Source organism: Actinomadura vinacea, from assembly GCF_039532545.1.
GTDB lineage: Bacteria > Actinomycetota > Actinomycetes > Streptosporangiales > Streptosporangiaceae > Spirillospora > Spirillospora vinacea.
In genome coordinates, this window is the sequence record NZ_BAAARW010000028.1 from 1 (window position 1) to 55,893 (window position 55,893).

The window sequence follows — 55,893 nt, forward strand, 5'->3', positions numbered from 1 at the left end:
ACGCCGCCGGACTTATATTAGGGTTTAAGGCCCCGCCAGGAAACTGGCGGGGCCTTACTCATTTGACGACAAGAACTGCACTCTCCTGGACGCGCCAATATGGGGAGTAGACCGCTGCCCCTAGAAGCCCCGGTTTCGCGGGGCGAGGTGGTTCGTGGGCCGACGCCACCTTGGGAGCGCCGTCGGTAGCCGACCTGAAAGGTCGAACCAATCTGTCGACGTCCAGAAAGCGGGCGGTTCCTCCCCGTATTGGTAAACCAATGTGGCGACTCCCACCCGGGACGTCTTCTGCCGTGTGATGGGCATGGCCGAGCAGTTGCTGTCCGGGGCGGTGGCCGGGATGGCGGAGGGGGTTGGTGCCGTTCGTCGAGCGCGCGATCGTAGTGAGCCCGCCGCTGGTCCGGCTCACGGGAGGGAACGTTCCAGGCGGAGGTTGAGGGCCAGGATCAGGGCGCACATCAGGCCGGCCGCGAGCGAGAACTCGTTCACGGCCGCGGTCATGCCCTGGTAGGTGATCAGCAGCCCGGCGCCGACGCTCGGCAGGACGAGTCCCGCGTAGGAGATGGTGTAGAAGGCGGCCAGCACCGCGCCGCGGGCGTCCGGGGCCGCCCCGGCGACGAGCGCGTTGATCTCCTGTATTCCGCCGGAGAAGGTCAGCCCGTGCCCGCAGCCCACGACGGCCGTGATGAGGAGGAGCAGGGGGATCGACTCCACCAGGGCGACCGCGGGCAGCCCGATCATGCCCGCGAGCAGGAACGCCAGCCCGGCCCGCTGGGCGGCCCGGTGCGGCGCGCCCCGGGCGAGCAGTTGCGTGGTGGTCGAGGCCAGCATGACCAGGCACGCGGCGGCCGCGCCGACGAGCAGGTTCCCGGCGCCGAGCAGGCCGGTGATCCAGGACGGGACGACGGCCTGGAACAGGCCGACGGCGCCCCAGCCCGCCGCCGTCGTGGCCACGGCCGACGCGAAGACGGCCCGCGCGGGACGGGGCACGCGCGGCGGCCGGATCCGGAGGCGGTCCCGCGCGCCCGGTTCCCGCCGGACGGGCAGCAGGGCGAGGGCGGCGCCGGCGGGCAGCAGCGCGCCCAGGTAGAGGAGGTAGGGGAGGACCAGCCCGCCGGGCCGGGACTCGGCCACGACGCCCGCGAACAGCGGGCCGAGCGCCGCTCCGCCGGCGGTCGCGGCGGAGGCGGCGATCCCCGCCCTGCGGTGGTCGCCGTGCGGCTCGTGCTCGACCAGGGCCGCCGCTCCCGCCGCCGAGCAGGCGCCGACCGACAGGCCCTGCGCGACGCGTCCGGCGAACAGCCAGGCGGTCGAGTCGGCGCAGGCCATCAGCACCGCTCCGGCGGCGCCGAAGAGCAGGGCGAGGGCGAGTACGGGACGGCGGCCGGCGGTGTCCGACAGCGGCCCGAACACCAGGAGTGCCGGGACGAGCGCCGCCGCGTACACGGCGAAGACGAGCGTCTGCACGAGCGGCGAGAAGCCGAACTCCGCGCGGTAGGTCCCGTACAGCGGGCTGGGCATGTTGGCGCCGACCAGCAAGATGATCAATACGTAGCCGATGCCGTGGAAGTGGCGGCGCTCCCACCGGCCGGTCATGCCTCCCCGTTTCCGTGCGCCGTCACTGTGTGCCCGCCGGCGGCGGCGGAGCGGAGCAGGTTCCCGGCGAGCCGGGCCAGGGCGTCCCGGCCGCCCCGGTCGAGCGGCACGCATGACATCAGGGCCAGCCGGTCGCGCCAGCTCGATCCGGCGAGCGGCACGGCGGCGGCGTGCATCCCGGGGTGCGATTCGCCGAGGCTGGTCGCGTAACCCCGGGCGCGGACGGCGTCCAGCTCGTCCAGCAGCGCGGCCCGGGAGGTGATCGTGTCGGCCGTGACGGCGGGCAGCCGCTCGTCCGGGTAGAGCGCGCGGACCTGCTCGGTGGTGAGCCGCGAGAGCAGCAGCTTGCCGCCTGAGGTGGAGTGCGCCAGATGGGTCCGGCCGACCTCGAGCATGACCCGGACCGGGTTCCAGGACTCCCGGCCGTCGGTGATGACGATCTGGTCGCCGAGCAGCGCGACGGTCTGGACGGTCTCCCCGGTCCGGCGCGCGGCGTCGTCCAGGACGGGCCGGAGCCTGGTGCGGGTCGCGGCGTCGAAGCCCGCGGGGCGGCCGATCCGGACCAGTTCGGGCCCGGCGGCGTAGCCTCGGCCCGACACGTCGCGGATGGCGAAGCCGCGCGCGACCAGTGTGCTGAGGACGCGGTGGGCGGTGGAGCGGGCGACCCGGAGCTCGTGTGCGGCGCCGGTCACGGTCAGGCGGTCGTGGGTGAGGAAGAGCCGCATGAGCCGTAGCCCGGTGTCCAATGACTCGATGGTGTAGTCCCGGTGAACGCTCACGCGACCCTCCGACGGGCGTCGAGGGAGCTTGTCCCGCAATACGGGACGAACTCGGAAATTCACTCCCAAACTACGGTCCTGCCGAGTCTGGGTGGAAACCGGCACCGCCTGTCGTTCCGCAGAGAGGGACACGCATGGCCGCGCCCTTACGCGCTCATGCCCATGTGCCCCCGTAGGCTGCGGGGGTGAGCGAAAAGGTGTGGGAGATCGAGCCGTCCGGGCCGCTGCGCGGCGACGTCACCGTCCGCGGGGCCAAGAACGCCGTGAGCAAGCACATGGTGGCCGCGATGCTCGGGGACGCGCCGAGCACCATCCGCAACGCGCCCGACGTCGGCGAGGTGGGGATCACCACGGCGATGCTGGAGCATCTGGGCATGGGCGTGGAGCGCTCGGGCGACCGGCTCACGATCACCACCGGTCCGGTGGCCGAGCCCAACGTGCCCAAGGCGTTCACCGGGCTGAACCGGATTCCGATCCTGATGCTGGGGCCGCTGCTGCACCGGGCGGGCGAGGCGTTCGTGCCGCTGGTCGGCGGCGACCCGATCGGCCGCCGACCGGTCGACTTCCACGTGGACGCACTGCGCGCGCTCGGCGCCGAGGTGGAGATCGCCGCCGACGGCATCCACGCCCGCGCCTCCCGGCTGCGCGGCACCCGGATCGAGCTGCCCTATCCCAGCGTCGGCGCCACCGAGACGGTGCTGCTCGCCGCGGTGCTGGCCGAGGGCAAGACGGTGATCCGGAACGCGGCGACCGAGCCGGAGATCGTGGAGCTGGCGCTGTTCCTGCAGCGGATGGGCGCCGGGATCTCCTTCAGCCCGGAGCGCCGGATCGTGGTCGAGGGCGTCGACCGGCTGCACGGCGCCGAGACCACCCTGGCCGGCGACCGGATCGAGGCGTTCTCCTACCTGGTGGCCGGGCTGGTCACCCGGGGCGAGGTGCGCGTCCACGGCTGCCCGCAGGACCGGCTGGTCACCGCGATCACCACGCTGGCCCGGATGGGCGCCCGGTTCGAGATCACCGACGACTGGATCATGGCGTCGGCGCCGCGGGGGCTGCGGCCCGCCGCCGTGCAGACCGACACCCACCCCGGGTTCGCCACCGACTGGCAGACCCCGCTGATGGTGCTGTTCACGCAGGCCGACGGCATGTCGGTGCTGCACGAGACCGTCTATGAGAACCGGCTGGCCTACGTTCCGGCGCTCAAGAGCATGGGCGCGGAGATCGAGGTCTATGACACCTGCCTGGGCGGCCCGGCCTGCCGCTACCACGACACCAGCGCCCTGCACTCGGCCGTGGTGCGCGGTGTGTCCAAGCTGCGCGGCGGCGATGTGACCATGCCCGACATCCGGGCCGGGTTCTCGGCGGTTCTGGCCGCCGCGGTGGCCGAGGGGCCGTCCACGCTGCGCGGCGTCCACCACATCGAGCGCGGCTACCACCGCCCGGTCGAGCAGTTCCAGAACCTGGGCCTGACCCTGACCGCCCGCTGATCAGGCCGCCCGCCACCCGTCCCCGGACGGGCCCTGCGGGAGCGGCGCGAGGTCGTGGTCGTAGAGCCACGCGGTCGACCGCTCGTAGAAGACCCGGAGGGCCAGCGGCATGACGACGCTCTGGACGCGGCGGCCCACCGGCCCGGCGGTCTTGGCGTCGCGGTTCGTCCTGGCCATCTTGACGAGTTTGGCGGTCCTGGCGCACCGGTCGCGCTCGTAGCGCGCGAGCGCGGCCTCCACCGCCGGCTCGGCGGCGACGGCGTGCGCCAGGACGACGGCGTCCTCGATCGCCATCGACGCGCCCTGCCCGGCGCCGACCGGGTGGACGGCGTCGCCGACCAGCACGGTGCGGTCGTCCCGCCACACCCGTACCGCCTCCAGGACGTGGTGCGGTGTGGGCCGGTGCGTCTCGGTCGCGGCGCGCAGGACGGCCGACGGGTGCTCCTCGTGCCGGTAGAGGTCGGCGAGGGCGTCCAGGGTGATCGAGCCGGGGGCGGGCCGTTCCGGCGCGGTCACCTGCGCGGTCCACCACACGGTTCCGTCCGGGGCGGGGATCGAGACGAACGCGCCGGCGCGTGCGAAGACCATATTGAACGTCCCGGGGGCGACCGTTCCCGGGACGAGGCCCGCGCCCGAGGCCACGCCAGAGATGCTGAAGTAGCCGCCGTAGGCGGGCTCGGGTGCCGCCGGGTCGAGGATCCGGCGGGACGCCGACCAGATCCCGTCGGCTCCGACCAGAAGGTCGGCCTCGGCGGTGTGCCCGCTTTCGAACGCCGCCCGCACGCCGCCGGGCACGGTCTCCGCCCCGGCCAGGCGCTCGCCTGTGACGAGGCGCGTGCCGAGCCGTACGGCCTCCTCGCGCAGTTCTCCGACCAGCCGGCCGCGCCACAGGGTGACGCTGTGCATGGGGTCGTCCGACAGCCGGCCGCGCGGCAGGTCGCCCAGCAGTTTGCCCGATCCGGCCCACAGGCGCTGGCGCGGCACTTCGAAGCCGGCGTCGCGCACCCGGTCGAGGCAGTCCAGCGCCGCCAGCCCGCGCAGCCCGTTGGCCGCGAGGCTGACGAACGAGCCGACCGGTCCGGCCGGGTCGGCGTGGGCCTCGTACACCGTCACCTCGGCGCCGATCCGCCGGAACGCGATGGCGCTCGCCGCCCCGGCCACGCCGCCGCCCGCCACGATCACCCGCATGGCATCCTCCCTGAATTTCGATTCACCGAATCTATATTCGGCGAATTGGGGTTCAGTATGATGTGGCGGCGAACGAGCGTCAAGCGAGGGCGGAGGACGGGTGGCCCAACGGAAGGCGAGCGCCCCGAAGGCGGGGATCCGCAAGGCGCGGGCGGCCGAGACGCGGGAGGCGCTGAAGGCGGCGGCGCGGCGGCTGTTCATGGAGCGCGGCTACCTCAACACCAAGATCACCGACATCACGGCCGAGGCCGGCCGCGCCACCGGCTCGTTCTACGACCACTTCGCCGGCAAGGAGGAGCTCCTTCATGCGCTGATGGCCGACATGGGCGCCCAGGCCGACGAGGAGATCGGGGCCCACGACCGTGCGGACGAGCGGCGCACCGGCCACCCCCGCGAGCACGACCTCACCGACCGCGACCAGCTCCGCGACCACCTCGCGGTGGCCTGGAACGTCCACCGCGACCATCTCCCGGTGGTGGTCGCGCGGATGCAGTCGGTCATGGCCGACGATCCCGGTTCCGGGCGGACCTGGCAGGCCCTGGTCCAGGAGACCGCCGACATCCGCGACCACCTGGAGTACTCCCGCGAGCGCGGCCACCCGCTGCCCGGCGATCCGGCCCTGGTCGCCGCCGCGATGGGCGCGATGATCTCGATGTTCGGGTACGCCGTCCTCACCGCGGGCGAGCACGGGCCGGGCGTGGCCGACGAGGAGATCGTCGAGATGCTCACCCGCCTCCTGCTGCACGGCCTGGCCGGACCGCCGTCCGGCTGAGCGTCCGTCACGCGTTGTGAACGGCGGTCTCGGGGGAAGGTCTGAGAGCGCGCGCCCCGCTACCGCCTGAGGGCACTGGAGGTCACCGTGGACATCGGCCCGGCGTACACGCCGCTGAGTCCCCTGTCGTTCCTGGAACGGTCGGCGGAGGTGTTCCCCGGCAAGACCGCCGTCGCCTACGGCGAGCGGCGCGCCACCTACGCCGAGTTCGCCGCGCACGCCACCCGTCTCGCGCACGCCCTGCGCTCCCTCGGCGTCGGCCCCGGCGACCGGGTGGCCTACCTGGCGCCGAACGTCCCCGAGTCGCTGGTCGCGCAGTTCGCCGTGCCGCTGGCCGGCGCGGTGCTGGTCGCGATCAACACCCGGCTCGTCCCCGAGGAGGTCCGCTACATCTGCGACCACTCGGGGGCGAAGGTCCTGGTCGTGGACGCGGCCCTGCATCCCGCCGTCGCGCCGTCCGCCGGCGGGGGACCGGCGACGGCCGGCCACATCGTCACCGTCACCGACCCGGAGTCCGGCGCCGCGCCCGACCCCTCGGTCGGCGGCATCTCCTACGAGGACCTGCTGGAACGCGGCGCCGACGACCCGCTTCCCTGGACCGTCGCCGACGAGAACGCGCCGATCTCGATCAACTACACCTCCGGGACCACCGGCCGTCCCAAGGGCGTCGTCTACACCCACCGCGGCGCGTACCTCAACGCGCTCGGCGAGCTCGTGCACTCCCGGCACACGCCCGACAGCGTCTACCTGTGGACGCTGCCGATGTTCCACTGCAACGGCTGGTGCACCGGATGGGCGCTGGCGGCGATCGGCGGCACCCAGGTGTGCCTGCGCGCGGTCGAGCCGGACCGGATCTGGCGGCTGATCGACCAGGAGGGCGTCACCCACCTCAACGGCGCGCCGACCGTCCTGCGGATGATCGCCGACTCGCCGGCGGCGCATCCGCCGCCCCGGCCGCTGGTCGTCACGACCGCCGCGGCGCCGCCCAGCCCCACGGTCATCGGGCGGATGGAGGAACTGGGGGCGCGGCTGGTGCACGTGTACGGGCTGACCGAGACCTACGGGCCGTATTCGGTGTGCGAACCGCAGCCCGGCTGGCCCGGCCTGGACGCGGCGGAGCGGGCGCGGCTGCTGGCCCGGCAGGGCGTGGGCATGCTCCAGACCGACGGGCTGCGGGTGGTCGACGAGACGATGGCCGACGTGCCCGCCGACGGCGAGACGCTCGGCGAGATCGTGATGCGCGGCAACAACGTCATGGCCGGGTACCACGACGACGCCGCGGCCACCGCGGACGCCTTCCGCGGCGGCTGGTTCCACTCCGGCGACCTGGGCGTCCGGCATCCCGACGGGTACGTGGAACTGCGCGACCGAGCCAAGGACATCATCATCTCCGGCGGCGAGAACATCTCCACTGTCGAGGTGGAGAGCGCGCTGGACTCCCACCCGGCCGTGCAGGAGGTGGCCGTCGTCGCCGTGCCGGACGAGCGCTGGGGCGAGCGGCCCAAGGCGTTCGTGGTGCTGCGCGAAGGCGCCGCGGTGGAGATGGAGGAGCTGGCCGGCCACGTCCGCGCCCGGCTGGCGCGGTTCAAGGTCCCCGACGTGATCGAGTTCGTGCCGGAACTGCCGAAGACCTCCACCGGCAAGATCCAGAAGTTCCAGCTGCGTGCGAAGGAGTGGCCCGCGGGGCAGCGCGGCGTCCAGGGCTGACCCCCGGCGGAAGGTGCGAAACGCGGCGTGGTGGGAAGGGTCCCGACCATGGCCGTCAAGAGCGAGAGCGACATGGCGCCCGCCGACGTGCTCGTCGTCGGCGCGGGCCCCACTGGACTGCTGCTCGCCGGGGACCTCGCGGCCTCCGGCGTCCCCTGCACGGTGCTGGAGCGCCGTACCGCCGAGCTGAACCTGACCCGCGCGTTCGCGGTGCACGCCCGCACGCTGGAACAATTCGACGCGCGCGGGGTGGCGGGCGAGCTGGTCCGCACCGGCGAGCGGATCGCCACGCTGCAGTTCCTCGGCGGTGCCCGGCTCCGCTTGGACCGGCTGCCCGGCCGCTTCCCGTTCGCGCTGATCACCCCCCAGTACGAGACCGAACGGGTGCTGGAGGAACGGGCCCTGGACGCGGGGGCGCGGATCGCCTGGGGCATCGAGCTGGCCGGGCTGCGGCAGGACGCCGGCGGCGTCGAGGCCCGGGTCAGGCGCGCCGACGGCACCGAGCACACCCTGACCGCGCGCTACCTCGTCGGCGCCGACGGGGCGCGCAGCACCGTCCGGCGCGAGCTGGGGCTGCCGTTCCCGGGCCGCTCGGTGGTGCGTTCGCTGATGCTGGCCGACGTGCGGCTGACCGAGGCGCCCACCGAGGTGCTGACCGCGAACGCGTCCGGCGACGCGTTCGCGTTCGTGGTGCCGTTCGGCGACGGCTGGTACCGGGTGATCGCCTGGAACCGGCGGCACCAGCTCCCCGACTCCGAGCCGGCCAGCATGGAGGAGATCCGAGAGGTCACCCGGCGCGCCCTCGGCACCGACTTCGGGATGCACGACCCGCGCTGGACGTCCCGGTTCCACAGCGACGAGCGGCAGGTCCCGCGCTACCGGGTGGGACGGGTCTTCCTGGCGGGCGACGCGGCCCACATCCACTCCCCGGCGGGCGGGCTGGGCATGAACACCGGCTTGCAGGACGCCGCCAACCTGAGCTGGAAGCTGGTCGCCGAGCTGCACGGATGGGCGCCGCGCGGGCTGCTGGACAGCTACCAGGAGGAGCGCCACCCGGTCGGCCAGGCGGTGCTGCGCGAGAGCGGCGCCATCCTGCGCGGCGTGCTGGTGGAATCGCGCGTGCTGCGCGCCGCCCGGTACCTGATCGCGTGGACCGCGACCCGGATCGGGCCATTCGAACGGCGGGTGACCGGGGCGATCTCGGGCATCGACGTCTCCTATCCGGCGCCGCCGGGCGCGCACCGGCTCACCGGCAGACGCGCCCCCGACGTGCGGCTGGCCGGCACCCGCAGGCGGCTGTACGAGGCGCTGCGGGACGGCCGGTTCGTGCTGGTCGTGGCGGCCAACGACCCGGCCGTGACCTACCTGGCGACCAAGCGGTGGGCCGACCGGGTGCATTGCGCGCTGGCGGGCGGCGCGACCCGCACCACCGTCCTGGTCCGGCCGGACGGCTACATCGCCTGGGCCACGGACGAGACCGCGCCCGACCGGCGGGCCGCCGCCATCCGGGAGGCGCTGACCCGCTGGTGCGGGGCGCCCACCGAGTTCCCGCAGCACGAACGGAGGGCGTGACACCGGCCGCGCCCCTGGCCCGGGACCGGGCGGCGCCGCGGCGCCGCCCCGCCCGGGCCGCCGGGCCGCGCGTTCAGAAGCGGCGCTGCTCGCGGCCGTAACCGAGCTCCTCGGCCACGTCGGCGAGGTTCTCGTACGGCCGGTCCGGCAGGCTCTCCAGCGCCGAGATCGCCGTCTCCGGCGCGTCGCTCACTGAGGCGTGCTCGACCAGCCGGCCGGGCCGGGCCGGATACCGCACGCCGGTGAGGGACCGGGCCAGGGCGCTGCGCTCCTCGACGTCCCGCGGGCTCATGCCCGGGGGCGAGCCCTGCCGGCGGACGCCAGCTGGGGCGCCCTCCTCGTCGCTCCTGTCCTGCTGCATGTTCATTCCCCCTTTCCCGCTGGGTCGTTCCCGGGCGGCGCGGGATAAACGAGGTCGTGACCAGGAGAGCGCGGCGTCCACCGCACGTCGCGCAGCCGATCGGGGACGTTCGGCGGGAAGCCGCCGGGCCGCCATGTGCGGCCGTCAGCGTGGGGCGGTCATCGAAGATCTTGTGAAGGGATCGACATGTCCCCCCTTGCCGATCGGCTCGGCCTGCCCCGCCGGCTGCCCCATCTGCTCATCGCCCTGGCGGTCCTGGTGACCGGCATGATCGCCGCCCCCGCGGCCTTCGCCGGAGACGCCAAGGTGCGCGTGATGTCCTACAACGTCCGGTTGAACGCCGACGCGCCGCCCAAGGACTGGCCGTCCCGGTTGCCGCTCATGAAGAACGTGCTGCGCAAGCACCAGCCCGACCTGCTGGGCGTCCAGGAGGCCCTGTGGCAGCAGATGCGCGACCTGGACGGCGCGCTGCCCGAGCACGACTGGATCGGCATGGGCCGCCAGGGCGGCACCCGCGACGAGTTCTCCGCGATCTTCTACCGCAAGGACCGTTTCGAGGTGCTGGACTTCGACCACTTCTGGCTGTCCGACACCCCGAACGTCATCGGCTCCAAGACCTGGGGCAACAACATCACCCGGATGGTCACCTGGGCGAAGTTCCGCGACCGCCGCACCGGCACGGCCTTCTACCACGTCAACACCCACTTCGATCACCAGTCGGAGAACGCGCGGGTGAAGAGCGCCGAACTGATCCTGCAGCGGGTGCGCGGCTTCGAGGCCGGGACCCCGGTGGTGATGACCGGCGACTTCAACGCCGCCGCCGAGAAGACGCAGCCGTACAGCGTGCTGACCGGCCAGGACGCCTTCGTCGACACGTGGAAGACGGCCGACAAGCGCGGTCCGGCGTACAACACCTTCGGCGGCTGGAAGCCCCCGGTCCCCGGCGGCGACCGCATCGACTGGATCCTGACGCGGGGCGACGTGCGGACCGGCTGGACCGAGATCGACCCGTACCAGAAGGACGGCCTCTACCCGTCCGACCACTACCCTGTGGTCGCGCACGTCACGATCGGGAAGAACGCGTGAGCGCGTAACGCGGTCCGGCCGGAGGTTCCGGCCGGACGTTTCGGCCAGACCTTCGAGTAAGACAGGGAGCGGGATGGTCCCGGAGCCGGACTGGTGGCGGGAGGACCCCGAGCGCCGTGTGCTGCTCGCCTACGACGGCGGCACCGACGAGGAGGGCCTGCCTTACGACACGGCCGCGTCCGACCGGCGCGCCGTCCTGGAGGCACTGCTGTGCGAGGACGGCCCGCCGGCCCGGCACGATCCGGGCCTCCCGCTCTACCTGCTGGAGCAGGAGACGCTCTGGCATCGGCATGCCTGGGGGTTCGGCCACAGCATGGGCATGGCGGCGCTGCTGGTGGCCGAGCATCGCCGCGCCGAGCACGTGTGGCCGCTCTGGGAGGCCAAGACCACCAGCTTCGACACGATGCTCGGCCTGCCGCGCGAGCTGCTGTTCTCGGCGGGCGCGCGGGAGACCGTCGCGTTCGCCGAGGCGGCCCGGAATCCGATGCGCGACCACTTCCTGGAGTTCGTCGAGGAGTACGGGCTGCCCGAGGACGAGGACGTCACCCGGACGCTGGCCGGGCTCCGCCGGTACCACACCAGCGGCTGAACACCCCCTAGCCCCTGCGGAACCGGCTCAGCCCCTGCGGAACGCGCGCAGCACGCGCTGCACGAGCGACAGTTCCGCGGCGGGCCGTCCCGGACCCTGCTCGGGCCCGTCCGCTCCTCCGACCTGCTCGGGCGGCGGGCCGACCGGCCGCCGCGCGCCGTCGTCGGGGGCCATCTCGTAGAACACCGGCAGCGACCGCAGCGACCGCGACAGCGGCGAGGCCTGCCAGCCCAGCTCTTCCGGCGCAGCCGCCAGCCGCAGCCCGGAGAACCGCTTGAACAGCCGGTCGACCGCGATGGTGACGACGGTGCCGGCCAGCTCCCGGCCCAGGCACGCGTGCGCGCCCGCGCCCCAGGCCAGATGCGCCCGGGAGCTGTAGATCGCGTCCGGATCGACGCCGCCGGCGAACGCCGGGTCGGTGTGCGCGGCGGCCGGGGACAGCATCACCGGATCGCCCGCCGCGATCAGGAACCGGCCCATCCGCACGTCGGTCCTCGGCCAGCGGAGGGTGGTGCCGGCCATCGGCGGGCCCGCGATCGCCGCCCGGTTGACCACCTCGGTGAGCATCCCGGCCGACAGGCTCTCCCGCATCCGGTCGTGCCCGCCGATCACCTCGACGGCGGTGGTGCCGATCAGGGTGGCGGTATGGTCGCCGAGCAGCGCGATCACCATCGTCAGCTCGCGGGCCAGCTCCTCCACGGTCAGATCGGGCACCGCCGCCAGCATGTGCGAGGGCAGGTCGTCGGCGGGCGCCGCCATCCTGGCCGCGCAGACCTCGGCCACCGCGCCCGTGACCCGCGCCAAGGCCGCCGCCGCGTCCGGACCCGAGTCCAGCACCTGCCACATGTCCCGGATCAGCTCGTCGCCCTGCGCGGTGTCGAACCCCAGCAGCCGGTTGACGATCACCAGTGGCAGCGGCCGGGCGTACTGCACCGACAGATCGGCCCGCCCGGTGGGGCCGCCCTCCCCGATCAGCGTGATCAGGTCGTCGGCGTACCGGGCGACGGCTCGTTCCAGCTCCTTGGCCTGCGGCCGGGTGCGATCCTGGAACGGCCGCAGGCCCATGCTCCACGCGCTGCGCAACCGGTTCAGCTCGGCGCCGTCGCGCAGCACCGAGTTGTCCGAGGTGTAGATCGGCAGCATCGGCCAGTCGGCCGGGACGCGCCCCTCGCCGTAGGCGCGCCAGGAACTGAGCCGCTTGCTCCAGATCCCGCGCGGGTCGCGCATGACCTCCAGCACCTGCGGATAGCCGATGACCAGCCAGACGGGCAGGCCGTACACCTCGACGGGGGCGACCGGGCCGTACTGGGACCGCAGGCGCTCGTAGAGCGCCGCCGGCCGCTTCTCATAGTCGGTCGTGAGCAGGGGCTCGGCGGCGATCGACTCCAGGGGCGGGTGTGATTCGTCCGGCTTTGAGGCGTTCATCGACCAGCACTGTAGAAGAGCGGGACCGGGCGTGATCGCACAATGGTGCAATCTCACAAGAGATCGTGCCCGGGGTGCGCCCGGCGCGCGTCCGCATCCCCGGCTCGGGCGTGCGAGTCTAGGAGTGTCCCAAGGAGAGCGGAGGCCAGCATGACCGACTCGGCCGGAGAACGTGACGGCGCCGGCGGGCAAGAGGGCGCCGAGGACGAGGTGAAGCGCAGATTCCGGGAGGCCCTGGAACGCAAGCGCGGCGCGTCCAAGGACAAGGGCGCCGGCGGCGCCGGCAAATCCTCCAAGGTGCGGGGGACGCACGACCGCGCCGGCCAGCAGCGCCAGTTCCGCCGCAAGAGCGGCTGAGCACAACACCCGCCGGTACAGGCGAACGACCCCCGCGACCTGTGCGCGGGGGTCGTTCGCGTCTTCGCGCGGACGGGGACGGGCCGCGGGGCGTGACCTGCGGGCGCTGCAGGACGGCCGAAACGCGCGCCTTCCTTTGGTCAACAATTCCGTCTTGCCGCCGGGAATCCCGCCGATCATCCTCGTTCCAAACTTCCCGAGATCGGCATTCAGCTCCCCGCGCTCCCCGCCGCCGAACGGAGAAACATGAAGCTCCCCCTCCCCGCCGCCCTCGCCGCCACCGTTGCCGCATCGCCCCTGGTGGCCGTGCTTCCGGCGGCACCGGCCGCCGCCGCCCCCGCGTTCCAGCTGCCGTTTCCCTGCAAGCAGGTCTGGTCCGGGCAGACCCGTACCGGGCACAGCCCCGCCAACGCGGTCGACTTCAACCGCTCCGGCGACGACGGGGACGCGGTGACCGCGTCGGCCGCGGGCACCGTGGCGCTGGTGGAGAACCGCGGCAGCACCAGCTACGGCCTCTGGATCGAGATCGACCACGGCGGCGGGTGGCGGACCCGGTACGCGCACCTGTCCGGAGAGTTCGTCACGGTCGGCCAGAAGGTGTCGGCCGGGCGGCAAATCGGCACGCTCGGCACCACCGGCGGCTCGACCGGCCCGCACCTGCATTTCGAGCAGCGCTCCAACGGCGCCGCCGTCCGGATCAAGTTCAACGGCACCGAGATCCGCTACTGGGGGACGGCCGACTACACCAGCCGCAACACCTGCTCCGGCAAGGCCGCCACGGTCAACACGGCCGGGGCCGCGCTGACCGTGCGGTCCGGGCCGAATTCCACCGCCTCCGGGCTCGGGTCGGTGCCCGACAACGGCACCGTGTTCCTCACCTGCCACGTGCGCGGCAGCAGGGTGACCGGCACGTACGGGACGAGCGACCTCTGGAACAGGACCGGCTCCGGTTACCTGGCCGACGTCTACCTCTACACCGGCTCCGACGAGCCGATCGTCCCCGCCTGCTGACGGGACGGGTCAGCCCGTGTAGAGCCTTGCGGCGTACTGGGCGCCGTAGTAGCTCTCCAACTCTTCCACGGTCTCCTCGACCCGCTGGACGTCCTTGACGATCCGGGCCAGCGACGGCAGCGCGTCCGGCTCCCAGCTCTCCGGCTTCCAGAGCGCCGAGCGCAGGAACGCCTTGGCGCAGTGGAAGAAGATCTGCTCGATCTCCACGACCAGGGCCAGTCGCGGGCGGTGCCCCTTGACGACCATCCGGTCGAAGAAGGGCGCCTCCCGGACGAGCCGCGCCCGCCCGTTGACGCGCAGCGTCTCGCCGCGCCCGGGGACCAGGTAGATCAGCCCGACGCGCGGGTTGGACAGGATGTTGCGGAACCCGTCGGCGCGCCGGTTCCCGGGACGCTCGGGGAGCGCGATCGTGGTGTCGTCCAGCACCAGCGTGAACCCGGGCGGGTCGCCTTTGGGGGAGACGTCGCAGTCGCCCTCGGCGGAGCTGGTGGCGACGAGGCAGAACGGCGAGCGGGCCAGCCATTCGCGGTCCCGGTCGTGCAGGCGCCTCCGCTCCTTGGTGACGGCCCTGGGCATGGGCGTGCCGAGCAGCTCCTGCAGCTCGGTCTCCGACGTGATCTCAGTGAACTCCTGCGACACCGCGACCTCCGGCGCTCGGGAACCGCCAGATTACCGCGCCGTGCACGGCGCGGTGATCGCGTCGGCCGCCGACTCGTACCGCGGGGCGGCGGGCGCCGGTAGACGATCACGGCGATCGACAACTTTTCTCGCCACGACGCTTAATCTTTTCGGAGGAACGCGCGGCGGGCGTGAATCGTCTGAGTCCGCGTGGGAACGGCACGCACGGCGGCATTGACGGGGGAGGACGCCATGAGCGGGGTCGTGAAGCCGGTGTTCCGGTACGCCTGGAGCGACGACGGCCAGGAGCGGCACCTCGCCCTGGGCCGCGACGACGACGGCTGGTGGTTCGAGAGCCTGCCCGGCGGCCGCACCGCACTGGTCGACGGCGCCGCCCACCTGGCCGCGTTCGCGCGGTGGCTGCTGGAGCCCCGCCCCGACGGCCGCTACGAGAAGGGCTTCCCGCTGGTCCGCGGCGCGCCCGCCGGCGCCGTCACCGAGCGGGCCGGCGACGGGAGCGCCGTGCCCCGGGAGACCGCCCTCGACGTGGACGTCTACCTGTGCCGCGACGAGCCGGACGGCCCGGAGCGCCTGCTGGCGTTCCCGTCCGCGTCCATCGTCGGCACCCGCACCAGCTACCCGGCCGCGCCGGAACTGGTCGCCTCCCCGCTCGACCGCCCACGGCTCAGGTCCGCCGCCGGCGCGTTGCTGGAGGCGACGCAGGCGCCCCTCTGCGTCATCCCCGCCGCCCCGGCCGCGTCGCGGCCGGGGCGCGAGAAGAGCCCCCGGACCGGGCAGGCCGGGCCGGGGGCGTGGAACGGCTGAGCGTCAGGTGGCGGGGCGCCGGGCGGTCAGGCGCGGAACGCCGCGGCGGCGTCCATCGACTCGACCCCATAGACGACCGCGCCGCCGGATCGCCGCGCGCTAGCGGAACGTGACGGTGCCCGGGTAGTGGCCGGCGGCGCAGGTGAAGCGGAGCCGGCCCGGCCCGGGCGTGCCGAGGTCGATGCGGGTCGCGCCGGTCTCGGGCAGCATCCGCTCCAGGCGCCGGGACGGGATCGTGAAAGCGCGGGTGCAGCCGCGGTTGCCGTGCGTCCGCACGACCAGGACCGTGCGCACCCCGGACCGGGCGGTGACGAGCGCGGGCTGGTAGCCGCGATCCGCGGCGCCGATGGTGATGACCTGGGCGCCGGTCGCGTCGGTCGTGACGTTGCGGGTGGCGGCCGTGGCCGCGCCGCCCGTCTCCGGCAGCCAGCCGCCGAGCCGCAGGCCCGACATGACCGTCCACCCGGCGACCGCGACCAGGGCCGCGCCGACCAGGACGGTGAGCCGCCCGCGCAGCACGGCCATGCCGCGTCCGAGACCCATGCCGAGCAGCCCCGAGACCGGGGCCGTGCCCAGGACGAAGCCCGCCATCACCGCGGCTCCGGCGACCGCGGACCGCGAGGTGACGGCCAGCAGCTCGGCCGAGAGCGTCACCCCGCAGGGCAGCAGGACGGTCGCCGCGCCCAGCACCGCCGGACGGCGCAACCGCCGGGCTCCGGGCGCGGGCGCGCAGTGCTCGCCGTCCGCCTGCCCGAACCGCCCGAGCAGCCGCCGCGCGGGCGGGAAACCGAGCAGGTCGAGCGCGAAGACCAGCAGCACGGCCGCGGCCGCCAGCATCAGCGCGGCCCGTACCCGCGGCCCCGGCTGGACGGCCGCGCCCGCGATCCCGAGCAGCGCGCCCAGCGCGGTGTGCGCGGCCAGTTTGGCGGCGAGGAAGGCCGCCACCGGAGCGGCCGGACGCGGCGCGTCCCGGACCGCCCCGGTCAGCAGCCCCAGCTGGACCGCCGCGCACGAGCCGCCACCGGCCAGCAGCCCGGTCCCGGCGCCCGTGAGGAAGAGCACGGCGGCGTCATCCACCAGGGTCCCCGCTCTCGTCGCCCACTCCCGTGGGGGTTTCTTTCCGTTTCGGGGGTTGCTCAGACGCCATACATGTCATGCCCGCGGACCCAGTTCATGATGCGGGACCGAAATTCTTCGGATGCCGTGACGCGATGACTTCGCCCCGCCTCCACGGTCGGTACGGGCGAAGGGAGAACCTCCATGACGGCATCGGCTGAGGACATGGCGGCACTGCAGCGGTACGGTTCGCGGCTCTTACGCAGGGCGGTGGGCTTCGCGCTGGAGACCTTCGGCACGCTGCCGCCGTTCACCGTGGCGGACCTGCTGCGCCCGACTCCCTGCGAAGGCTGGGACCTGTGGATGCTGCTCGCGCACCTCGACGACTCGCTGGCGGCGCTCAACGAGGCCGTGACCACGGGGGAGATCCGGCTGGAGCCTCCTGGCGACGCCCCATCGGCGGCCCCCGGCGAGCTGATGGGGTCGCTGCGGACGCGGGCGCTGCGGCTGCGGCGAACCTGGGCCGACGCCGACCGCGATGGCCGGACCGTCATGGTCGCGGGCTGCCCGATGCGGGCCGGGGTCGTGGCCGGCACCGGAGCGGTCGAACTGGTCGTGCACGCCTGGGACGCGGGCCGCGCCGTGGGCGCCGAGGCCGCGATCCCCGCCGACCTCGCCGGGCGGCTGCTGCGGCTGGCGCCCCTGCTGGTGCCCGAACACGCCCGCGAGGGGCTGTTCGGGCCACCGGTGGAGGTGCCGGACGGGGCGCCGCCCGGCGACCGGCTGGTGGCCTTCCTCGGCCGCGCCCCCGGCCGGCCCGGTCAGGCCGGTGTGTAGTTCCGCACGCCGTCGCTTTCGTGGTCGACCAGGATCCCCTGGTCGACCAGCACGTCCAGATGGGCGCCGATCTCCAGGGTGGCCACCATACGGCTGAAGACGTCCAGGTCGTCCAGCTTGGTCTGGCGCCGGGTCCACGGCAGCGCGCGAGCCACCTCGAAGGCCGTCGAAGCCCCGGCGCGGACCTGCGCCGCGGCGGCCTCCAGCCGGGCCTCGTGGTGCTCGATCAGCTCGTCGATCCGCGTGTGCACGCTGGCGGTGACGGGGCCGTGCGCGGGCAGCAGCAGCGTGTCGGGCATGCCGCGCACCAGCCGGAGCGACTCCAGGTAGCTGCGCAGCGGCTTGGGCTCGGGCTCGGGCTCCAGCCCGATCGAGGGGGAGATGTGCGGCAGCACGTGGTCGCCGGCGAACAGCAGCCCGGCGGCGGCGTCGCGGAGCACGATGTGGCCGCGGGTGTGGCCGGGCGTGGCGAACACGTCCAGGCCCCGGCGGGTCAGCGCGATCCGCTCCCCGTCGTCCAGCCAGCCGTCGGGCGTGGTGTCGGGCAGCGTCTCGGCACGCTCGGCGCGCTTGGCGCGCTCCAGCGCCAGCACTTCGGCGGCCAGGTCGGGGGCACCGGACGCGCGCAGCAGCGCGGCCTGCCCGGTGTGGTGCTCGCCGCGGGCCGCGGCGATGGACTCGATCGAGGGACGCTCGCCGCGCCCGATGCTGACCCGGGCCCCGAACGACTCGCGCAGCGCCAGCGCCTGCGAGTAGTGGTCCCAGTGCGCGTGCGTCACGATGAACTGGGCCACGTCCTCCAGCCGGTGGCCCAGCGTGCGCAGCGCCCTGGACAGGGCCGCCCGGCTGTCGGGCATCGCCCAGCCGGAGTCGATCACGACCAGGCCGTCCGGGTCCTCGATCACGTAGACGTTGACCGAGTGCAAGGACGGGATCGGCAGCTCCAGCGGGATCCGGTGAACGCCGGGTGCCACCGGGTGGGCCCCCGGCTCGGTCCAGTCCGGCGGTTGCTCCAAGGCCGGTACCGCCACGCCTGCCCCCTCCATTTTTAGAATCAGGTTCGGGCCGAACGGTACTTGATGAATGTTTCCGCTATGTACACCGGGTCCGTGACGATCAGCCCGGCGGGGCCGTCTCGCGGGCCCTCCGATGGGCCTTCTCGGCCGCGTCCGCCGCCTTGCCGCGCCTGCGTTCGGCCTTCTCCAGACGCCGCGCCGCGGCCTCCTGGCGCGAGATCGCCCGGTCGAGCTCGCGGCGCAGCCGGCCCACGTCCGCGTCCGCCGACTCCATGTCCGCGCGCGCCTCGGCCGTCTCCGCCTCGCGGTCGGCGAGGTCGCGGTCGGTCTGCTCGGCCTTCCGCAGCGCCGCCCGGTGGGCCTTCTCCCGCTCGGCCCGCTCCCCGGCCTCTTCGGGAGCCGCCGGAACAGGTTCGGCGGGCGCGGGGCGGTCCGGCGAGAGCGGGAACCCGGCCGGGACGAACCCGGTGTGGCTGCGCGGCTGCGCGAGCCGTCCCCGGGCGACCTCCTCCGCCACCTCCGCGTCCACGGCGGCGGCCTGCAGGGTGTCCTCGACCTCCCGGACGGCTGGATCGCGCAGCGGCTGGCCGGCCTCCTCGGCGAGTGCCCGAGCCCGGCGCACCAGCCGCCCCACCAGCTCGCCGCGCCGCTGCTCCAGGCCCCCGATGCCGCCGCCCGACGACCAGGCCTCGCGCAGCCGGGCCCCGACGTCCAGCAATTGGTCCAGCTCGTCCCCGGCCGACCGGGACAGGAGGTCGACCGCCCACGCCGACAGCGTCGGACGGCGCAACGAGCCGATCCGCTTGGCCAGCGCGCCGTCACCCGCCGACCTGGCCTCCTGGACGAGGCGCTTGCGGGTCTCCATGAACTCGCCGGGGACGACCCCGTAGAGCTCGTCCGCGGCGCCGTCGAAGTCCACGCCCGATCTCTACCCGGATCCGGGCACGCGCAGCGCGTCCAGGCCCCTGCCCTGCTGCAACAGCCGTGCGGCGGCGGTTCACGAGCGACCAGTGTGACATTTCGGGTGCCGTTGGCGCTGTCGTAACCAAAGGACAAGGAGGGCCTCCGGAGATGTCCGACGGCGTGGACGGCTATCTCGTTGTAGGCAGAAACGACCGGCCGCTTTCCGACCTGTACGTCCTCAGGTCGTTCCTCCCGGCGGTCGCCGGGAACCGACCGCGGGCCGACGGCTGGCAGATCTGCGACCTGGACGCGGGCGCCGCCATCGCCGACAGCGTGACGCTGCTGGTCGACATCGCCGCCGAGACCAACGCCCCGGCGCTGCTGGGCTCGGTCCTGGACACCGGGCGGGCCGCGGTGGAGGGCTTCAGCGGCGCCGGCGGGTACTGGCGGGCGGTGCTGCCCGCCGGGCCGGGCGCCGACCAGCGGCCGGTCGAGGAGGTGGCGGCGTGCGTGGCGCGCTGGGCCTCCGCCGCGCGGCACACGGTGGCCGCCGCGCCGATAGCGGAGTTCCTGCGGGCGCCCTCACGCAGCCAGGTGGACGGCATGTTCGAGGAACTGCTGTCCCTGCTCGGCTTACCGGATACGGCGGAGGCCGCCCCGGAGGCGCTGGCGGCCGGCCCGTACCCGGTGTTCAAGGAGTAGCCCCGGAACGTCGGTGATCCGCCTTACGATCGCCGGCCATGAAGATCATCGATATCGCCGTGCCCGATCCCGGGGCCGGACCGGAGGCGTTCGAGGAGGCACTGCGGGCGGCGGACTGGTCCGCGTTCGACCCCGGACGCGACCTGGAACCGCTGCGTGCCGCGCTCGCCGGGCTGGAACGCGCCCACGGCGTCACCGCCGCGCACCGGTACGCGACCGGGCGGATCCTGGAACGCGGCGCCCTGCTGCGCCATCCCGACGTGCACCGGGTCGAGGTCACCGCGCAGGCGCTCAGCCCGTCCGGCCGCTACCTGGCGGTCGGCGACTTCGGCGGGGACGACTACGAGGCCGGCGCCACCCTGCAGATCTGGGAGGTGACCACCGGGCGATGCGTCAACGTCATCGACGGGATCGTGGGCGGGATCGGCTGGCCCGGCTACGGCGAGACGCTGGAATGGTCCGCCGACGAGACCCGGCTGGCCGTGGTCTACATGTCCAGCAACGTGGGCGTGTGGGATCCGTTCGGCGACGACGTCGAGCCGATCGCGACCGTCCGCCTCACCTACTCGGGCCGCCCGGACCCGTTCGCCCTTTCGCCCGACGGCCTGCGCGCCTACGTCGTGGACGAGGACTCCCCGACCGCCGCCTCCATCGTGTCGCTGGCCGACGGACGTGTGCAGCGGGGGGACGCGGAGCCGATCCCGGTGCAGGACGAAGAAGACGGCGGCGAGGAAGATGAGGACGAAGAGGGGAACGGGTTCGTCCTCACCCGGCCCGTCTGGTCGCGGGACGGGGCGCGGCTGTACGGGAACCTGCACGACGGGCAAGTCTGCTCGATCGACGTCGCGTCGGGCCGGGTCGCCTGGCTCGCCGAGGGCGCTTGGAATTCCAGGTGGCCGTCCGCGGAATGGAGCCGGGACGAGACCGTGGTCGCCTACCACGCGGACCGGCGACTGATCATCGCGGACGCGCTGACCGGCCGCCCGGTGGCCGAGCTGACCGGATACCGGGATGTGTCGTTCCAGTATCTCTACATGTCCTGGGGGGCGAGGCTCGCCGTCGTCGTCCCCGAGAGCGGGGACTCCGACCGTCCGCGCGTCGGGATCGTGGACCGTACCGGAGAGCATCTCTACGACCTCGACCTGGCGGTGCGGCTCCCTGCGTACGACCTGGACGTGCGGTCCTGGGCCTGGGAGCCCGACGGCGACCGCGCCGCGTGCCTCACTGCGGAGGGCCGGATCGAGATCTGGTCGCTGGGCCGCGAGCGCGGAGAAAGGCTGCGCGCCTTCGACGCGCCCGAGAAGGCGTCGGGGGTGCTCTGGGGCGCGGACGGCGTGCTCGTGGCGCTGGGCACGAAGGCGCTGCGCTTCCTGCGCGCCGACACCGGCGAAGTGATCGGCGACTTCACGCTGCTGCGGCAGGCGCGGGCGCCGCGGCCGCTGGAACTGGAGGGCGAGGACCTCGGTGAGGAGTTCGGCTACTCCATGGAGCCGGAGCCCAACCCCACCTTCGCGCTGGACGACGAGACGTGGGCGGTCGCCTTTCCGCCCGGTCTCGTGATCGCCCCCTCCGGGCGGGACGACGAGCTGGCCGCGGCGCTCGCCTGGTCGGTCGACCGGCGCTACGCCTGGCCCGTCCACTGGGGCGAACTCGAGGTCGTCCCCGACGCGTCCGCCGCCGAGCGGATGGCCGACTCGCTGCAGGACGAGTTGCTGGGGGAGTTCCTGGACCCTTTCCACGACCGTACGTTGCCGGAGCCGGGCCCTCAGGCGTGGCCGCCGCCGAACACCGCCACCGTGGACGACCTCTTCCAAGCGTTTTTGCAGGCGGTCGTCGAATACGCCAACGACCGCAATCCCTGGTCTGGCGAGGTGCTCCACGAGGCGGCCCTCATCCGGGCGCGGCGCGGCGAGCCGGAGGGAGCGAACCGGCTCATCGAGGCATGCCCGGAGCACCGCCGGGCGCGCCTGGCGGCCGAGGCCGCGCTGCTGCTCGCGGGATCGGCGGGACTGCCCGACGACGCACGCTCGCTCATCTCCCGGTACGCGGCGGACATCGGGCGCATCTGGGGTGAGCCCGCGCGGGTGGCGGCGGCGGTGGGCGGAGCGTACGCGGCGCTGGGCGATGACGAGCGAGCCGATCCGTGGTTCGAGCGGGCGCGCGCTGCCCTCCGGAAGAGCGAGTGCTCATGGGACCATCGTCTCCCGGTGGTGTGGGCGCTGCTGGAGTGCGGGCGGGAGGACGAGGCGCAGGCCCTGCTGGACGAGGGGACCGGAGACCCCGGCCACGTCGTCGGCGTTCCCTTCGTCGGCTACGCGCTGCGCAAGGGCAGGCCCGATCTCGCCGAGAGGATCCTGGGCCCTGCCCGGAACTGGTTCGGCGATTGGCGGGTCGTGGAACTGCTCAGGCGGCACGGCCAGACCCGGCTGATGCACGAGTGGGCGGAGCGCAACAACCTCGCGATTCAGGAGCCTTTGGGGCCCGGCGCCGAGGCGCTCGCCCAGGGGTACGAGAAGCTCGCCCGTACACCGCCGGCCAAGCGCAAGAGCCCCACGGTCGGCCTCATCCTGCACGCGGCGGTGTACGGCCACATCAGCGCGATCCTCGACCTGCTCCCGGGAGTGCCCATGCCGTCGCCCGGCGGCATCATGTCCAGCGACCGTCCGTACGCGGCTTTCAGCGCGCTGCGGATCGTCACGACGGGAATCGACGCCGAGACCTGGTGAGGGGAACCGGTCAGCGGGGGTCAGCGGGTGTCGAGGAAGCGGTCGAGGACGCGGGTGCCGAACCGCAGGCCCTCGACCGGGACCCGCTCGTCCACGCCGTGGAACATGCCGAAGTAGTCCAGCTCCGGGCCGAGCAGCAGCGGCGCGAAGCCGTAGCTGGTGATGCCGATCCGGTTGAAGGACTTGGCGTCGGTGCCGCCGCCCATCACGTACGGGACGGGCCGCGCCGCCGGGTCCTCGGCGCGCAGCGCGGCGGCGAGTGCGGCGAAGGTGGGCCCGGCCGGGTCGGCGGCCGGAGCCTCCTCGTAGTTGACGAACTCGCGGGTCACCTTCGGGCCGAGCAGCCGGTCGACCGTGGCCAGGAACTCCTCGCCGGTCCCCGGCAGGTAGCGGCCGTCGACCTGGGCGTACGCGGTCCCCGGTACCACGTTGATCTTGTATCCGGCGTCGAGGCGGGTCGGGTTGGCCGAGTTGCGGATCGTGGACTCGAAGAGCCGGCCCGGCGCGCCGAGCCGCCGCGCCTCCTCGTCCAGGCGGTCGTGGTCGATGGTGGTGCCCAGGGCCTCGGCGAGCCCGTCGAGCAGGGCGCGGACGCCCGGGGTGATCCGTACCGGCCACTGGTAGGAGGCGAGCCGGGAGACCGCGTGCGCGATCTCGGCGACCGCGTTGTCCGGCGCGGGCTTGGAGCCGTGCCCGGCCTTGCCGCGCGCGGTCAGCCGCATCCACATCGTGCCGCGCTCGCCGGTCGCGATCGGGTAGATCCGCGCGTCCCCGCCGGTGGCGACGCTGAACCCGCCCGACTCGCTGATCGCCTCCGTGCAGCCGGTGAACAGGTCGCGGTGCTGGCGCGCCACGTACCGGGAGCCGAACTCGCCGGTGCACTCCTCGTCGGCCAGGAACGCCAGGATCAGGTCGCCGCGGGTGCGGCGCCCCTCGCGCAGCCGCTGCCGGACGACCGCGAGGGTCATCGCGAGCGTGCCCTTCATGTCCACGGCGCCGCGGCCCCACACGCACCCGTCGTCGCGGATCTCGCCGGAGAACGGGTGGACGCTCCACTCCGCCGGGTCGGCCGGCACGACGTCCAGATGGCCGTGCACCAGGAACGCGGGGTGCGCGGGGTCGGTGCCGGGGATCCGGGCCAGCACGCTCGCCCGGCCTGGCGCCGACTCCACGATGACGGGTTCGGCGCCGGCCTCGTCCAGCAGCGCGGCGACGTGCTCGGCGGCGGGCCGCTCCGGCCGGGCGTCGCCCTCGCCGCGGTTGACCGTCTCGAACCGGATCAGGTCGGCGCACAGTGCCGCGACCTCGTCCCCGGCCGTGGCCGGCCGGCCCCGCTCCCGTGTCCTCGGCTCGGTCACGCTCCCCGTCCTCCCGGTGCCGTCTCGACGCATATTCGAAGGGTTCCTTCGTTTTTCGGCACATCCTGACCTGTTGCGATGGCCATGATCATTGCGACATGATCTCGATCCGGTGAAGAATCGCCTGTCGCCGTACCGAAAACACGCCAACGGTACAACGCTGCCTGGAACGCGCCGGGACGCCTCGCCCGGAGCGGGGGGCCTGACGACTGAGGGAGGATCATTGACCATCCTGAGGGGTGCGCGGCCGGGGGTCGCCGCGCTCGCCGCGATGGCGCTGGCGGCGTCGATCGGCGTGGCGGCGTGCGGCGGTGACGGCGGGTCCGGCGACGGGACCTTCACGGCGGGGACCAGCGAGCCCGACCACCTGGTTCCCGGCAACACCACCAGCAGCTACTCGTTCAGCGTGCTGAGCGGGCTGTTCGAGAACCTGGTGGGGCTGAGCAAGGACGGCAAGACGGTCAACCAGGCCGCCGAGTCGATCACCACCGAGGACCAGAAGGTCTGGACGATCAAGATCCGGGCGGGGCAGAAGTTCCACAACGGCGAGCCGGTCACCGCCGGCAGCTTCGCCGACGCCTGGAGCAACGCCGCCTACGGTCCCAACGCCTACGAGGCCAACGACTACTTCTCGTATTTCCAGGGGTACGACGAGCTCAATCCCGAAGACGAGAAGGCCAAGCCCAAGACCGACAAGCTGTCCGGGCTGAAGGTGGTGGACGACGCCACCCTGGAAGTCACGCTGAACGAGCCGTTCAACCAACTCCCGCAGCTGCTCACCTACCCGGCGTTCGCGCCGATGCCCAAGGCCGCCTTCAAGGACCTCAAGGCCTACGAGGACGCGCCGATCGGGAACGGGCCGTACCAGATCAGCGGCAAGTGGGAGCGCAACAAGCAGGTCAAGCTGGTGCCGTTCGCCGGCTACACGGGCTCGCGCAAGCCCAAGAACAAGGGCGTGACCTGGAAGAGCTACTCCAGCGCCGACACCATGTACACCGACCTGCGCGCGGGGCGGGTCGACGTGCAGCAGACCATCCCGGCGGCCAAGGTGCCCGAGGCCAAGCGGCTGCTGGGCGACCGGTTCCTGCCGCGCAAGACGGGCACCATCGACTACCTTGGCTTCCCGATGTTCGACAAGCGCTTCGCCAACCCCGACCTGCGCAAGGCCATCTCGATGTCGATCGACCGCAACGGCATCAACAAGGCGGTCTACAACGGCGACTACATCGTGGCCGACTCGCTGCTGCCGTCGATCATCGCCGGGTACCGCAAGGGCGCGTGCGGGCAGCTGTGCACCTACAACCCGGCCGAGGCCAAGAAGCTGTACGACAAGGCGGGCGGCTTCAAGGGCACGCTGGAGCTGTACTTCTCCAACGCGCAGCCGACCTACTACCAGTGGATGCAGATCGTCGCGAACTCCTTGAAGACGAACCTCGGCATCAAGGACGTCCAGTTCCGCCAGGTCCCGGCCTCGGACTACTTCTCGGTGCTGTCGAAGCGTGAGGAGAAGGGCCCGTACCGGCAGAACTGGGAGGCCGACTACCCCAGCGCCCAGAACTACCTGCAGAACATGTGGGGCAGTGTGGGCAACAGGATGGGCTGGGAGACCACTCCGGAGAGCAAGGAGTTCGACGGCATCATCGCCAAGGCCAACGCCGAGGCCAACGAGCAGGAAGCCCTCAAGCTCTACAACCAGGCCGAGGACCTCGCCATCCGTGAGATGCCGATGACCCCGCTGTGGACCTGGGCCGGCCAGGGCGGCCGCTCCGACAAGGTCGACAACGTGACCATCACCCCGTACGCGAACGGCCTGCTCGTCCACGAAGTGACGGTGAAGTAACCGCAGATGTGGCGCTACGTCCTCCGGCGACTCCTGCAGGCCATCCCGGTCTTCATCGGCACCACGCTGCTCATCTACGCGATGGTGTTCGCGTTGCCGGGCGACCCGATCCAGGCGCTGGCGGGGGACAAGCCCATCCCGGAGTCGGTACAGCAGGCCCTGCGGGCGCGGTACAACCTCGACGACCCGCTGCTCGTCCAGTACGGCAAGTACATGCTGGGCCTGCTGCAGGGCGACCTCGGCGAGAACTACACCGGCCAGAAGGTCTCGGAGATGCTGAGCGGGCGGTGGGGCGTGACCGTGCAGCTCGCCCTCACCGCCTGGATCTTCGAGCTGCTGGTCGGGATCGCGCTGGGCGTGTGGGCCGGGCTGCGGCGCGGCAAGCTGGCCGACACGCTGGTGCTGGGCGGCACCACGCTGATGATCGCCGTCCCGGTGTTCGTGCTCGGCTACACCGCGCAGATCCTGCTGGGCGTGCAGTGGTCGATCTTCCCGACCGCCGGGACCGACGACGGCTGGCCGCTCAGCTACCTGCTGCCGGGCATGGTGCTGGGGTCGCTGGGGCTGTCGTACGTGGCGCGGCTGACCCGCACCAGCCTGGCCGAGAACCTGCGCGCCGACTACGTCCGCACCGCCCGGGCCAAGGGCCTCACCCGCGCCCGGGTGGTGGGACGGCACACGCTGCGCAACTCGCTGATCCCCGTGGTGACCTATCTCGGCGTCGACTTCGGCACGCTGATGGGCGGCGCGATCGTCACCGAGGGGATCTTCAACCTGCCCGGCATCGGCCAGCAGGTGTTCCAGTCGATCCAGCTGAAGGAGGGCCCGGTGGTGGTCGGCGCGGTCACCGTGCTGGTGCTGATCTTCCTGGCGGTCAACCTGGTCGTGGACCTGCTCTACGGGGTGCTGGACCCCCGGATCCGGTACGAGTGACGGCCCGGGACGAATGATGGTGAAGATGAAGGACACGGACGACGGCCCCGCCGTCGCGGAGGCCGGCGGCGTGGTCGGGGGCGGCCGCCAGGCGTCGCTGTGGCACGACGCCTGGCACGACCTGCGGCGCCGCTGGGTGTTCTGGTGGGCGGCGGCGGTCCTGCTGCTGGTCGCGGTGATGGCGGCGGTGCCCGGGCTGTTCACCGACCTCGGCGAGAACGAGAACTGCGACCCCAACCGGGCCCGGCTGTCGCCCGGCGGCGACCACCCGTTCGGCACCGACCTGGCCGGCTGCGACTACTACGCGCACGTCGTGCACGGCGCCCGCCCGACGCTGCTGATCGGCGTCGCGGTGACGCTGTTCGCGCTGGCGATCGCGATGGTGTTCGGGATGCTGGCGGGCTACTACGGCGGGCTGCTGGACACCGTCGTCGCCCGGATCACCGACGTGTTCTTCGGGCTGCCGTTCGTGCTGGGCGCCACCGTCATCCTGGTCGCCTTCCCCGGCCACGGCATCGGCGCGATGACGCTGGTGCTGGTGCTGCTGGGCTGGACCACCATGATCCGGATCATGCGGGCGCAGGTGATCGCGGTGCGGGACGCCGACTACGTGCAGGCGGCCCGGCTGCTGGGCGCCTCGGACCGGCGGATCATGCTGCGGCACATCCTGCCCAACGCGCTGGCCCCGGTGATCGTGGTGGCCACCCTGAACGTGGGCAACGTGATCTCCGGCGAGGCGACGCTGGACTTCCTCGGCGTCGGCCTGCAGTACCCCCAGGTGTCCTGGGGGCTCCAGCTGAACCTGGCGCAGTCCTACTTCGTCGAGCACCCGCACCTGCTGCTCTTCCCCGCGGTGTTCCTGTCGGCGACCGTGCTGAGCTTCCTGATGCTCGGCGACGCCGTCCGCGACGCCCTCGACCCGAAACTGCGGTGACCATGGCCCCGCCGATGGCGAAAACGGAGCAAGCGGCCCCGCTGCTGGAGGTGGCCGACCTGCACGTGGAGTTCCGCGTGCGCGACCAGGACGTCCGGGCCGTCAACGGGCTCTCCTACACGCTGGCCGAGGGCGAGACGGTGGCGATCCTCGGCGAGTCGGGGTCGGGCAAGAGCGTCGCCGCGCAGGCGGTGATGGGCATCCTCGACACCCCGCCCGCCCGGATCACCAAGGGCTCGGTACGGCTGCGCGGGGAGGAGCTGCTCGGCCTGTCCGAGCGGCGCCGCCGCGAGTACCGCGGCGACCGGATCTCGATGATCTTCCAGGACGCGCTGACCGCGCTGAACCCGGTCTTCACCGTCGGCGACCAGATCTGCGAGATGTTCCAGGTGCACCGCGGGATGCGCCGCAAGGAGGCCAGGGCCAAGACGATCGAGCTGATGGAGCGGGTGCGGATCCCCTCGCCCCGGGAGCGGCTGGGCGACTACCCGCACCTGTTCTCCGGCGGCATGCGCCAGCGCATCATGATCGCGATGGCGCTGGCGCTGGAGCCCGACGTGCTGATCGCCGACGAGCCCACCACGGCGCTGGACGTGACCGTCCAGGCGCAGATCATGCGGCTGCTGGCCGACCTCCAGGACGAGTTCCGCATGGGCCTGGTGCTCATCACCCACGACCTCGGCGTGGTGGCCGGGGTCGCGGACCGGATCGTGGTCATGTACGCCGGTTCGGTGGCCGAGCAGGCCCCGGCCAAGGACCTGTACGCGCGGCCCGCGCACCCCTACACCAAGGGGCTGCTGGCGTCGGTGCCGCGCCTGGACCGCAGCGGCGAGCCGCTCGTTCCGATCAAGGGCGCGCCGCCCAACCCGGCCGCGCTGCCGTCCGGCTGCGCGTTCCGCCCGCGCTGCCCGCGCGCCGAGGCGGTCTGCGCGCAGGAGCGCCCGCCGCTGGTGGAGGTCGCGCCGGGGCACGCGGCCGCCTGCCATTTCGCTTCCGAGGTGCACGGTGCCGCGGAGGTGCACGGTGGCTGAGCCGATCCTGGAAGTGCGGAACCTGGTCAAGCACTACCCGGTCACCCAGGGCGTGGTGATCAAGCGCGAGGTGGGCCGGGTCAAGGCCGTGGACGGCGTCGACCTGGACCTGCGCCGCGGCGAGACCCTCGGCGTGGTCGGCGAGTCGGGCTGCGGCAAGTCCACGCTGGCCCGGCTGCTGCTGGCGGCCGAGCGTCCCAGCTCCGGGACGGTCCGGTTCGAGGGCCGCGACATCTTCACGCTGCCGCGCCGCGAGCTGCGCGCCCTGCGCCGCCGCATCCAGATGGTGCTCCAGGACCCCTACTCCTCGCTCAACCCCCGGATGACGGTCGGCGACATCGTCGGCGAGCCGTTCGCGATCCATCCGGAGGCCGCGCCCAAGGGGGAGCGGCGGACGCGGGTGCGGGAGCTGCTGGAGCTGGTCGGGCTCGACCCCGACCACGTCAACCGGTACCCGCACCAGTTCTCGGGCGGGCAGCGGCAGCGCGTCGGCATCGCCAGGGCGCTCGCGCTGCGTCCCGACGTGATCGTGTGCGACGAGCCGGTGTCCGCGCTGGACGTGTCCGTCCAGGCGCAGGTGATGAACCTGCTCGAGGAACTGCAGGACGAGCTGGGCCTGGCCTACGTGTTCATCGCCCACGACCTGGCCGCCGTCCGGCACATCTCGGACCGGGTCGCGGTCATGTACCTCGGAAAGGTCGTCGAGACGGGCGACGAGACCCGCATCTACGAGCACCCCACGCACCCCTACACGCAGGCCCTGCTGTCGGCGGTGCCGGTGCCCGACCCGGAGAAGGCGGGCCTGGACGGTCAGATCGTGCTGGAGGGCGAGCCGCCCTCGCCGCTGGACCCGCCGTCCGGGTGCCGCTTCCGCACCCGCTGCTGGAAGGCCGAGGACGTCTGCGCCGAGGAGGAGCCGTCCTTGACGGAACGTGCGGATTCGGCGCACCCGAGCGCCTGCCATTTCGCAGCCGAGCGGGCGCCCACCACCTGAGCGTGGCGAACAGTCTGGGTCGTAAAGTGGGGAACCATGGCACGGAAGGCAAAAGGGGCGCGGCTTCTCTCGGATCTCCACAAGATCGACGGTGGTGAGGCCGAGCTGCTGCGGGACGCCGACCGTGACGGCGGCTGGATGCTGTGCGTGGGCGGCGTCCCGCAGTCCTATGTGGACCTGACCGACCCGACCTATCTCGACTTCGAGTACATGCGGCTGATCGGCGACGTGGTCGACTGCATGGACGCCGATGTGAACGCCGACCCGAACGCCGGCCAGGGCGCCGGCCAGGGCGCCGTGCCGCGGGCGCTGGACGCCGTGCACATCGGCGGCGCGGGCTGCACGCTGCCGCGCTACATCGCGGCGACCCGTCCCGGCTCCCGCCAGGTGGTGTTCGAGCCGGACGGGGAGCTGGTCCGGCTGGTGCGCGAGCGGCTGCCGCTCCGGCGGGTCCCCGGCGTCAAGATCCGGATCACCGACGGCCGCTCCGGCACGGCCGCGCTCGCCGACCAGGTCGATGACCTGGTGGTCATGGACGCGTTCGCGGCGGCGTCCATGCCGGTCGAGCTGGCCACCCGCGAGTTCGCCCTGGAGGCCGCGCGGGTGCTGCGGCCCGGCGGGGTCTACCTGATGAACGTCGCCGACGGGTTCCGGCTGACCTTCAGCCGCCGGGTGGTCGCCACCGTCCGCTCGGTGTTCCGGCACGTGCTGCTGCTCGGCGAGCCCGGGGTGCTGCGCGGGCGGCGGTTCGGCAACCTGATCGTGGCCGCGTCCCGGCGGCCGCTGCCGACCGGCGAGCTGACCAGGCGCGCCGCCGGCGGCGCCTTCCCGGCCCGGCTGATGACGGGCGACGAGCTGGCCGGATTCTGCGCCGGCGCCGCGCCGCTGCGCGACGGCGAGCCCGTCGAGGCCCCGGTCCCGCCGCCGCAGGTCTTCGGCCGCTCATGACGGCGACGCGCGATCCCTCGGGCCCCGCCGGCGGCGGGGGGTTCGAGGAGCACCGGCCGCGGCTGCTGGGCATCGCCTACCGGATGCTCGGCGAGATGCAGGAGGCCGAGGACGCCGTCCAGGACGCCTACCTGCGCTGGGAAGCCGCCGACCGGGCCGCGATCGCGGCGCCCGCGGCCTGGCTGGCCAAGGTCGTCACCAACCTTTGCCTCAACCGGCTGACCTCGGCACGGGCGCGGCGCGAGTCCTACGTCGGGCCGTGGCTGCCCGAGCCGGTGCCGACCGGCGGCGGCGGCGCGCCGCCGCTGGGCCCGCTGGAGACCGTCCAGCAGCGCGAGTCGGTGTCGCTGGCGCTGCTCACGCTGATGGAGTCGCTCACCCCCGCCGAGCGCGCGGTGTTCGTGCTGCGCGAGGCGTTCGGGTACACCCACCGCGAGATCGGGGACGTGCTGGAGGTCAGCGAGGCGGCCAGCCGCCAGCTGCACCACCGCGCCCGGCAGCGGATCGGCGCGGCCGGAGGGCCGGCGGGGCCGCGGTACGCCCCCGACACGGGCCATTGGCGGCGGCTGGTCGAGCGGTTCCTGGACGCCGCCGCGCGCGGGGACGTGGCAGCCCTGGAGCGGCTCCTCGCCGCTGATGTGACCGCCTGGTCGGACGGTGGCGGCAAGGCCACCGCCGCGCGCCGCCCGGTCGTCGGCCGCGACCGCGTGCTGCGCTACGTGCTGAGCCTGACCCGCCGGGCGGACGGCCTGGAGATCACGATCGAGGAGTTCAACGGCGGCCCGGCGGCGGTCGTCCGGACCGGCGGGGAGATCACGGTGATCGCCGTGCTCACGATCGCGGACGACCGGGTGACCGGGCTGTTCAACGTCCTCAATCCCGACAAGCTCGCCCTCGCCCGCCGGGCGCTGTCACGTTGAGGGGAGCTGTCCGGTCCTAACCGATGACGAACGGCATCGGGAGGTCGACATGATCATTGTGACGGGAGCCAGCGGCACCTTGGGCCGGGCTGTCACGCCCCTGCTGCTGCGGGAGGGCGCCGAGGTGCACGGCCTGAGCCGCCGCGAGCGCGCCGCGGGCGAGGCGGGCCTGACCTGGCACCGGGGCGACCTGCGCACCGGAGAGGGCCTGGACGGGCTCGCCAAGGCCGCCGCGGGCGCGGACACCATCGTGCACTGCGCCACCGACCCGCGCCGCCACAGCGGCGATCTGGACGCGGCGCGCAACCTCATGGAGGCCGTACGGCGCGGCGGCGGCACGCCCCACCTCGTCTACATCTCGATCGTGGGGGCCGATCGCCATCCGCTGCGCTACTACAGCACCAAATACGCCGTGGAACGGCTCATCACCGGTTCCGGGCTGCCCTGCTCGGTGCTGCGCGCCACGCAGTTCCACGACCTGATCGCCAAGGTGCTGCGCTCCCTCTCCGCCGTGCCGGCCGTCCTGCCCGTCCCGGCGGGCATGCGCTTCCAAACGGTCGACACGGGCGAGGTCGCCGAGCGTCTGGCCGGGCTCGCCCTGCACGGCCCCGCCGGCCGGGTCGAAGTAATGGGCGGCCCGCAGATCCTCACCCTGGAGGAAATGGCCCGGGATTATCTCAGCGCGACCGGCCGCCGCCGGAGAGTGACCATTGTGCCGTTTCCCGGACGCGTCGCACGCGGTTTCCGGGACGGCCTCCACCTCGCCCCTGATCACGCCGTCGGCAAGGTGACCTGGGCCGACTTCCTGGCCGCCCGGAACGGCTGAGGCGCCGCCCGCGGGACGCCCCGGAACGCCCTGAGAGCAGCGCCTTCGGCCATCCGCCCTCGAAGACGCGCGCAATGTCCCATAATTGAGCGATGCAGTCGTCCACCCGAATTCTCATTCTTGGCATGGATGCGTCGGGCCGAATCCTCCAGTTCGATCGCAACGCCGCGGCCGTGCTGGCCGAGAATCCCGAGGACCTGCTGGGCGTTCGGCTGGGCGAGGTCATCCCGGGCGCGCAGGACCCGCTGGACGAGGCGCTGCGCTTCGAGCGGGAGCGCACCACCATGCTCACCATCGAATCCCGGCAGGGCGCCACCTACGACGCCGTGGTCACCGTCCACCCGATGAGCGGCGGCGACGCCGACATCCGCGGCGGAGCGAGGAATACCGCCCCGATCCTCGCCGGTGGGGCCGGGGGGACCGCCCTCCGGAACGACGCGGCGCCGGCCGCGCTCGCGGTCATCCGGGTCCCGGTGCCGCTGGCCGACCGGTTCCTGGACCCGGCGGTGATCCGGCGCGCCCTGCTCGAGGACTCGCTCCCGCGGCTGGGCTCCACCCTCGACCTGGAACTGCTGGCCCGCGGGCTGATGAGCGTGCTGGTCCCGAACTTCTGCAACTCCGGCGGCCTGCTGCTGATGGAGAGCCTGGTCGACGCCGACGAGGACCCGCCCCAGTCGCAGGACGGCACCTCCCCCCTGCTGCGCCGGATGGCCGTCGCCGCCGACGACGGCGACCAGGCCTGGGACGCCACCTTCCCCACCGGCGAGGTGCTCAGTTACCCCGACGGCACCCCGTACGTGCGGTGCATCGAGACCGGCGCGCCCGTGCTGGTCGGGCTGGGCGGCGAGGGCGCCGCCAGGATCGCCGACCGCTGGCGCCGCCCGCCGGTGGCCGACCTGCTCAAGGGCGCCTCCATGCTGATCCTGCCGATCTTCGCCGACGGCACGATGCTCGGCTTCTTCGTCTGCACCCGCAACGTGGCGCACCGCCCGTTCGACGCCTACGACATCGAGATCGGAATGGAGTTCGCCAGCCGCGCGGCGATCTTCATCGAGAGCGCCCGCCGCTACGGCCGGGAACGCGCCACCGCGCTCACCCTGCAGCGCAGCATGCTGCCCACCGACCTGTCCGCGCCGTCGTCGGTCGAGGTGCACCACCGCTACCTGCCCGGCAGCCGGCTCATCGAGGTCGGCGGCGACTGGTACGAGTCGATCGCGCTGCCCGGCGGCCGGGTCGCGCTCGTGGTCGGCGACGTGGCCGGGCACGGCGTGCGGGCCGCGGTCACGATGGGCCGGCTGCGCACCGCCATCCAGACCCTGGCCGCGCTCGACCTGCCGCCCGCCGAGGCGCTGGAACGGCTCGACTCGCTGATGAACACCCTGGGCGAACGCGAACCGCACTTCGCCACCTGCGCGTACGTCGTCTACGACGCGGTGAGCGGGCGCTGTGAGGTGGCCAGCGCCGGGCACCTGCCGCCGCTGCTGGCCCCGCCGAACGACGACGCCGCCTTCCTGGACGTCCCGCCCGCCCCGCCGCTGGGCATCGGCGACGGCCCGATCGTCACCCGCGAGTTCACCGTCGAGGACGGCACGCTGCTGTTCCTCTACACCGACGGGCTGGTGGAGAACCGGGCCCGCGACATCGACGACGGCCTGGCCCGGCTGCGCCGCACCTTCGCGCGCGGCGCCGCCGCCCGCCCCCTGGAGGACCTCTGCCAGGCCACCCTCGACGGCGTCTTCGACGACCAGCACCGCGACGACATCGCGATGCTGGTCGCCCGGCTGCGCCGAATCCCGGCCGACGACCACGTCTCCTGGGAACTGCCCGCCGACCCGGCCGCGGTGCGCCGCGCCCGGGGACTGGTCCGCGCCCGCCTCGGCCACTGGGGCCTGGCGGAACTGTCGCCCGCCACCGAACTGCTGGCCTCCGAACTGGTCACCAACGCCATCCGGCACGCCGGCGAGGACCGGATCACCCTGCGCCTGGTCCGCGAGGGCGGCCTGGTGTGCGAGGTCTACGACTCCTCCGACGGCCGGCCCCGCATCCGCCACCAGGACGGCGCCGACCCGGCCGAGTCGGGCCGCGGCCTGCACGTGGTCGGGCGCCTGTCACAGCGCTGGGGCGTCCGCCGCACCGCCACCGGCAAGGCCGTGTGGTGCGAACAGGAACTGCCCTGATCTTCAGCGCAGCACCGAGATGTGCACGTGGTCGTAATGGTTCTGGGTGATGCTGCCGCGGTCGCTCATCGGCCGCCAGCCGCCGCCCCGCACGTTCCAGATGTGCTGCCGCCAGATCACGTACGAGATGCCCAGGCGGCGCGCGTTGCCGACGGCGTACTGCGCCACCTGCTCCCCGTGCCGGACCGCGGTCGGACTCGGCATCCGGCCCCCGCCGCTCTCCATGAAGTCGCACGCCCGGCCGAGCCCGTGATCCTGTGCGTCGGCGCCGCTGCGAGTACAGCCGATGGTGGGGAACGGGCCGAACATCCCGTCCAACTCCATCACCACGGACCGCATCGTGGGCGTCATCAGGTTGCCGGTGATGAGCGAACGCGTCCCCTGAACGCCGTCCGGCCGGCCCGTCACCTGCGGCTGCTGCCGCCTCGGCGCCTTGTTCTTGGACGGAACCGCCGCCGAGTCCAGTCGCGCGATCCGGGTGCCGCGCGGCAGGATCCGCTGCAAGCTTTTGGCCAGCGTCCGGGTGTCGGCCTTGGGCGCGCTCACGACCAGCGCGTTGCCCTGCGGCATCCCGAGCGAACGCGCCTGCTCCCGCGACACGACCGCGTCCACGTCACCGATGCCCATGGCCGCGTACGCGGCCACCCGCACCCGCCCCGGACGGTCGCTGCGCCCCGCCTGGACGACCCCGCCCAGCGGTAGCGACCCGTCCTGGCTCATCGCGAACGACACCGCCAGCCCGCCCGTCGCGATCGTCTGCCACAACTGGTCGGACTCCGCCGACTGCGCAGGGACGAACGAACGGAACGACGACGGATCCACCCCCATCAGCCCCACCCGGCGCCCCGCGACCTGCGCGCGCGCCGCGTCCACCACCGTGACCCCCGCGACGCCCTTGAGCCGCCGCGCACGCTCCACTGCCGGCTCCGGAAGCGTCCCGTTGCCCGCGATCAGCAGATGCGGCGTGTAGCGCTTGGTCAGCGGAGCCACCGGCGGAGTCTGGTTGGCCGAACCACCGGTCACCGACACCAACCGGTCCCGCCCCGACTTCTTGTCACCGTCCAGACGCGACACCACCACGACCACATCGGCGACCAGGGTGACCACCAGCGCCGCCCCGATGACCGAGGGCAGCACCCTGCCCGCCCTCCTGCCCACCCAGCCCTCCTGTCATTGTGAGGGGGCGCCCCCCACACCCCCAGCGAGGGCTCCGCCCCCACACACCCCCTATGGGGCTTCGCCCCTTGCCCTTATGCGCGGGGAGGGGCGTTAGGGATAGGGGCTATGGGTTCATCGCCTGCGGTCCCGATGCCGCATATTAGACAGAGGGGTGTACACGGCGCCACCTAAGGCCGATCATGGCCTCTGGAGGCGTCAATCCCACCAGAAGGACCACCAGGTCTTGCCGCGGATCTCCTCGGCGTAGCCGGCCAGGGTGCCTGGGCCTTGGAAGAGGATGTCGGGGCAGAACGCCCAGTGCTCGGCCGCGACGTGGATCGCCTGGCGGGTCGTGACCGGCGGGGCGGCCACGCTGAGTTCCAGGGTGTTGAAGCCGAGCCCGATGACGCGGGCGCCGAAGCGTTCCTCCCAGCTGCGCACGACCGCCGCCAGGGGAGCGGTCCACTCGTTGTGGTTGAGCGCCCCCTGCCAGCCCAGCGCGGCCAAGGCGTCGGCGCCCCGGTCCACGGCCGCCAGTCCCAGCGACAGGCCCCGCCGTGCCAGCACGCGGGCGTGGCGGTCGGCCATCGCGTCGGGATCGTCGATGAGGTGGCCGGGCTCGGCCGGGCCGGGGCAGTGCAGCCCGAACGGGGCCAGGTCGTCGGCATCGTCCTCCGACGCCTGCTCCGACCAGTCGGTCCACACCTCGTACATGAACGCGCCGGGGGCGTAGTTGTCGATGTCGGCGACGGGCTCGGGGGCGACCTGCCCGGCCGCCCACGGCTGGTCGGTCTCGTCCAGCAGCAGCGGCCACAGCCCCGACCCGGGATGCTCGGCCCGCATCCGCGACCACAGCTCGCCGCCCACCGGCTCGTCGCTCAGCCAGAACGCGGGGCGCAGTACCAACTGGTGCTGCGGGTAGCCGGGGTCCGGCCAGACCACGTCCCCCTCGGGCAGCCCGGCCGACAGCGTCCGCTCGACGGTCGCGTCGGCGAACAGCTGGGGCAGGTTGCCCGGTAGGGCCGGCCGGAGCTCTACGTCGTCCATCTCTCGCCGTTCGGGTGCTCGTCGTGCCAACGGGGATCTTGGCACTCCGGAGATGTTAACGGCGTCGGCCCCGCCGGGGGGACCGGCCGCCAGGTTCGGTCGCCCCGGCCCGCGCCGGAGCGGCCGAACCCGGCCCGGGCTCACTCCTTGCGGCGGCCCCGCACCAGGTAGTCCACGGCCAGGGCGAGCATCCCTGCGCCGGTCAGCGCGCCGATCACGATCTGGTACCAGGTGCCGTCGGCCACTACCGAGGCCGAGACGTTGACCACCAGCAGGACGAGGAACAGCGTTCCGCGCTTTGCGTTGTCCATGGTTTCTTTCCTTCCTCGGGTTTCTACGGGGTTCCAGGGGAGCTCCGGCGCATCAGCGCGCGGGCGGGCAGGAGCATCGCAGCCGTGCCGGAGCCGGCCACCAGGACCAGCACCAGCACCGCGGGGACGGGCCGCACGGACGGCACCGGCAGGCCGACGGCCATCGCGAACGACAGCAGCGTCACCGCGGCGACCAGCGATCCGGCCACCAGCCCGGTGCCCAGCACGATCGCGGCCTCCAGCCGCAGCGACCGCAGCACCTGCCGCCGGGTCGCGCCCGTCAGCCGCAGCAGCGCGAACTCGCGGCGCCGCGCGCCCGTCGCCAGTGCGAGGGTGGTGACCAGGCCGATGACGACGAATCCGGCGATCGACGCGACCACCACGTAGCTCATGAAGCCCTCGACCCGCAGCTGCCGGGACACCTGCGCCCCGAACTCCCGGGCCGACACGACCCGGGCACCGGCGTAGCGGGCGGCGACCGGGCGCAGGTCGGCGCGGCCGCTCACCAGGACGTGGTCGTCCAGCGGGGACGTGGAGTGCGCGGCGACCAGGTCGCGGGGGAGCAGCACCTCGCCCAGGCCCAGCCCGCGCTCGTAGACCGCCACCACCCGCGGCCTGATCCGGGTGCCGTCGCCGAGCCACAGCGGCTTGATCGCACCCACCCGGGTCCCGCCCGCGACGTCCCGGCTGAGCGCCACGGTCTCGCCGCGCAGATCGCCGAGCCGGCCCGAGACGATCCCCGGGTCGGTGGTGCGGACGAGCCCTTCGGGCGCCACGCCGCGCGCGGGCAGCGACCGCAGCTGCTTCTCGCCCAGCTCGTTCACCGGCATGACCACCGTCGTCCGCTTCACGGCCGTCGCCGCGGTCACACCGGGGGTCCGCCGCACGGCCTGCGTCGCCTCGGCGGGCAGGCCGGGGCCCGCCGACACCAGCACCTGGTCGGCACGGGTGGCCTCACGGGATTGCACCTCCGTCGCGCGCACCATCGTCGACTGGACGAACAGCTGCGTGCCCGCGAACGCCACCGCCAGCGCCACCGGCGTCAGCACCGCCCCCGCGCGCAGCGCCGCCGCCCCCGCCGCGTGCGCGGCCAGGTCGCCGGCCAGCGGGTCCAGGCGGCGCGCCGGGCCGCCGAGCACCCGGACGCCCGTCCGGGCGATCAGCGGCCCCAGGAACGCGGTCGCCGTGATGAGTGAGATCACCAGCCCGCCCACCGACAGCGCGGCGGCCGAGCCGGAGGTCGCCGCGGACAGGCCCAGCGCGTTCAGCCCGAGCACGAAGAACAGCACGCCCGTGACCAGCCGCCACCTGGGCAGCCCGGGACGTTCGACCGCCGCCTCGCCCAGCGCCTGCACGGGCCGGATCCGCGTCGCCCGCAGCGACGCCAGGAGCGCGGACACGGCGGCGATGAGCAGCACGATCAGCAGCGCCGCCAGCGCCGGCGCGGGGCTCAGGGACAGGCCCAGCGCGTCCGGCAGCACGCCCTTGCGCGTCATCGCCGCGTGCATGGCGGCGCCGAGGGGCAGCGAGAGCGTCCCGCCGACCAGGCCCGCGGCGACCGCGGTCCGCGCGTTCTCCCGGACGATCCCGGCCCGCACCTGGCCCGGCGTCGCGCCGACCGCCCGCAGCAGCGCGAACTCGCGGGCGCGCTCGCGGATCGACAGCGCGATGAGCCCGCCCGCCACCAGCAGCGCCGTCATGATCGCCACGGCGCCGAGCGAGCTCGCCATCTCGATGACGTCGGGCCGTGCGGCGGCCGCGCTCGGGTCTTCGGCGTCCCCGCGGGCCGCGCCCGTGGACACCTTGAGGCCGGGGGCGGCCTTGCGGAGGCCGGCGGCGTCCACGTTTCCGTCCGCGATGACGAGGAGCGCGTCGGCGTGCGCCGGATGCCCGCTGAGCGCGGCGGCCGTCGGCGGGGCGAAGTACGCGCCCTCGGTGGCGACACCCGTCACGGTGTAGGGGCGCGGGCTGCCGTTGACCTGCAGCATCACCCGTTGCCCGAGCGGCGCGCCGGCCTCCAGGGCGACCTCATCGGCCGTCTGGGGAGGGCGTCCGGTGCGGACCTCGGAGAGGCGGGTCCAGGTGCGGCCGGTGAGCGCCCTGCCGTCGGCCGACGTCACGGGGAACGACACGTCCGCGATCACGTCCCGTACACCGGGCACGGTCTTGAGCCGCGCCGCCACGGCCACCGGTACGCGCGACCGCTCCGTCAGCGGCCGCCGCTGCGTCTCCGGGTCCGAACCCGGCTGCTTGATCCGCATGGAGACCGACTGCGGGCCCGTGACGACCGCCGCGGCCGGTCCGTACCGTCCGACCGGGGCGTGCGCCCGCAGCGCCGACTCCAGCAGCACCCCGCACGACCCGACCAGCGCCGCGGCGAACGCCAGCGTGACGAAGATCCCGTAGCGCGCCTTCACAACGTCTCCCAGCGGCGCAGCAACTGCTCGACCGTCGGCGCGGTCAGCTCGTCCACGACGCGGCCCTCGCTCAGGAACACCGCCGAGTCCGCCCAGGCCGCCGCCAGCGGGTCGTGGGTGACCAGCACGACGGTCTGCCCGGACACGTCCACGGCTTCCCGCAGCAGGCGCAGCACGTCCCGGGCGGTGCGCGGGTCCAGCGCCCCCGTGGGCTCGTCCGCGAACACCACCTCCGGCTCGGTGATGAGCGCGCGGGCGATCGCCGCGCGCTGCTGCTGCCCGCCCGACAACTCCGAGGGCCGGTGCCCGGCCCGCTCGGCCAGTCCCACCCGCCGCAGGATCGCCGCCACACGGGCCGGGTCGGGGTCGCGGCCCGCCAGCCGCAGCGGCAGCGTGACGTTCTGCTCCACGCTCATCGACGGGATCAGGTTGAACGCCTGGAAGACGAACCCGATCCGCTCCCGGCGCAGCCGCGTCAGCCTGGCCTCCTTCAGCGTGCCCAGGTCGACCTCGCCGATCCGCACCGAGCCCGACGTCGGACGGTCCAGGCCCGACGCGCAGTGCAGGAAGGTGCTCTTGCCCGACCCCGAAGGGCCCATCACGGCGGTGAGCCCGCCGCGCGGGAACGACCAGGTGACCTCGCGCAGCGCGGTGACGTCGCCGTAGGCCCTGGTCACCGCCTCCAGCCGCACCGCGCCATCCGTCTTCGTGAGCGTCCTCATCGTTCCCCTCGCTGACCGACCGTTTCTCACCTGCAAGAACGTAGATCCGGGCGGGCGGCCGGCACATCGGCCCGTACTCCCGGATCGGTGGTGTAGCCCGCTACACCACCGATCCGGGGGCGCGTGTCACCGACATCCGAGCCCGCCGTCGTCTACGGTTTCGGTGGACATGAGAAAAAAGGCGATGGACGCGCTCAGGCGCAGCGGTGCCGCCACGGCCTACCTTGTCGTCGGCCTGCGGACCGCGCTGCCCGCGCTGGCGGGCCTGATCGCGCTGCCCGTGGTGGCCCTCTTCTCCGTCGTCCTGATCGCGCTGCCCTGGCTGCCCGACCTGCTGCGGCCCCTGCGCGCGCTCGCCGGCGTCGAACGGCGCCGCGCCGGCGCCGCGGTCGGCCGCGAGATCCCCGAACCGTACGAACCGCCGCGGGGGACCGCGCTGGAGCAGTCCGTGCGGCTCCTGCGCTCCTCCTCCACCTGGCGCGATCTCGCCTGGATGGCGCTGCACGGCACGACCGGCCTCCTCGCCGCCTTCTTGGCGGTCGGCCTCTGGCCGGCGGTGCTGTTCTCGCTGACCCAGCCGCTGTGGTGGTGGGCCGCGCCGGAGGGCTCGCAATCGGCGTACATCGTGCTGGACACCTGGCCCAAGGCTCTGACCATGCCGTTCGTCCAGACCGCGGTGAACGCCGCCGTGCTGATCTGGGGCGTGCCGCTGCTCGCGCGCGGGCAGGCCCTGCTCGCCGACCTCCTACTGCGTCCCACCCGCCGGACGAGGCTCACCGAACGGATCGAGGAGCTCGCCGAGACCCGCGCGGAGGCCCTCGAAGCCCACGGCGCCGAACTCCGCCGCATCGAACGCGACCTCCATGACGGCACACAGGCGCAACTGGTCGCCGTCGCGCTCCGCCTCGGCCTGGCCGACCGCCGCTTCGACGCCGACCCCGCCGCCGCCCGCGCCCTCTTCCTGGAGGCCCGGGACGGCGTCGAGGAGGCGATGACCCAGCTGCGCACCGTGATCCGCGGGATCTACCCGCCGATCCTGTCCGACCGCGGCCTGCCCGGCGCCATCCGCGCGCTGGCCGCCGGGCAGCACATCCACGTCCACCTCGAGCTGCCCGACCCGGGCCGGGCGCCCGCCGCCGTCGAGGCCGCCGCCTACTTCGTGGTCGCCGAGGCGCTCACCAACATCGCCAAACACAGCGGTGCCTCAAGCGCGGAGGTCTCGCTGCGGCGCACCGCGACCGCGCTGCGCGTCCTGGTCCGCGACGACGGCAAGGGCGGCGCCGACCCGGCGGGCGGCAGCGGTCTGGCCGGCATCCGCCGCCGCGTGGCCGCGCTGGACGGCACCACCCGGCTCGACAGCCCCGCCGGCCGTGGAACGACCCTGGAAGTGGAGCTGCCGTGCGGATCGTGATCGCCGAGGACAACGTGCTGCTGCGCGAGGGCCTGGTGCTGCTGCTCACCACCGACGGCCACGAGGTCGTCGCCGTCGCCGAAGGCGGGCCCGACGTGCTGCCCGCGCTCCTGGAGCACCGGCCCGACGTGGCCGTCCTGGACGTCCGCCTCCCGCCCGGCTTCCGCGACGAGGGCCTGCGCGCCGCCATCGCCGCCCGTAAGGAGCTGCCTGGGCTGCCCGTCCTGGTGCTGTCGCAGTACGTCGAGGAGACCTACGCGGCCGAGCTGCTGGCCGGCGGCGCGCAGGGCATCGGCTACCTGCTCAAGGACCGCGTCGGCCGGGTCGAGGAGTTCCTGGACGCCCTCCGGCGCGTCGCCGCCGGCGGCACCGCCCTCGACCCCGAGGTCGTGTCCCAGCTCATGACCACCCGCAGCGACCCGCTCCAGGCCCTCACCCCGCGCGAGCGCGAGGTCCTGGGCCTCATGGCCCAGGGCCTGGACAACCTCACGATCGCCACCACGCTCGTCATCACCGAGCGCTCCGTCAGCAAGCACATCGGCGCCATCTTCGTGAAACTCGGCCTACCCCACACCGACTCCGGCCACCGCCGAGTCCTCGCCGTCCTGGCCTACCTCAACTCCTGAGGACTTTCGTTACGTCTTTAAAGGCGCCCCGCTTTGCGGGTCGCCGGGCGGCCGCATGCCCGGCTCTGCGAGCCGGGCATGCGGCCTGTTCCGTCCGATCCCGTCTCGCAGCCCGGCTACGGCCGCCCCCACCCAGCGAGCACGCTGAAGGCCGATAGACAATCACCACCAGGCCGACGAGCACAGCGACCTGGTTCTACGCGCGAGTTCTTGTACCGCCTACGCGTGAGCGGTGCTGCCACCGGCTGAGACAGGTTCATTTTCAGCGAGAGTTGGTACCACCCGTGCGGCGGGCTGGCCTTGCGGTGGAGTGAGGGATTCCCTCTCGCTGACTCATTGCCCTGGGTCTTCCTGAGCTGTCGGTTGAGGCACTACCGATTCGTTCCGCGTGGCTTTGTCGGCCTCTTGTTCGCTGGCGCGCTGGTCGATGTCGGTGAGGTAGGGGGCGACGAAGCCGTCGTAGTCTGCTTTGCGTGCGGCGGGTAGATCCTTCCAGCCGGTGATGCGGCCGCGGCAGCGGGACGAGCCGCATTGGCAGTGGGCGGCGAAGTGCTCGACCGAGTAGTTCCGCATGGCGTAGTCGAAGGTGATCTCCTGGCCTTCGGTGATCGGCTGGCGGGCGAGGTAGTCGTGCGCGCCGCTGGCGTTGAGGCGAACTCCGCAGTTCGGGTCGCAGGAGTGGTTGACCTTGGAGGTGAGTCCGCCGTGCAGCACGAACCGTTTCTCGCTGACCTGGGATGCGTGGGCGTGGTTGTGGTCGAGTTCGAGGTCGATGACACCGACCATCACCGTCTCGCCGACCTGGAAGAACCGGGTGGCGAACACGCCTTCACCCTTGGAGCCGGTTCCCTGGAGTTCGTAGCCGTTGTTCACGTCGCCTGCTCTCTGAAGGATCAGCCCCTGCCCGCGAGCTGATCTCGGGTGAACCTGTCGATCCCCACGCTGGGGCCGACCGCAACGCATGGCCTAAGTGATCGTTCAGTCGCATCCGTACCGGATGCGATCAAGAGGTCGGGTGGATCGCGGCCGGCCCGGTAGTCCCCGCCGCGCCCGCACCGGAGCCCGGCCGAGTGGTACCAGAGCTCGCTGAACCTAACAAAGAACTATTGACTCAAAACGCTAGATCACCCTGGACGGCGGTGGACGTGCGGGCGGGGCGCGGCCATGTCAAGGGATGCCTGTGGCGGACCGGACAACGCTGATCTTGCGAGACGTCAGATGTCGTAGCCCGCATGCTTGACGCGCTGGCTGAACCTCTGACAGACGGCGCGGGGGAGGAACAAAACCGGGCCCTGGCGATCTTTGCTGTCCCTCACGGCCACCGCGCCGTGCATGGCGGCGACCTCCACGCACGCGCCGTTTTGCTGGCTGCGCCTGCTCGTACGCCACCTCGCACGGGACGTATCGGGAGTCGCCATCCCGTGCCTCCTAAAACCTCACTCAACATGCTTTATCAGTGCATTTAGCATATCTCGCGAGTCATCTGGGCTGAGCGCGCAGGTGATCGAAGGCGGTCCTGTACCGCTTCACCTCCTCGGGCTTGTCCACCCACAGGTTCCCGGCCGATGGTCTCCATGTAGACCACGTCGACCTCGGTGGCCTCAGGGAAGCCGAGCACGATGAACGGCCCGGTCGTGCCGGGATGCGGGCCGATCCCGAACGGAAGGATCTGGAGCGTCGTCCTGCCGTGGGCGGATCGCTCCAGATGCCGAAGCTGGGCACGCCTCACCTCGGGGCCTCCCATGACGCGGCGTAGCGCGGCCTCGTCGATGATCGCCCAGAGTTGTGGACGATCAGGGCCGGTCAGTAGCCGCTGGCGGTTCATGCGGACCTCGACGCGGCGCTCGATCTCGTCGGGCTCGAGTTCGAGGGGCCCGCCGCGCACCACGGCCCGGGCATAGAGCCGGCAGGGCAGCCCGTGTTGTTCGTGTGGATGTGGTCACGGCGCCGGTGGATGGCGGTGCTCAGCTGCCAGGAAAACGACGGACGTTGGTCGTACCTCTGGGACGGTCACTGCAAGGTGACGGTGGACGGATCACGCGCCGCCGCCTACCAGATCGCAGCGGTGGCGCGGTGACCGCGTGGGAGCCGGTGGCCTGGGCGCGGCTCACCCACCGCGAGGATCTGGAGACGGGCTCTCGCAACGGTGGGGATACCGAGTGGGTGATCGGGAACGGCGCCAGGTCACGGTGTGGTTCGAAGTGACGCGGCGCTGATAGTCGTCCCGACCTGTACAGGCGGGCCTTGGTCGAGATCGTATGAGCGAGTAAGCACTGCTCCGCAACGACCCGAGGGGTGGCAGCCCGTTGGACGCGACGCGCGATAGACGTCAGGAGTTCCCCGCGAGGTCGGTCTGAGCGTGGGGGGCCATGCCGTCTAGAAGGTAGGTCAGGCCCTGGGCGAAGGCGGCGTCCCAGTCGTTGTCGCTGAGGTGGCCGTGCTCGGCGAGGCTGGGGTAGCGGTCCCGGTGTCGCCGTAGGAGCTCGTCGGCGGCCGCGCGCTCGGCCGCCTCGTCGTCCCCGGGCCGGATGAGCGCCGCGCCGATGACGTAGTTGGACAGGCTGGAGGCGGCGGCGACCAGGTGCGGCCCGCGGAAGCCCGCGCGGACCAGCGTGGCGTGCATGAACTCGGTGCGGGCAAGGACGTTCGGGCCGAGAAGCGGCCGGTTGAGCAGGGCCGCCGACCAGGGGTGGCGCAGCATCGCCGCACGCCATTGATGCAGCAGTTCCGTGACGGCCTCGCGCCAGCCGGTGTCCCCTGACGGGATCCGGGCCTCGCCGAAGATCTCGTCCAGGGCCAGGTCGAGGACGTCGTCCTTGGTCTTCACATGCCAGTAGAGGGTCGTGGAGCCGGTGCCCAGGCGCTCGGCGAGGCGGCGCATGGTCAGCCGCTCGTGCCCCTCCTCGTCGAGGAAGGCGACGGCCTCCTGGACGATCCGCTCACGAGTCAAGGGCGGGGTGTCGCGCCGCGGGCGGTCCTGCCGTAGCCACACGCTGCTGCTCATGGGGCGAGAGCCTAGTACATTGGGCCAGTGCCGGATCTTCGATCCAGTTAGTCGAACGCTGTACGAGGAGTTGTCGTGGGGCACGTCGAAGTCACCCGCCTGACCTATGCGCTGCCCGACGGACGGCCGCTTCTGAACGACGTGTCGTTCCGCGTCGGGGAAGGCGTGAAGGCCGCCTTGGTGGGGCCCAACGGGGCGGGGAAGACCACCTTGCTGCGGCTCATGGCCGGAGACCTTCAGGCGGCTGGGGGAGTGGTGGCGACCTCGGGCGGGCTGGGCGTGATGCGGCAGTTCATCGGAAGCGTCAGGGACGACCGGAGCGTCCACGACCTGCTGTTGTCCGTGGCGCCCTCGGGCGTGCGCGCCGTTGCCGAACGTGTGGAACGGACGCGATGCGCACTGGGCGACGGCGAACAATCGCAACTTGCCTATGCCCAGGCCATGGCGGACTACGGCGACGCAGGCGGATACGAGATCGAGGTTGTGTGGGACACCTGCACGACGGCGGCTCTGGGGCTGCCTTACGACGAGGTGAAGAACCGCGGGGTGAATACGTTGTCGGGTGGAGAGCAGAAGCGGCTCGTGCTCGAAGCGCTCCTGCGCGGTCCCGACTCCGTGCTCCTGCTGGACGAGCCGGACAACTACCTGGACGTCCCGGGCAAGGAATGGCTCGCCGAAAGGTTGAGGGGCGTTGCCAAGACCGTGCTGCTGGTGTCCCACGACCGCCGCCTCCTCGCCGATGTCGCGGACCGCATCGTGACCGTGGAGTCCGGCGACGTCTGGATCCACGGCGGCGGCTTCGCGGGCTACGCGCAGGCACGCCGCGAACGCACCGAACGCCTGCACGAGCTGCGTCGCAGATGGGACGACGAGCACGGCAGGCTCAGGCAACTCGTCCACACGCTGCGCCAGCGCGCCGCCAACAACGACGCGGTGGCCTCGTCGTACCAGGCCGCGCGCACCAGGCTGCAGCGGTTCGAGGAGGCGGGCCCGCCGCGCAGCGCGCCCAAGGAGCAGAACGTGCGGATGAGGCTGCGGGGCGGCCGTACGGGCAAGCGCGCGCTGGTGTGCGAGTCGCTGGAGCTGACCGGGCTGCTCCGCCCGTTCGACATCGAGATCTGGTACGGCGAGCGGGTGGCGGTACTCGGCTCCAACGGGTCGGGCAAGTCGTCGTTCCTGCGGCTGCTGGCGGGGGAGGACGTCCCGCACTCGGGGGTCGCGCGGCTGGGGGCGCGGGTGGCGCCGGGGCTGTTCGTCCAGACGCACAGCCGTCCCGACCTGCACGGGAGGACCCCGGCCGAGATCGTGATGAGCGAGTACGCCCTGGTCCGCAACGACGCGATGGCGGCACTGGCCCGGTACGAACTGGCGCCCGCGGGGTCGCGCCCGTTCGAGACCCTGTCGGGCGGCCAGCAGGCCCGGCTTCAGATCCTCCTGCTGGAGCTGTCGGGCGCGACCCTGCTGCTCCTGGACGAGCCCACCGACAACCTCGACCTGGCCAGTGCCGAAGCCCTCCAGCAGGGGCTGGAGTCGTACGAGGGCACGGTCCTGGCGGTCACGCACGACCGGTGGTTCGCGGCCGACTTCGACCGCTACCTGATCTGCGGCGCCGACGGCCGGGTGCGCGAGGCGGACGAGCCCGTCTGGCGGGAGTGACCATGGCAGCATGCCGGTCATGGATCTCGACGACTGGCCTGGGCGGGAGTTGACCGACGAGGAACTGGACGCGGCCTACAACGTGCGCGCCAAGGCGGGGGAGGAGCTGTTCGCCCGCCACATGGCCCGCTACCGCGAGCTGTCGGACGCGGCGGTCGACAGGCTGCCCGGGCATCCGGGGATCGTCTACGACGAGCCGAGCGGCGAGCGCCTCGACGTCTGGGGCGCCCCCGAGGGCGGCGGGGCGCGGCCGGTGTTCGTGTTCCTGCACGGCGGCTATTGGCGGGCGCTCTCGCGGTCCGACTCGGCGTTCATGGCCCGGCCGCTGCACGAGAACGGCGTGGCCACGGTCGTCCCCGACTACACGCTCGCACCCGGGGCGACCCTGGAGGAGATCGTCCGGCAGGTGCGGGCGTCGATCGCGTGGGTGCACCGGCACGGCCGCCGGTACGGGCTCGATCCCGATCGCGTGGTCGTCGGCGGCAGCTCGGCCGGCGGCCACCTGACCGCCATGACGATGCTGGACGGCTGGCAGGCGCCGGGGCTGCCGGACGACGCGGTCAAGGCGGCGATGCCGTTCAGCGGCCTGTTCGACATCCGGCCGCTGACCCGGGTCTACGTCAACGAGTGGCTCGGCCTGGACGTGCCCCGGGCGGCGGCGCTGAGCCCGGAGCTGGCGCCGTCCGGGCGGCGCTGCCCAGCGGTCGTCGCGGTCGCCGAGCACGACGGCGGCGGCTTCCTGGAGCAGTCCCGCCGCTTCGCCCGGCACTGGGGCGGCACGGCCGAGCTCATGATCGTCCCGGACCGGGACCATTTCGACGTCGTGCTCGACCTCGCCGATCCGGACTCGGCGCCCTTCCGGGCCCTGCTCGGCCTCGTCAGGGGTATTGAGTAGGTATGGCGGCCCGGGTGATGATGATCGCAAGCCGAGGGCGAGAGGAGCGGCGATGAAGCCGGCCCACTACGTCGGCGGTGCCTTCCTGGAGGGAGGGCCGACGACGTTCCCGCTGGTCGACCCGGTCGACGGCACCGTGCTCGGCCAGGTCCCCGAGGCAGCCCGCGAGACGGTCGATGACGCGGTGCGGGCGGCCCGGGGCGCGCTGGAGGGCCCCTGGCGCGAGGCCGATCGGGCCGCCGCGCTGCGCCGGATCGCCGACGGGATCGAGGCCCGGTTCGAGGAGTTCGTGGACGCCGAGACCGGCGACACCGGCAAACCGCGCGAGCTGGCCGCCACCGTCGACATCCCCCGCGCGATCGGCAACTTCCGTGCCTATGCCGACCTGCTGTACGGGCGGGGAGAGCGCGCCTACACCACCCGGATCCCCGGCTGGAGCGCGGGCGCGGGCGGCGAGGCGCTCAACTACACGGTGCGGCGCCCGCTCGGCGTCGTCGCGGTGATCTCCCCGTGGAACCTGCCACTGCTGCTGCTGACCTGGAAGGTCGCTCCGGCGCTGGCGGCCGGGAACGCCGTCGTGGCCAAGCCCTCCGAGGAGACGCCGTCCACCGCGACGCTGCTGGCCTCGGTGATCGATGAGGCCGGGTTGCCGGCGGGCGCGTTCAACCTGGTGCACGGGCACGGTCCTGGGGCGGCGGGGGAGTTCCTCACCGGCCATCCGGGGGTGGACGCGATCGCGTTCACGGGTGAGTCGGCGACCGGCGCCGCGATCATGCGCAACGCCGCCGATCACGTCACCCCGCTGTCGTTCGAGCTGGGCGGCAAGAACCCGGCGCTGGTGTTCGCCGACGCCGACCTGGACGCGGCCGTCGACGGCACCGCGCGCTCCACCTTCACCCACTCCGGGCAGATCTGCCTGTGCACCGAGCGGGTGTACGTGCAGCGCCCGATCTTCGAGGAGTTCGTCGCCGCGCTGGCCGAGCGGGCCCGCGCCCTGGACGGTTACGGGCCGATGATCTCGGCGGAGCACCGGGACAAGGTGCTGTCGTACTACCACCTGGCGCAGGAGGAGGGCGCCACCGTCGTGGCGGGCGGCGGCGTTCCGGAGTTCGGCGACCGGCGCGACCGCGGCTTCCACGTCGAGCCGACCGTGCTCACCGGCCTGCCCGAGGCCGCCCGCTCGGTGCGCGAGGAGATCTTCGGGCCGGTGTGCCACGTCGCCCCCTTCGACACCGAGGACGAGGCGCTCCGGCTCGCCAACGACAGCCCCTACGGGCTGGCCGCGACCGTGTGGACCCGCGACCTGTCGCGCGCGCACCGGGTGGCGCCGCGCGTCCAGGCCGGGATCGTGTGGGTGAACTGCTGGAACCTGCGCGACCTGCGGACCCCCTTCGGCGGTGTCAAGGCGTCCGGCATCGGGCGCGAGGGCGGGGAGCACTCCCTCGACTTCTTCTCCGAGCCCGTCAACGTGTGCGTGCAGATCTGAGGGAGGCGAGATGGCCGAGCGCCCGGCGCCGACCGACGCGCTGCTGGTGACGGGCAAGGCCCCGCCACGCGGCCGGTTCCCGCACGTCAAGCGGGCCGGCGACCTGCTGTTCGTCTCCGGGACGAGCGCCCGCCGTCCCGACGGCACGTTCGCGGGCGCGAGCGCCGACGCGATGGGCGTCACCGACCTGGACATCCGCGCGCAGACCCGCGCCGTCATCGAGAACGTCCGCGACCTGCTGAACGCCGCCGGCGGCGACCTGCCCGACCTGGTCAACGTGACCGCCTACCTGGTGAACATGAACGACTTCGGCGGCTACAACGAGGTCTACGGCGAGTACTTCGACGAGACCGGCCCGGCCCGGACCACCGTGGCCGTCCACCAGCTCCCCCACCCGCACCTGCTCATCGAGATCGCCTGCGTGGCGTACCTGCCTTTGAAGGGGGCCGGATCATGAGCCTGCCGAAACTGTCCAACGGGCACTCGTTCAACTTCTCCCGCTGGATCGACGAGCATCGCGACCTGCTCAGGCCGCCGGTCGGCAACGTCCAGGTCTGGCAGGACGCCGGCATGATCGTGATGGTGGTCGGCGGGCCCAACCAGCGCACCGACTTCCACGACGACCCGATCGAGGAGTTCTTCTACCAGCTCAAGGGCAACATGGTCCTGCGCGTCATGGAAGAGGAGGGCAAGCCCCCGGTCGACGTGCAGATCAACGAGGGCGACGTGTTCCTGCTGCCGCCGCACGTGCGGCACTCGCCCCAGCGCCCCGAGCCCGGCAGCATCGGCCTGGTCGTCGAGGTCGCCAGGCCCGAAGGCGTCCAGGAGGCGTTCGAGTGGTACTGCCTCGAATGCCACAACCTCGTGCACCGCGCCGAGCTCCAGGTGCGGTCGATCGTGGACGACCTCCCGCCGGTCTTCCAGGGCTTCTACGACGGCGACCGCACGTGCGGCGAGTGCGGCGCCGTCCACCCGGGCAAGGAATGGCCCGAGGAGGCCCGGCCGCGGACCCGGGTGCGCGCGTGACCGTGGTGGACGTCCACACGCACGTCTTCCCGCGGCTCTCCCGTGACGAGGCGCGGCTGCTGGCGGGCGCGGGCGAGCCGTGGCTGCGCGAGGACCGCGGCGGCACTGGCATGATGATGAGCGGCGACGCCGAGTTCCGGCCGGTCCGCGCCGAGCTGTGGGACCCCGAGAAGCGGCTCGCCGCGATGGACCGCTCCGGCGTGGACGTGCAGGCGGTCTCCTCCACCCCGCTCATGTTCGGGTACGCGGCCGACCCGGCCCGTGCCGCCGACTGGTGCGAACTGGTCAACCAGCGGATCCTGGAGTACTGCGCGCAGGCCCCGGGCCGCCTGCTCCCGCTCTGCCAGGTCCCGTTGCAGGACACCGCGCTGGCCTGCGCGGCGGCCACCAAGGCGGCCGCGGCGGGCCACCGCGGCGTCCACATCGGCAACCACGTCGGCACCCGCTACCCCGACGATCCGGGCATCGTGGAGTTCCTGGCGCACTGCGCCGCCGAGGGCGTGCCGGTGCTCGTCCACCCGTGGGACATGCTCGGCGACGACCGCATGGGCGGCCGGTACATGCTGCCGTGGCTGGTCGGGATGCCCGCCGAGACCCAGCTGTCGATCCTGACGCTGATCCTGTCGGGCGCGTTCGAACGGCTGCCGACCGCGCTGCGGCTGTGCTTCTGCCACGGCGGCGGCGCCTTCCCCTACCTGCTCGGACGGGCCGACAACGCCTGGCACAACCGGGACATCGTCCGCCGCGACTCGCCGCGCCCGCCGTCGGCCTACACCGACCGCTTCTTCGTCGACTCCGCCGTCTTCGACCCGCGCGCGCTGCGGCTGCTGGTGGAGGTCATGGGCGCGGACCGGGTGATGCTCGGCACCGACTTCCCCTTCCCGCTGGGCGAGCTCGAGCCGGGCGCGGTCGTCCGGGCGTGCGAGCTAGGCGCGGACGAGCGCGCCGCGATCCTCGGCGGCAACGCCCGCCGCTTCTTCGGCCTCCAGGAGGCGCGGACATGAACGCGGACGAGCGGGAGGCGCTGCGCCTCGACGACACCGACCCGCTGCCGACGCTGCGCGAGGCGTTCCACGTGCCGCCCGCGCCCGGCGGCACGTACGCCGAGTCCGCCTACTTCGCGGGCAACTCGCTGGGGCTCCAGCCGAAGAGCACCGCCCGCCGGGTGAACGAGGAACTCGAGGACTGGGCCCGGCTCGGCGTCGAAGGGCACACCCGGGGCCGCCGCCCCTGGGTCGACTATCACGAGCACGCCCGCGAACCGCTCGCGCGCCTCGTGGGCGCCCTGCCGCACGAGGTCGTCGCGATGAACTCGCTGACGGTGAACCTGCACCTGATGATGGCGAGCTTCTACCGGCCCGCCGGCGACCGCACCCGGATCGTCATTGAGGACACCGCCTTCCCGTCCGACTCCTACGCCGTGCAGAGCCAGGCCGTCCACCACGGCCTGGACCCGGCGCACACCGTCGTGCGGCTGCGCCCGCGCCCCGGCGAGGAGAACCTGCGCACCGACGACATCCTCGACCACCTCGAACGCGAGGGAGACCGGGTCGCCCTGCTCCTGCTCGGCGGCGTCAACTACCTGAACGGCCAGCTCATGGACATGCGGGCCATCACCAAGGCGGGCCGCGCCGCCGGGGCCGCGGTCGGCTGGGACCTCGCGCACGCCGTCGGGAACGTCCCGCTGCGCCTGCACGACTGGGACGTCGACTTCGCCGCGTGGTGCTCCTACAAGTACCTCAACTCCGGTCCGGGCGCGGTCGCCGGATGCTTCGTCCACGAACGCCACGTCCGCGACCCCGAGGTGCCGAGGCTGTCGGGCTGGTGGGGCACCGACCCGGCGACGCGTTTCCGGATGGCGCCGGACATCGCCCCGCCTGCCTCCGCCGACGCCTGGCAGCTGTCCAACCCGCCCATCCTCGCGCTGGCCCCGGTGCTGGCCTCGCTGGAGATCTTCGACCGGGTCGGGATGGCCGCGCTGCGGGCCAAGAGCGAGCGGCTCACCGCCTACCTGGCCGCGCGGCTGGCGGCCGTCCCGGGGCTGCGGGTCGTCACCCCCGCCGATCCCGCCGCGCGCGGCTGCCAGCTGTCGATCCGCGTCCCGGACGCCGCCGCGCTGGCCGGACGGCTCGCCACGGAGGCCGGCGTGCTGGCCGACACCCGCGAGCCCGACGTGGTACGGCTCGCGCCGGTGCCGCTGTACTCCACCTTCCACGACTGCCACCGCGCCGGCAGGGCCCTGGCCGCCGCACTCGACCACCGGCCCGGCGGGTAGGGCCTGTCTCGAGGTGGCCTCAGGTACCGCGCGAGCGCGCTACCTGGCCGGTGAGGCAAAGCCGGAGGCAAGCCTCACCGGCCAGATCGCGAAGCGATGTCGCGCTCGCCCAAGCACGGTCAGGGTGCGAGCCGCCAGGCGAGTATCCCTGGGCCGTGATTGCAATAAACACAGCGCTACTCGACCGGGGCGCCGGCGTGCTGCCGGGTGCCCTTCGGCAGCAGCGGGAACTGGCCCAGCGGCATCGGGGAGCCGCCGCCCGCCGTCATGAGGGCGGCCAGCCGGTCCGGGGGGATGCCCCCGGCCGCGGCGCTGCAGGGGCCGCGGTGCCGGGCGGCCGCCGATCGCGGCACCCCCGCCGCGGCCACCCCGACCTTGATCGCGACGCTGGCGAGCGAGACGACCAGGGCGATGTCGGAGCCGGTCTCGAGGCGAACCGAGATCCATTCGCCGCCGGGCTGGATCGTGACGCGCCCCGAGTCGGCGAGGGCCGCGCCGAGCCGCTCGACCACCGGACGGGTCAGCCGCAGCTCGGCCTCGTCGCCGGTATGCAGATGCATGACCTGTACGCCTTTGGCGGCGAGGGCGTAGCCTACGCCGCAGTCCGCCCGGACCTTGGATACCCCCGGCCAGGCGCTGAGCCGGTCTGCGATGCGACCGGAATGGGAAGTCCCGCCACTTCCGTCGGCTGCCACAGCGCCATGGTTGCGCCGGCGAGACCCGGTGCGGAACCGGTCGAGGCGGAATCGTTACGGGATGGTGGCGAGACCGCCTTGCGGACAGTCCTATGGTCCGTTTTAGTTCCGTCCCCGGCGGCGGTCACCGGTCTTGCGCGGGCATGCGTTCGCCGGAGCGCAGCCGGTCGAGGCCGAGCCAGATGAACTCGTAGGCCATCTGCTCGGCGTCCTCCCGGCCGGTGTCGGGGTGCTCCAGCCACCACGACACCATCGACAGCATGGACCCGTACATGAGCGGCACCAGCAGCCGCGCGCGGCGCTCGTTGACGGCCAGCGCGGTCGGCGACAGCGCCGGGTCGGCGCGGCGGCGCCGCAGCAGCAGGTCGGCGAAGGCGGTGCCGAGCCGGTCGCGGAGCTCGCGCAGCTCCCGCAGTCCGGGCCCGTCCTCCGGCTTGTCCAGGTGCCGGATGACCAGCGGCCAGGAGTCCGGCTCCTCGGTGGCGTAGTCGAACAGCACCCGGACCATGGCCCGGATGCCCTCGCCCGAGTCGTGCTGCGCCAGCACCGCCTCGCTGAGCCGTCCGGTCAGGTCGGTGACGATCGATTCGGTCACCTCGGCGAACAGCTCCTCTTTCGAGGCGAAGTGCTGGTAGAGCAGCGCCTTGGAGACCTGCGCCGCCGCGGCCACGTGCTCCATCTGGGTGAGGTGGTAGCCGCGCCGCCCGAACTCGCCCGTCGCCGCCGTCAGCAACTGCTCGCGGCGCCGGGCGTGCGGCATCCTGCGCCGCACGCCCGGCGCGGCCTCCCCCGTCTCGCGCGTCATTTGCCGGTGTACTTACCCAGCTCGGCGCGCGCCACGGAACGCACGTGGACCTCGTCGGGCCCGTCGGCCAGGCGCAGCGTGCGCAGCCCGGCCCACATCGCGGCCAGCGGGGTGTCGTCGCTGACGCCGGCGCCGCCGTGCACCTGGATGGCCTTGTCGACCACCTCCAGCGCGACCCGGGGCGCGATCACCTTGATCGCGGCCACCTCGGAGCGGGCCGCCTTGACGCCGTGCCGGTCGATCAGCCAGGCGGTCTTGAGGGTGAGCAGCCGGACCTGCTCGATGGCCATCCGCGACTCGGCGATCTGCTGCTGCACCACGCCCTGCCGGGCCAGCGGCTCGCCGAAGGCCACCCGCGACACGGCCCGCTCGCACATCAGCTCCAGCGCCCGCTCGGCCATGCCGATCGCGCGCATGCAGTGGTGGATGCGGCCGGGGCCGAGCCGGGCCTGGGCGATGGCGAAGCCGCCGCCCTCCTCGCCGACCAGGTTCTCCACCGGGACGCGCACGTCGTCGAGCCGGATCTCGCAGTGGCCGTGCTGGTCGGAGTAGCCGAACACGGGCAGCGGCCGGACGATCTCCACGCCCGGGGTGTCCAGCGGCACCAGCACCATGGACTGCTGCCGGTACGGGTGGCCTCCCGGGTCGGTCTTGCCCATCAGGATCATGATCTCGCAGCGCGGGTCGGCGGAGCCGCTGATCCACCACTTCCGCCCGTTGATGACGTAGTGGTCGCCGTCGCGCTCGATACGGGTGGCGATGTTGGTGGCGTCGGAGCTGGCCACGTCCGGCTCGGTCATCGCGAACGCGCTGCGGATCTCGCCGTTGAGCAGCGGGGTGAGCCAGCGCCGCTTCTGCTCGGGCGTGCCGAACAGGTGCAGCACCTCCATGTTGCCGGTGTCGGGCGCCGCGCAGTTGATGGCCTCGGGGGCGATGTTCGGGGAGCGGCCGGTGACCTCGGCGAGGGTGGCGTAGTCGGTGACCGACAGGCCGTGCGCCGGGTCCTGGCTGTCGGGGAGGAAGAGGTTCCACAGGCCGCGCTCGCGCGCCTCGACCTTGAGCTCCTCCACGATCGGCGGGACGGTGTGCTCCTGGCCGGCCGCCCGCAGCTCGCGACGCTGCTCGGCGTAGAGCGGTTCGGCGGGGTAGACGCGGGCGTCCATGAAGTCCTGCAGCCGGGCGAGGTGGTCCTGGGCCCGTTCGCTCAAACCGAAGTCCATTCGGCTAGAGTAACTGACGAGTCAGTTACTTTGGGAGGCGGTCACATGGCGGCTTTCGACGGCGCCGGCAAAGTCGCGCTGATCACGGGCGGGTCCAACGGCATCGGCGCGGCGGTGGCCCGCCTGCTCGCCGACCGCGGCGTGCGCCTGGTGCTCGCCGACATCGACGACGAGCGCGGCGGCGCGCTCGCCGAAGAGCTCGGCGGCCGGTTCGTCCACTGCGACGTGCGCGACCCGTCCCACAGCGAGGCCGCCGTCGCGGCCGCGGTCGAGGCGTTCGGCGGCCTGGACGTCGCGTTCCTCAACGCCGGCGTCACCAGCGGCTGCGGCATCGAGGACGGCTTCGACGCCGAGACCTACCGCCGCGCCATGGCGATCAACCTCGACGGCGTCGTCTACGGCGTGCACGCCGCCCTGCCCGCCCTCCGCGCCCGCGGCGGCGGCGACATCATCGTCACCGCCAGCATGGCCGGCCTCACCCCCACCCCGTTCGACCCCTTCTACGGCGCCAACAAGGCCGCCGTCGTCGCCCTCGCCCGCGCCCTCGGTCCCGCCTACGCGCCCG

General features: G+C 72.9%; 53 protein-coding genes (1 of these 53 only partly in view). 31 read left to right on the forward strand and 22 right to left on the reverse strand.

All coding sequences use genetic code 11. From position 1 onward, the window contains the following. Positions 1-405 precede the first annotated feature (405 nt). Both ABD340_RS35550 and ABD340_RS35555 read right to left on the reverse strand, forming a co-directional pair. Positions 406-1,596 carry an MFS transporter gene (locus ABD340_RS35550; RefSeq protein WP_344595070.1) on the reverse strand — a complete coding sequence of 397 codons (1,191 nt, stop codon included), beginning with the start codon at positions 1,594-1,596 and terminating at the stop codon, positions 406-408. Beyond that, complete coding sequence (locus ABD340_RS35555; protein WP_344595071.1) at positions 1,593-2,375, reverse strand: IclR family transcriptional regulator; 783 nt, start codon at positions 2,373-2,375, stop codon at positions 1,593-1,595. Before ABD340_RS35555 ends, ABD340_RS35550 begins: the two co-directional genes overlap by 4 nt. Before the next feature lie 185 nt (positions 2,376-2,560). Here ABD340_RS35555 and murA point away from each other — a divergent pair, with 185 nt between their 5' ends. Then, positions 2,561-3,862 carry a UDP-N-acetylglucosamine 1-carboxyvinyltransferase gene (gene murA, locus ABD340_RS35560; RefSeq protein ID WP_344595073.1) on the forward strand — a complete coding sequence of 434 codons (1,302 nt, stop codon included), beginning with the start codon at positions 2,561-2,563 and terminating at the stop codon, positions 3,860-3,862. On the opposite strand, the gene ABD340_RS35565 is transcribed toward murA, so the two are convergent. Further along, positions 3,863-5,050, reverse strand: coding sequence for an FAD-dependent oxidoreductase (locus tag ABD340_RS35565; protein ID WP_344595074.1), 1,188 nt, complete (start codon positions 5,048-5,050; stop codon positions 3,863-3,865). It abuts the gene before it with no gap. A gap of 100 nt (positions 5,051-5,150) precedes the next feature. On the opposite strand from ABD340_RS35565, the gene ABD340_RS35570 reads away from it, so the two are divergent. From ABD340_RS35570 to ABD340_RS35580, 3 genes are all read left to right on the forward strand, one after another. Then, positions 5,151-5,822, forward strand: coding sequence for a TetR/AcrR family transcriptional regulator (locus ABD340_RS35570; protein WP_344595076.1), 672 nt, complete (start codon positions 5,151-5,153; stop codon positions 5,820-5,822). Positions 5,823-5,909: 87 nt separating this feature from the next. Then, entirely contained in the window at positions 5,910-7,529 is a 1,620-nt protein-coding gene (locus ABD340_RS35575; protein ID WP_344595078.1) for a long-chain-fatty-acid--CoA ligase, read from the forward strand. Between the two features lie 48 nt (positions 7,530-7,577). Beyond that, positions 7,578-9,101: an FAD-dependent monooxygenase gene (locus tag ABD340_RS35580; protein WP_344595079.1), complete on the forward strand. Its 1,524-nt coding sequence runs from the start codon at positions 7,578-7,580 to the stop codon at positions 9,099-9,101. A gap of 73 nt (positions 9,102-9,174) precedes the next feature. On the opposite strand, the gene ABD340_RS35585 is transcribed toward ABD340_RS35580, so the two are convergent. Further along, on the reverse strand, positions 9,175-9,462 hold the full coding sequence (locus ABD340_RS35585; RefSeq protein WP_344595081.1) for a DUF2795 domain-containing protein: 288 nt from the start codon (positions 9,460-9,462) through the stop codon (positions 9,175-9,177). Positions 9,463-9,648: 186 nt separating this feature from the next. Between ABD340_RS35585 and ABD340_RS35590 the strand changes: the two genes are divergently transcribed. Then, complete coding sequence (locus ABD340_RS35590) at positions 9,649-10,548, forward strand: endonuclease/exonuclease/phosphatase family protein (RefSeq protein WP_344595083.1); 900 nt, start codon at positions 9,649-9,651, stop codon at positions 10,546-10,548. Between the two features lie 73 nt (positions 10,549-10,621). After that, positions 10,622-11,137 carry a hypothetical protein gene (locus ABD340_RS35595; RefSeq protein WP_344595084.1) on the forward strand — a complete coding sequence of 172 codons (516 nt, stop codon included), beginning with the start codon at positions 10,622-10,624 and terminating at the stop codon, positions 11,135-11,137. Positions 11,138-11,164: 27 nt separating this feature from the next. Here the strand turns inward: ABD340_RS35595 and ABD340_RS35600 are convergent, their stop codons facing one another. Next, a complete protein-coding gene (locus ABD340_RS35600) occupies positions 11,165-12,562 on the reverse strand; it encodes a cytochrome P450 family protein (protein WP_344595085.1) in 1,398 nt (465 codons plus the stop codon). Positions 12,563-12,712: 150 nt separating this feature from the next. Between ABD340_RS35600 and ABD340_RS35605 the strand changes: the two genes are divergently transcribed. Next, the gene (locus ABD340_RS35605; protein WP_344595086.1) at positions 12,713-12,919 is read left to right on the forward strand and encodes a DUF5302 domain-containing protein; all 207 of its coding nucleotides are present in this window, start codon (positions 12,713-12,715) and stop codon (positions 12,917-12,919) included. Between the two features lie 246 nt (positions 12,920-13,165). After that, positions 13,166-13,930, forward strand: coding sequence for a peptidoglycan DD-metalloendopeptidase family protein (locus ABD340_RS35610; protein ID WP_344595088.1), 765 nt, complete (start codon positions 13,166-13,168; stop codon positions 13,928-13,930). Between the two features lie 9 nt (positions 13,931-13,939). On the opposite strand, the gene ABD340_RS35615 is transcribed toward ABD340_RS35610, so the two are convergent. After that, complete coding sequence (locus ABD340_RS35615; RefSeq protein ID WP_344595089.1) at positions 13,940-14,569, reverse strand: pyridoxamine 5'-phosphate oxidase family protein; 630 nt, start codon at positions 14,567-14,569, stop codon at positions 13,940-13,942. Positions 14,570-14,800: 231 nt separating this feature from the next. On the opposite strand from ABD340_RS35615, the gene ABD340_RS35620 reads away from it, so the two are divergent. Next, complete coding sequence (locus ABD340_RS35620; protein WP_344595091.1) at positions 14,801-15,373, forward strand: hypothetical protein; 573 nt, start codon at positions 14,801-14,803, stop codon at positions 15,371-15,373. A 99-nt stretch (positions 15,374-15,472) separates the two neighbouring features. Here ABD340_RS35620 and ABD340_RS35625 read toward each other — a convergent pair whose 3' ends face one another. Further along, positions 15,473-16,450 carry an urease accessory protein UreH domain-containing protein gene (locus ABD340_RS35625; protein ID WP_344595093.1) on the reverse strand — a complete coding sequence of 326 codons (978 nt, stop codon included), beginning with the start codon at positions 16,448-16,450 and terminating at the stop codon, positions 15,473-15,475. A gap of 183 nt (positions 16,451-16,633) precedes the next feature. On the opposite strand from ABD340_RS35625, the gene ABD340_RS35630 reads away from it, so the two are divergent. Further along, positions 16,634-17,266: a TIGR03086 family metal-binding protein gene (locus tag ABD340_RS35630; RefSeq protein ID WP_344595094.1), complete on the forward strand. Its 633-nt coding sequence runs from the start codon at positions 16,634-16,636 to the stop codon at positions 17,264-17,266. Here ABD340_RS35630 and ABD340_RS35635 read toward each other — a convergent pair. Further along, positions 17,251-18,297 (reverse strand): MBL fold metallo-hydrolase, encoded by a 1,047-nt coding sequence (locus tag ABD340_RS35635; protein WP_344595095.1) that lies wholly within the window; start codon positions 18,295-18,297, stop codon positions 17,251-17,253. The genes ABD340_RS35630 and ABD340_RS35635 overlap by 16 nt on opposite strands. Before the next feature lie 85 nt (positions 18,298-18,382). After that, positions 18,383-19,201: a hypothetical protein gene (locus ABD340_RS35640; protein WP_344595097.1), complete on the reverse strand. Its 819-nt coding sequence runs from the start codon at positions 19,199-19,201 to the stop codon at positions 18,383-18,385. Between the two features lie 152 nt (positions 19,202-19,353). Between ABD340_RS35640 and ABD340_RS35645 the strand changes: the two genes are divergently transcribed. After that, a complete protein-coding gene (locus ABD340_RS35645; RefSeq protein WP_344595099.1) occupies positions 19,354-19,887 on the forward strand; it encodes a hypothetical protein in 534 nt (177 codons plus the stop codon). Positions 19,888-19,925: 38 nt separating this feature from the next. Further along, positions 19,926-22,613, forward strand: a complete 2,688-nt coding sequence (locus ABD340_RS35650) for a WD40 repeat domain-containing protein (RefSeq protein WP_344595101.1) — start codon at positions 19,926-19,928, stop codon at positions 22,611-22,613. Positions 22,614-22,633: 20 nt separating this feature from the next. Here ABD340_RS35650 and ABD340_RS35655 read toward each other — a convergent pair whose 3' ends face one another. Beyond that, positions 22,634-24,004, reverse strand: coding sequence for a M20/M25/M40 family metallo-hydrolase (locus ABD340_RS35655; RefSeq protein ID WP_425547505.1), 1,371 nt, complete (start codon positions 24,002-24,004; stop codon positions 22,634-22,636). Between the two features lie 190 nt (positions 24,005-24,194). On the opposite strand from ABD340_RS35655, the gene ABD340_RS35660 reads away from it, so the two are divergent. The 9 genes from ABD340_RS35660 (at position 24,195) to ABD340_RS35700 (ending at position 34,574) form a co-directional block, all read left to right on the forward strand. Beyond that, entirely contained in the window at positions 24,195-25,811 is a 1,617-nt protein-coding gene (locus ABD340_RS35660; protein ID WP_344595104.1) for a peptide ABC transporter substrate-binding protein, read from the forward strand. A gap of 6 nt (positions 25,812-25,817) precedes the next feature. Then, positions 25,818-26,744, forward strand: coding sequence for an ABC transporter permease (locus tag ABD340_RS35665; RefSeq protein ID WP_344595106.1), 927 nt, complete (start codon positions 25,818-25,820; stop codon positions 26,742-26,744). Between the two features lie 25 nt (positions 26,745-26,769). Next, a complete protein-coding gene (locus tag ABD340_RS35670) occupies positions 26,770-27,678 on the forward strand; it encodes an ABC transporter permease (protein WP_344595107.1) in 909 nt (302 codons plus the stop codon). Positions 27,679-27,692: 14 nt separating this feature from the next. After that, positions 27,693-28,709 carry an ABC transporter ATP-binding protein gene (locus ABD340_RS35675; protein ID WP_344595108.1) on the forward strand — a complete coding sequence of 339 codons (1,017 nt, stop codon included), beginning with the start codon at positions 27,693-27,695 and terminating at the stop codon, positions 28,707-28,709. Next, complete coding sequence (locus tag ABD340_RS35680) at positions 28,702-29,703, forward strand: ABC transporter ATP-binding protein (protein ID WP_344595109.1); 1,002 nt, start codon at positions 28,702-28,704, stop codon at positions 29,701-29,703. Before ABD340_RS35675 ends, ABD340_RS35680 begins: the two co-directional genes overlap by 8 nt. A 36-nt stretch (positions 29,704-29,739) precedes the next feature. Further along, positions 29,740-30,651, forward strand: a complete 912-nt coding sequence (locus ABD340_RS35685; protein WP_344595111.1) for a spermidine synthase — start codon at positions 29,740-29,742, stop codon at positions 30,649-30,651. After that, complete coding sequence (locus ABD340_RS35690; RefSeq protein WP_344595112.1) at positions 30,648-31,571, forward strand: RNA polymerase sigma-70 factor; 924 nt, start codon at positions 30,648-30,650, stop codon at positions 31,569-31,571. Before ABD340_RS35685 ends, ABD340_RS35690 begins: the two co-directional genes overlap by 4 nt. Positions 31,572-31,620: 49 nt before the next feature. After that, positions 31,621-32,397 (forward strand): SDR family oxidoreductase, encoded by a 777-nt coding sequence (locus ABD340_RS35695; RefSeq protein ID WP_344595114.1) that lies wholly within the window; start codon positions 31,621-31,623, stop codon positions 32,395-32,397. Between the two features lie 125 nt (positions 32,398-32,522). Further along, positions 32,523-34,574, forward strand: a complete 2,052-nt coding sequence (locus ABD340_RS35700) for an ATP-binding SpoIIE family protein phosphatase (RefSeq protein ID WP_344595116.1) — start codon at positions 32,523-32,525, stop codon at positions 34,572-34,574. Between the two features lie 3 nt (positions 34,575-34,577). Here ABD340_RS35700 and ABD340_RS35705 read toward each other — a convergent pair whose 3' ends face one another. From ABD340_RS35705 to ABD340_RS35725, 5 genes are all read right to left on the reverse strand, one after another. Next, positions 34,578-35,732, reverse strand: a complete 1,155-nt coding sequence (locus ABD340_RS35705) for a VldE C-terminal domain-containing protein (RefSeq protein WP_344595117.1) — start codon at positions 35,730-35,732, stop codon at positions 34,578-34,580. Positions 35,733-35,948: 216 nt separating this feature from the next. Further along, on the reverse strand, positions 35,949-36,779 hold the full coding sequence (locus ABD340_RS35710; RefSeq protein WP_344595118.1) for a DUF4253 domain-containing protein: 831 nt from the start codon (positions 36,777-36,779) through the stop codon (positions 35,949-35,951). 140 nt (positions 36,780-36,919) lie between these two features. Next, the gene (locus ABD340_RS35715) at positions 36,920-37,090 is read right to left on the reverse strand and encodes a hypothetical protein (protein ID WP_344595119.1); all 171 of its coding nucleotides are present in this window, start codon (positions 37,088-37,090) and stop codon (positions 36,920-36,922) included. Positions 37,091-37,113: 23 nt separating this feature from the next. Further along, positions 37,114-39,507, reverse strand: a complete 2,394-nt coding sequence (locus ABD340_RS35720; protein WP_344595120.1) for an ABC transporter permease — start codon at positions 39,505-39,507, stop codon at positions 37,114-37,116. Beyond that, positions 39,504-40,229 carry an ABC transporter ATP-binding protein gene (locus ABD340_RS35725; RefSeq protein WP_344595121.1) on the reverse strand — a complete coding sequence of 242 codons (726 nt, stop codon included), beginning with the start codon at positions 40,227-40,229 and terminating at the stop codon, positions 39,504-39,506. Before ABD340_RS35725 ends, ABD340_RS35720 begins: the two co-directional genes overlap by 4 nt. 169 nt (positions 40,230-40,398) lie before the next feature. On the opposite strand from ABD340_RS35725, the gene ABD340_RS35730 reads away from it, so the two are divergent. Together ABD340_RS35730 and ABD340_RS35735 are read left to right on the forward strand one after the other, a co-directional pair. Next, positions 40,399-41,640 (forward strand): sensor histidine kinase, encoded by a 1,242-nt coding sequence (locus ABD340_RS35730; RefSeq protein WP_344595123.1) that lies wholly within the window; start codon positions 40,399-40,401, stop codon positions 41,638-41,640. Then, a complete protein-coding gene (locus tag ABD340_RS35735) occupies positions 41,628-42,266 on the forward strand; it encodes a response regulator (protein ID WP_344595124.1) in 639 nt (212 codons plus the stop codon). Before ABD340_RS35730 ends, ABD340_RS35735 begins: the two co-directional genes overlap by 13 nt. Before the next feature lie 333 nt (positions 42,267-42,599). On the opposite strand, the gene ABD340_RS35740 is transcribed toward ABD340_RS35735, so the two are convergent. The 4 genes from ABD340_RS35740 to ABD340_RS35755 form a co-directional block, all read right to left on the reverse strand. Continuing rightward, positions 42,600-43,139, reverse strand: a complete 540-nt coding sequence (locus tag ABD340_RS35740) for an SET domain-containing protein-lysine N-methyltransferase (protein WP_344595126.1) — start codon at positions 43,137-43,139, stop codon at positions 42,600-42,602. Positions 43,140-43,480: 341 nt separating this feature from the next. After that, positions 43,481-43,684, reverse strand: a complete 204-nt coding sequence (locus tag ABD340_RS35745; protein ID WP_344595128.1) for a DUF397 domain-containing protein — start codon at positions 43,682-43,684, stop codon at positions 43,481-43,483. Between the two features lie 44 nt (positions 43,685-43,728). Then, positions 43,729-44,181, reverse strand: a complete 453-nt coding sequence (locus tag ABD340_RS35750; protein WP_344595246.1) for a DUF5753 domain-containing protein — start codon at positions 44,179-44,181, stop codon at positions 43,729-43,731. A gap of 414 nt (positions 44,182-44,595) precedes the next feature. Next, on the reverse strand, positions 44,596-45,270 hold the full coding sequence (locus tag ABD340_RS35755) for a TetR/AcrR family transcriptional regulator (RefSeq protein ID WP_344595129.1): 675 nt from the start codon (positions 45,268-45,270) through the stop codon (positions 44,596-44,598). 75 nt (positions 45,271-45,345) lie between these two features. On the opposite strand from ABD340_RS35755, the gene ABD340_RS35760 reads away from it, so the two are divergent. The 7 genes from ABD340_RS35760 to kynU are packed head-to-tail and all read left to right on the forward strand — an operon-like array spanning position 45,346 to position 52,608. Continuing rightward, complete coding sequence (locus tag ABD340_RS35760; protein WP_344595131.1) at positions 45,346-46,926, forward strand: ABC-F family ATP-binding cassette domain-containing protein; 1,581 nt, start codon at positions 45,346-45,348, stop codon at positions 46,924-46,926. A gap of 10 nt (positions 46,927-46,936) precedes the next feature. Further along, complete coding sequence (locus ABD340_RS35765; RefSeq protein WP_344595132.1) at positions 46,937-47,821, forward strand: alpha/beta hydrolase; 885 nt, start codon at positions 46,937-46,939, stop codon at positions 47,819-47,821. 52 nt (positions 47,822-47,873) lie between these two features. Then, on the forward strand, positions 47,874-49,307 hold the full coding sequence (locus ABD340_RS35770; RefSeq protein WP_344595134.1) for a 2-hydroxymuconic semialdehyde dehydrogenase: 1,434 nt from the start codon (positions 47,874-47,876) through the stop codon (positions 49,305-49,307). A gap of 10 nt (positions 49,308-49,317) precedes the next feature. Beyond that, the gene (locus tag ABD340_RS35775; protein WP_344595136.1) at positions 49,318-49,764 is read left to right on the forward strand and encodes a RidA family protein; all 447 of its coding nucleotides are present in this window, start codon (positions 49,318-49,320) and stop codon (positions 49,762-49,764) included. After that, the gene (locus ABD340_RS35780; protein WP_344595137.1) at positions 49,761-50,333 is read left to right on the forward strand and encodes a 3-hydroxyanthranilate 3,4-dioxygenase; all 573 of its coding nucleotides are present in this window, start codon (positions 49,761-49,763) and stop codon (positions 50,331-50,333) included. The genes ABD340_RS35775 and ABD340_RS35780 overlap by 4 nt, the downstream gene beginning before the upstream one ends. After that, a complete protein-coding gene (locus tag ABD340_RS35785; protein WP_344595139.1) occupies positions 50,330-51,337 on the forward strand; it encodes an amidohydrolase family protein in 1,008 nt (335 codons plus the stop codon). Before ABD340_RS35780 ends, ABD340_RS35785 begins: the two co-directional genes overlap by 4 nt. After that, a complete protein-coding gene (kynU, locus tag ABD340_RS35790) occupies positions 51,334-52,608 on the forward strand; it encodes a kynureninase (RefSeq protein WP_344595140.1) in 1,275 nt (424 codons plus the stop codon). The genes ABD340_RS35785 and kynU overlap by 4 nt, the downstream gene beginning before the upstream one ends. 176 nt (positions 52,609-52,784) lie before the next feature. Here the strand turns inward: kynU and ABD340_RS35795 are convergent, their stop codons facing one another. From ABD340_RS35795 to ABD340_RS35805, 3 genes are all read right to left on the reverse strand, one after another. Continuing rightward, positions 52,785-53,168 (reverse strand): luciferase domain-containing protein, encoded by a 384-nt coding sequence (locus ABD340_RS35795; RefSeq protein ID WP_486303568.1) that lies wholly within the window; start codon positions 53,166-53,168, stop codon positions 52,785-52,787. A gap of 259 nt (positions 53,169-53,427) precedes the next feature. After that, the gene (locus tag ABD340_RS35800) at positions 53,428-54,108 is read right to left on the reverse strand and encodes a TetR/AcrR family transcriptional regulator (RefSeq protein ID WP_344595143.1); all 681 of its coding nucleotides are present in this window, start codon (positions 54,106-54,108) and stop codon (positions 53,428-53,430) included. After that, positions 54,105-55,328 (reverse strand): acyl-CoA dehydrogenase family protein, encoded by a 1,224-nt coding sequence (locus ABD340_RS35805; RefSeq protein WP_344595144.1) that lies wholly within the window; start codon positions 55,326-55,328, stop codon positions 54,105-54,107. The genes ABD340_RS35800 and ABD340_RS35805 overlap by 4 nt, the downstream gene beginning before the upstream one ends. A gap of 45 nt (positions 55,329-55,373) precedes the next feature. Here ABD340_RS35805 and ABD340_RS35810 point away from each other — a divergent pair, with 45 nt between their 5' ends. Continuing rightward, on the forward strand, positions 55,374-55,893 hold the 5' portion of the coding sequence (locus tag ABD340_RS35810) for an SDR family oxidoreductase (protein WP_344595146.1). It continues 227 nt past the right edge of the window; only the first 520 of its 747 coding nucleotides appear in the window; it begins with the start codon at positions 55,374-55,376; its stop codon lies beyond the right edge, outside the window.

Coding starts and splice junctions, on each gene's coding strand:
- ABD340_RS35745 (WP_344595128.1), bottom strand. CDS start 43,684: ATGGCGACTCCCGATACGTCCCGTGCGAGGTGGCGTACGAGCAGGCGC.
- ABD340_RS35595 (WP_344595084.1), top strand. CDS start 10,622: ATGGTCCCGGAGCCGGACTGGTGGCGGGAGGACCCCGAGCGCCGTGTG.
- ABD340_RS35565 (WP_344595074.1), bottom strand. CDS start 5,050: ATGCGGGTGATCGTGGCGGGCGGCGGCGTGGCCGGGGCGGCGAGCGCC.
- kynU (WP_344595140.1), top strand. CDS start 51,334: ATGAACGCGGACGAGCGGGAGGCGCTGCGCCTCGACGACACCGACCCG.
- ABD340_RS35755 (WP_344595129.1), bottom strand. CDS start 45,270: ATGAGCAGCAGCGTGTGGCTACGGCAGGACCGCCCGCGGCGCGACACC.
- ABD340_RS35605 (WP_344595086.1), top strand. CDS start 12,713: ATGACCGACTCGGCCGGAGAACGTGACGGCGCCGGCGGGCAAGAGGGC.
- ABD340_RS35590 (WP_344595083.1), top strand. CDS start 9,649: ATGTCCCCCCTTGCCGATCGGCTCGGCCTGCCCCGCCGGCTGCCCCAT.
- ABD340_RS35580 (WP_344595079.1), top strand. CDS start 7,578: ATGGCCGTCAAGAGCGAGAGCGACATGGCGCCCGCCGACGTGCTCGTC.
- ABD340_RS35770 (WP_344595134.1), top strand. CDS start 47,874: ATGAAGCCGGCCCACTACGTCGGCGGTGCCTTCCTGGAGGGAGGGCCG.
- ABD340_RS35675 (WP_344595108.1), top strand. CDS start 27,693: ATGGCGAAAACGGAGCAAGCGGCCCCGCTGCTGGAGGTGGCCGACCTG.
- ABD340_RS35645 (WP_344595099.1), top strand. CDS start 19,354: ATGTCCGACGGCGTGGACGGCTATCTCGTTGTAGGCAGAAACGACCGG.
- ABD340_RS35725 (WP_344595121.1), bottom strand. CDS start 40,229: ATGAGGACGCTCACGAAGACGGATGGCGCGGTGCGGCTGGAGGCGGTG.
- ABD340_RS35600 (WP_344595085.1), bottom strand. CDS start 12,562: ATGAACGCCTCAAAGCCGGACGAATCACACCCGCCCCTGGAGTCGATC.
- ABD340_RS35670 (WP_344595107.1), top strand. CDS start 26,770: ATGAAGGACACGGACGACGGCCCCGCCGTCGCGGAGGCCGGCGGCGTG.
- ABD340_RS35765 (WP_344595132.1), top strand. CDS start 46,937: ATGCCGGTCATGGATCTCGACGACTGGCCTGGGCGGGAGTTGACCGAC.
- ABD340_RS35550 (WP_344595070.1), bottom strand. CDS start 1,596: ATGACCGGCCGGTGGGAGCGCCGCCACTTCCACGGCATCGGCTACGTA.
- ABD340_RS35775 (WP_344595136.1), top strand. CDS start 49,318: ATGGCCGAGCGCCCGGCGCCGACCGACGCGCTGCTGGTGACGGGCAAG.
- ABD340_RS35795 (WP_486303568.1), bottom strand. CDS start 53,168: ATGCATCTGCATACCGGCGACGAGGCCGAGCTGCGGCTGACCCGTCCG.
- ABD340_RS35780 (WP_344595137.1), top strand. CDS start 49,761: ATGAGCCTGCCGAAACTGTCCAACGGGCACTCGTTCAACTTCTCCCGC.
- ABD340_RS35620 (WP_344595091.1), top strand. CDS start 14,801: ATGAGCGGGGTCGTGAAGCCGGTGTTCCGGTACGCCTGGAGCGACGAC.
- ABD340_RS35610 (WP_344595088.1), top strand. CDS start 13,166: ATGAAGCTCCCCCTCCCCGCCGCCCTCGCCGCCACCGTTGCCGCATCG.
- ABD340_RS35730 (WP_344595123.1), top strand. CDS start 40,399: ATGAGAAAAAAGGCGATGGACGCGCTCAGGCGCAGCGGTGCCGCCACG.
- ABD340_RS35690 (WP_344595112.1), top strand. CDS start 30,648: ATGACGGCGACGCGCGATCCCTCGGGCCCCGCCGGCGGCGGGGGGTTC.
- ABD340_RS35665 (WP_344595106.1), top strand. CDS start 25,818: ATGTGGCGCTACGTCCTCCGGCGACTCCTGCAGGCCATCCCGGTCTTC.
- ABD340_RS35800 (WP_344595143.1), bottom strand. CDS start 54,108: ATGACGCGCGAGACGGGGGAGGCCGCGCCGGGCGTGCGGCGCAGGATG.
- ABD340_RS35700 (WP_344595116.1), top strand. CDS start 32,523: ATGGATGCGTCGGGCCGAATCCTCCAGTTCGATCGCAACGCCGCGGCC.
- ABD340_RS35695 (WP_344595114.1), top strand. CDS start 31,621: ATGATCATTGTGACGGGAGCCAGCGGCACCTTGGGCCGGGCTGTCACG.
- ABD340_RS35650 (WP_344595101.1), top strand. CDS start 19,926: ATGAAGATCATCGATATCGCCGTGCCCGATCCCGGGGCCGGACCGGAG.
- ABD340_RS35805 (WP_344595144.1), bottom strand. CDS start 55,328: ATGGACTTCGGTTTGAGCGAACGGGCCCAGGACCACCTCGCCCGGCTG.
- ABD340_RS35715 (WP_344595119.1), bottom strand. CDS start 37,090: ATGGACAACGCAAAGCGCGGAACGCTGTTCCTCGTCCTGCTGGTGGTC.
- ABD340_RS35655 (WP_425547505.1), bottom strand. CDS start 24,004: ATGCGTCGAGACGGCACCGGGAGGACGGGGAGCGTGACCGAGCCGAGG.
- ABD340_RS35630 (WP_344595094.1), top strand. CDS start 16,634: ATGACGGCATCGGCTGAGGACATGGCGGCACTGCAGCGGTACGGTTCG.
- ABD340_RS35585 (WP_344595081.1), bottom strand. CDS start 9,462: ATGCAGCAGGACAGGAGCGACGAGGAGGGCGCCCCAGCTGGCGTCCGC.
- ABD340_RS35710 (WP_344595118.1), bottom strand. CDS start 36,779: ATGGACGACGTAGAGCTCCGGCCGGCCCTACCGGGCAACCTGCCCCAG.
- ABD340_RS35685 (WP_344595111.1), top strand. CDS start 29,740: ATGGCACGGAAGGCAAAAGGGGCGCGGCTTCTCTCGGATCTCCACAAG.